Annotated in this window: 53 protein-coding genes (1 of these 53 running past the window's edge); 29 read left to right on the top strand and 24 right to left on the bottom strand. The window is 52.8% G+C overall.

Going from position 1 to position 57671, the window contains the following annotated elements; genetic code table 11:
- Together HFP08_RS23940 and HFP08_RS23935 are read left to right on the top strand one after the other, a co-directional pair.
- On the top strand, window positions 1–1455 hold the 3' portion of the coding sequence (locus tag HFP08_RS23940; RefSeq protein WP_168123148.1) for a CotS family spore coat protein. 411 nt of this gene lie to the left of the window's left edge; the window shows 1455 of its 1866 coding nt (coding positions 412–1866); its start codon lies off the left edge, out of view; the stop codon is at window positions 1453–1455.
- A complete protein-coding gene (locus tag HFP08_RS23935) occupies window positions 1452–2591 on the top strand; it encodes a glycosyltransferase family 4 protein (protein WP_168123147.1) in 1140 nt (379 codons plus the stop codon). Before HFP08_RS23940 ends, HFP08_RS23935 begins: the two co-directional genes overlap by 4 nt.
- Window positions 2592–2779: 188 nt before the next feature.
- Here HFP08_RS23935 and HFP08_RS23930 read toward each other — a convergent pair whose 3' ends face one another.
- Complete coding sequence (locus HFP08_RS23930) at window positions 2780–3238, bottom strand: hypothetical protein (protein WP_168123146.1); 459 nt, start codon at window positions 3236–3238, stop codon at window positions 2780–2782.
- A 263-nt stretch (window positions 3239–3501) separates the two neighbouring features.
- On the opposite strand from HFP08_RS23930, the gene HFP08_RS23925 reads away from it, so the two are divergent.
- The 4 genes from HFP08_RS23925 to HFP08_RS23910 all read left to right on the top strand — a co-directional run bounded on the left by HFP08_RS23925 (window position 3502) and on the right by HFP08_RS23910 (window position 7018).
- On the top strand, window positions 3502–4245 hold the full coding sequence (locus HFP08_RS23925) for a MerR family transcriptional regulator (RefSeq protein WP_168123178.1): 744 nt from the start codon (window positions 3502–3504) through the stop codon (window positions 4243–4245).
- A 134-nt stretch (window positions 4246–4379) separates the two neighbouring features.
- Window positions 4380–4952: a DedA family protein gene (locus HFP08_RS23920; protein WP_168123177.1), complete on the top strand. Its 573-nt coding sequence runs from the start codon at window positions 4380–4382 to the stop codon at window positions 4950–4952.
- Between the two features lie 191 nt (window positions 4953–5143).
- A complete protein-coding gene (locus HFP08_RS23915; RefSeq protein WP_168123145.1) occupies window positions 5144–5740 on the top strand; it encodes a hypothetical protein in 597 nt (198 codons plus the stop codon).
- Between the two features lie 93 nt (window positions 5741–5833).
- Complete coding sequence (locus HFP08_RS23910; protein WP_168123144.1) at window positions 5834–7018, top strand: threonine synthase; 1185 nt, start codon at window positions 5834–5836, stop codon at window positions 7016–7018.
- Here HFP08_RS23910 and HFP08_RS23905 read toward each other — a convergent pair.
- The 3 genes from HFP08_RS23905 to HFP08_RS23895 all read right to left on the bottom strand — a co-directional run bounded on the left by HFP08_RS23905 (window position 7002) and on the right by HFP08_RS23895 (window position 8589).
- The gene (locus HFP08_RS23905; RefSeq protein ID WP_168123143.1) at window positions 7002–7727 is read right to left on the bottom strand and encodes a YheC/YheD family protein; all 726 of its coding nucleotides are present in this window, start codon (window positions 7725–7727) and stop codon (window positions 7002–7004) included. The two genes, HFP08_RS23910 and HFP08_RS23905, sit on opposite strands and share 17 nt — an antisense overlap.
- Complete coding sequence (gene panD / locus HFP08_RS23900) at window positions 7724–8116, bottom strand: aspartate 1-decarboxylase (RefSeq protein ID WP_168123176.1); 393 nt, start codon at window positions 8114–8116, stop codon at window positions 7724–7726. The genes HFP08_RS23905 and panD overlap by 4 nt, the downstream gene beginning before the upstream one ends.
- 137 nt (window positions 8117–8253) lie before the next feature.
- The gene (locus HFP08_RS23895) at window positions 8254–8589 is read right to left on the bottom strand and encodes a winged helix-turn-helix transcriptional regulator (protein WP_168123175.1); all 336 of its coding nucleotides are present in this window, start codon (window positions 8587–8589) and stop codon (window positions 8254–8256) included.
- 151 nt (window positions 8590–8740) lie between these two features.
- Between HFP08_RS23895 and HFP08_RS23890 the strand changes: the two genes are divergently transcribed.
- A complete protein-coding gene (locus HFP08_RS23890; protein WP_168123142.1) occupies window positions 8741–9454 on the top strand; it encodes an NAD(P)H-dependent oxidoreductase in 714 nt (237 codons plus the stop codon).
- Between the two features lie 103 nt (window positions 9455–9557).
- Here HFP08_RS23890 and HFP08_RS23885 read toward each other — a convergent pair whose 3' ends face one another.
- Entirely contained in the window at window positions 9558–10331 is a 774-nt protein-coding gene (locus tag HFP08_RS23885; RefSeq protein WP_168123141.1) for a helix-turn-helix transcriptional regulator, read from the bottom strand.
- Window positions 10332–10432: 101 nt separating this feature from the next.
- Here HFP08_RS23885 and HFP08_RS23880 point away from each other — a divergent pair, with 101 nt between their 5' ends.
- A complete protein-coding gene (locus HFP08_RS23880) occupies window positions 10433–12688 on the top strand; it encodes an FAD-dependent oxidoreductase (protein ID WP_346768762.1) in 2256 nt (751 codons plus the stop codon).
- 118 nt (window positions 12689–12806) lie between these two features.
- Window positions 12807–14069: an NO-inducible flavohemoprotein gene (gene hmpA / locus HFP08_RS23875; protein WP_168123139.1), complete on the top strand. Its 1263-nt coding sequence runs from the start codon at window positions 12807–12809 to the stop codon at window positions 14067–14069.
- A 728-nt stretch (window positions 14070–14797) separates the two neighbouring features.
- Here the strand turns inward: hmpA and HFP08_RS23870 are convergent.
- Genes HFP08_RS23870 through HFP08_RS23860 form a run of 3 tightly spaced genes read right to left on the bottom strand, consistent with a single transcriptional unit; the run spans window position 14798 to window position 17521 of the window.
- Window positions 14798–15436, bottom strand: coding sequence for a phosphatase PAP2 family protein (locus tag HFP08_RS23870; RefSeq protein ID WP_168123138.1), 639 nt, complete (start codon window positions 15434–15436; stop codon window positions 14798–14800).
- A gap of 1 nt (window position 15437) precedes the next feature.
- Window positions 15438–16850 (bottom strand): sensor histidine kinase, encoded by a 1413-nt coding sequence (locus HFP08_RS23865; protein ID WP_168123137.1) that lies wholly within the window; start codon window positions 16848–16850, stop codon window positions 15438–15440.
- A complete protein-coding gene (locus tag HFP08_RS23860; RefSeq protein ID WP_168123136.1) occupies window positions 16847–17521 on the bottom strand; it encodes a response regulator transcription factor in 675 nt (224 codons plus the stop codon). The genes HFP08_RS23865 and HFP08_RS23860 overlap by 4 nt, the downstream gene beginning before the upstream one ends.
- 193 nt (window positions 17522–17714) lie before the next feature.
- Between HFP08_RS23860 and HFP08_RS23855 the strand changes: the two genes are divergently transcribed.
- The 4 genes from HFP08_RS23855 to HFP08_RS23840 all read left to right on the top strand — a co-directional run bounded on the left by HFP08_RS23855 (window position 17715) and on the right by HFP08_RS23840 (window position 20506).
- Window positions 17715–18263 (top strand): undecaprenyl-diphosphatase, encoded by a 549-nt coding sequence (locus HFP08_RS23855; protein ID WP_168123135.1) that lies wholly within the window; start codon window positions 17715–17717, stop codon window positions 18261–18263.
- A complete protein-coding gene (locus HFP08_RS23850; protein WP_168123134.1) occupies window positions 18256–18495 on the top strand; it encodes a hypothetical protein in 240 nt (79 codons plus the stop codon). Before HFP08_RS23855 ends, HFP08_RS23850 begins: the two co-directional genes overlap by 8 nt.
- A 585-nt stretch (window positions 18496–19080) precedes the next feature.
- Complete coding sequence (locus tag HFP08_RS23845; protein WP_168123174.1) at window positions 19081–19737, top strand: ABC transporter ATP-binding protein; 657 nt, start codon at window positions 19081–19083, stop codon at window positions 19735–19737.
- Window positions 19721–20506: an ABC transporter permease gene (locus HFP08_RS23840; protein ID WP_168123133.1), complete on the top strand. Its 786-nt coding sequence runs from the start codon at window positions 19721–19723 to the stop codon at window positions 20504–20506. The genes HFP08_RS23845 and HFP08_RS23840 overlap by 17 nt, the downstream gene beginning before the upstream one ends.
- Here the strand turns inward: HFP08_RS23840 and HFP08_RS23835 are convergent.
- The 4 genes from HFP08_RS23835 to HFP08_RS23820 all read right to left on the bottom strand — a co-directional run bounded on the left by HFP08_RS23835 (window position 20500) and on the right by HFP08_RS23820 (window position 23515).
- Window positions 20500–21708, bottom strand: a complete 1209-nt coding sequence (locus tag HFP08_RS23835; protein ID WP_168123132.1) for a COG4705 family protein — start codon at window positions 21706–21708, stop codon at window positions 20500–20502. The two genes, HFP08_RS23840 and HFP08_RS23835, sit on opposite strands and share 7 nt — an antisense overlap.
- A gap of 177 nt (window positions 21709–21885) precedes the next feature.
- Window positions 21886–22260 carry a PepSY domain-containing protein gene (locus HFP08_RS23830; protein WP_168123131.1) on the bottom strand — a complete coding sequence of 125 codons (375 nt, stop codon included), beginning with the start codon at window positions 22258–22260 and terminating at the stop codon, window positions 21886–21888.
- 159 nt (window positions 22261–22419) lie between these two features.
- On the bottom strand, window positions 22420–22923 hold the full coding sequence (locus HFP08_RS23825) for a Crp/Fnr family transcriptional regulator (protein WP_168123130.1): 504 nt from the start codon (window positions 22921–22923) through the stop codon (window positions 22420–22422).
- A gap of 85 nt (window positions 22924–23008) precedes the next feature.
- Window positions 23009–23515, bottom strand: a complete 507-nt coding sequence (locus tag HFP08_RS23820) for a hypothetical protein (protein WP_168123129.1) — start codon at window positions 23513–23515, stop codon at window positions 23009–23011.
- A 214-nt stretch (window positions 23516–23729) separates the two neighbouring features.
- Here HFP08_RS23820 and HFP08_RS23815 point away from each other — a divergent pair, with 214 nt between their 5' ends.
- Entirely contained in the window at window positions 23730–24332 is a 603-nt protein-coding gene (locus HFP08_RS23815) for a DJ-1/PfpI family protein (protein WP_168123128.1), read from the top strand.
- Window positions 24333–24450: 118 nt separating this feature from the next.
- Here the strand turns inward: HFP08_RS23815 and HFP08_RS23810 are convergent, their stop codons facing one another.
- Window positions 24451–25335 carry a helix-turn-helix domain-containing protein gene (locus tag HFP08_RS23810; protein ID WP_168123127.1) on the bottom strand — a complete coding sequence of 295 codons (885 nt, stop codon included), beginning with the start codon at window positions 25333–25335 and terminating at the stop codon, window positions 24451–24453.
- A 216-nt stretch (window positions 25336–25551) separates the two neighbouring features.
- Between HFP08_RS23810 and HFP08_RS23805 the strand changes: the two genes are divergently transcribed.
- On the top strand, window positions 25552–28596 hold the full coding sequence (locus HFP08_RS23805) for a family 78 glycoside hydrolase catalytic domain (protein ID WP_168123126.1): 3045 nt from the start codon (window positions 25552–25554) through the stop codon (window positions 28594–28596).
- Between the two features lie 729 nt (window positions 28597–29325).
- Here the strand turns inward: HFP08_RS23805 and trpS are convergent.
- A complete protein-coding gene (gene trpS, locus HFP08_RS23800; RefSeq protein ID WP_168123125.1) occupies window positions 29326–30312 on the bottom strand; it encodes a tryptophan--tRNA ligase in 987 nt (328 codons plus the stop codon).
- A 380-nt stretch (window positions 30313–30692) separates the two neighbouring features.
- The gene (locus tag HFP08_RS23795) at window positions 30693–30863 is read right to left on the bottom strand and encodes a hypothetical protein (protein WP_168123124.1); all 171 of its coding nucleotides are present in this window, start codon (window positions 30861–30863) and stop codon (window positions 30693–30695) included.
- 422 nt (window positions 30864–31285) lie between these two features.
- Between HFP08_RS23795 and HFP08_RS23790 the strand changes: the two genes are divergently transcribed.
- From HFP08_RS23790 to HFP08_RS23765, 6 genes are all read left to right on the top strand, one after another.
- Entirely contained in the window at window positions 31286–33619 is a 2334-nt protein-coding gene (locus HFP08_RS23790) for a choice-of-anchor I family protein (protein ID WP_168123123.1), read from the top strand.
- A 214-nt stretch (window positions 33620–33833) separates the two neighbouring features.
- Window positions 33834–34301, top strand: a complete 468-nt coding sequence (locus tag HFP08_RS23785) for a MarR family winged helix-turn-helix transcriptional regulator (protein WP_168123122.1) — start codon at window positions 33834–33836, stop codon at window positions 34299–34301.
- Window positions 34302–34433: 132 nt separating this feature from the next.
- On the top strand, window positions 34434–35417 hold the full coding sequence (locus tag HFP08_RS23780; RefSeq protein ID WP_168123121.1) for a ring-cleaving dioxygenase: 984 nt from the start codon (window positions 34434–34436) through the stop codon (window positions 35415–35417).
- Complete coding sequence (locus tag HFP08_RS23775; protein WP_168123120.1) at window positions 35414–36025, top strand: alpha/beta hydrolase; 612 nt, start codon at window positions 35414–35416, stop codon at window positions 36023–36025. Before HFP08_RS23780 ends, HFP08_RS23775 begins: the two co-directional genes overlap by 4 nt.
- Before the next feature lie 110 nt (window positions 36026–36135).
- Window positions 36136–36747 (top strand): flavin reductase family protein, encoded by a 612-nt coding sequence (locus tag HFP08_RS23770; RefSeq protein WP_168123119.1) that lies wholly within the window; start codon window positions 36136–36138, stop codon window positions 36745–36747.
- Window positions 36748–37138: 391 nt separating this feature from the next.
- Complete coding sequence (locus HFP08_RS23765; RefSeq protein ID WP_168123118.1) at window positions 37139–38059, top strand: NAD(P)/FAD-dependent oxidoreductase; 921 nt, start codon at window positions 37139–37141, stop codon at window positions 38057–38059.
- Here HFP08_RS23765 and HFP08_RS23760 read toward each other — a convergent pair.
- The 6 genes from HFP08_RS23760 to HFP08_RS23735 all read right to left on the bottom strand — a co-directional run bounded on the left by HFP08_RS23760 (window position 38044) and on the right by HFP08_RS23735 (window position 43975).
- On the bottom strand, window positions 38044–38613 hold the full coding sequence (locus HFP08_RS23760; RefSeq protein ID WP_168123117.1) for a beta-class carbonic anhydrase: 570 nt from the start codon (window positions 38611–38613) through the stop codon (window positions 38044–38046). The two genes, HFP08_RS23765 and HFP08_RS23760, sit on opposite strands and share 16 nt — an antisense overlap.
- 304 nt (window positions 38614–38917) lie before the next feature.
- Entirely contained in the window at window positions 38918–39757 is an 840-nt protein-coding gene (locus HFP08_RS23755) for a 1,4-dihydroxy-6-naphtoate synthase (RefSeq protein WP_168123116.1), read from the bottom strand.
- A gap of 60 nt (window positions 39758–39817) precedes the next feature.
- A complete protein-coding gene (locus HFP08_RS23750) occupies window positions 39818–40495 on the bottom strand; it encodes a futalosine hydrolase (RefSeq protein ID WP_240941802.1) in 678 nt (225 codons plus the stop codon).
- Between the two features lie 16 nt (window positions 40496–40511).
- The gene (locus HFP08_RS23745) at window positions 40512–42782 is read right to left on the bottom strand and encodes an ATP-binding protein (RefSeq protein WP_240941801.1); all 2271 of its coding nucleotides are present in this window, start codon (window positions 42780–42782) and stop codon (window positions 40512–40514) included.
- Between the two features lie 66 nt (window positions 42783–42848).
- Window positions 42849–43346 carry a hypothetical protein gene (locus tag HFP08_RS23740; RefSeq protein ID WP_168123115.1) on the bottom strand — a complete coding sequence of 166 codons (498 nt, stop codon included), beginning with the start codon at window positions 43344–43346 and terminating at the stop codon, window positions 42849–42851.
- A gap of 125 nt (window positions 43347–43471) precedes the next feature.
- The gene (locus HFP08_RS23735) at window positions 43472–43975 is read right to left on the bottom strand and encodes a hypothetical protein (RefSeq protein ID WP_168123171.1); all 504 of its coding nucleotides are present in this window, start codon (window positions 43973–43975) and stop codon (window positions 43472–43474) included.
- Between the two features lie 299 nt (window positions 43976–44274).
- Here HFP08_RS23735 and HFP08_RS23730 point away from each other — a divergent pair, with 299 nt between their 5' ends.
- From HFP08_RS23730 to HFP08_RS23700, 7 genes are all read left to right on the top strand, one after another.
- Window positions 44275–44580 (top strand): hypothetical protein, encoded by a 306-nt coding sequence (locus HFP08_RS23730; RefSeq protein ID WP_168123114.1) that lies wholly within the window; start codon window positions 44275–44277, stop codon window positions 44578–44580.
- Between the two features lie 279 nt (window positions 44581–44859).
- Complete coding sequence (locus tag HFP08_RS23725; protein ID WP_168123113.1) at window positions 44860–45393, top strand: YceI family protein; 534 nt, start codon at window positions 44860–44862, stop codon at window positions 45391–45393.
- 613 nt (window positions 45394–46006) lie between these two features.
- Window positions 46007–46921, top strand: coding sequence for an ABC transporter permease (locus HFP08_RS23720; RefSeq protein WP_168123112.1), 915 nt, complete (start codon window positions 46007–46009; stop codon window positions 46919–46921).
- Between the two features lie 49 nt (window positions 46922–46970).
- Window positions 46971–47852, top strand: coding sequence for a carbohydrate ABC transporter permease (locus HFP08_RS23715; RefSeq protein WP_168123111.1), 882 nt, complete (start codon window positions 46971–46973; stop codon window positions 47850–47852).
- Window positions 47853–47905: 53 nt separating this feature from the next.
- Window positions 47906–49510, top strand: coding sequence for an extracellular solute-binding protein (locus tag HFP08_RS23710; protein ID WP_168123110.1), 1605 nt, complete (start codon window positions 47906–47908; stop codon window positions 49508–49510).
- Window positions 49511–49671: 161 nt separating this feature from the next.
- Window positions 49672–50646: a LacI family DNA-binding transcriptional regulator gene (locus HFP08_RS23705; RefSeq protein ID WP_168123109.1), complete on the top strand. Its 975-nt coding sequence runs from the start codon at window positions 49672–49674 to the stop codon at window positions 50644–50646.
- Window positions 50647–50838: 192 nt separating this feature from the next.
- Window positions 50839–51885, top strand: a complete 1047-nt coding sequence (locus HFP08_RS23700; RefSeq protein WP_168123108.1) for a pectinesterase family protein — start codon at window positions 50839–50841, stop codon at window positions 51883–51885.
- Window positions 51886–52199: 314 nt separating this feature from the next.
- On the opposite strand, the gene HFP08_RS23695 is transcribed toward HFP08_RS23700, so the two are convergent.
- The 3 genes from HFP08_RS23695 to HFP08_RS23685 all read right to left on the bottom strand — a co-directional run bounded on the left by HFP08_RS23695 (window position 52200) and on the right by HFP08_RS23685 (window position 56623).
- A complete protein-coding gene (locus HFP08_RS23695) occupies window positions 52200–53273 on the bottom strand; it encodes a M42 family metallopeptidase (protein WP_168123170.1) in 1074 nt (357 codons plus the stop codon).
- A 208-nt stretch (window positions 53274–53481) separates the two neighbouring features.
- Window positions 53482–54192, bottom strand: coding sequence for a DUF421 domain-containing protein (locus HFP08_RS23690; protein ID WP_168123107.1), 711 nt, complete (start codon window positions 54190–54192; stop codon window positions 53482–53484).
- A 943-nt stretch (window positions 54193–55135) separates the two neighbouring features.
- Window positions 55136–56623, bottom strand: a complete 1488-nt coding sequence (locus tag HFP08_RS23685) for an FAD-dependent oxidoreductase (RefSeq protein WP_168123106.1) — start codon at window positions 56621–56623, stop codon at window positions 55136–55138.
- 160 nt (window positions 56624–56783) lie between these two features.
- On the opposite strand from HFP08_RS23685, the gene HFP08_RS23680 reads away from it, so the two are divergent.
- Window positions 56784–57560 (top strand): helix-turn-helix transcriptional regulator, encoded by a 777-nt coding sequence (locus HFP08_RS23680; protein ID WP_168123105.1) that lies wholly within the window; start codon window positions 56784–56786, stop codon window positions 57558–57560.
- The last annotated feature ends 111 nt before the right edge of the window (window positions 57561–57671 follow it).

The following is a 57671-nucleotide window of genomic DNA, read 5'->3' as shown; positions in this document are numbered from 1 at the left end:
GACGGATCGATGACGCTCTGCCACGGACTTGGCGAATTTCATCAATGGACGAAGGGCTACGTTCCGCCTCCCGAGGCGGGCAAATCGTCTCGGATTTACAAGTGGGATAGTCAATATCAGAAGATTATGTCGAAGATTGGCTGGTTCAGACATCTGGCGAACGCTTACCGGGATACCGAAGCCAGCGCGCATCTCTTAAGCGTTCTTGATATGTTCGAGGGTCAGGCGCAGGATATTTACAAGCGTTTTCAAGCCTCGTCCTATTCCAAAATGGTTCGCAAGGGCGGCTCGCACTGGGGTCTTGCCCATCAGGATTACGGCTGGTCGAACGGGCAGATGGGTCCTGGCGGCATCTGGGTCATCGATCTGGACGGCGTCGCTTTCGACTTGCCGATCAGGGACCTGCGCAAGATCATTACCAGCACCATGGATGATATGGGCGCATGGGACATTGTTTGGATACGCGGCGTAATCGAAGCCTATCATCGGGCGAATCCGTTAGATCGAGAGACATTCGAGCTGTTGTGGCTCGATATGGCGTTTCCGAATGAATTTTATAAGCATACCAAAGAAATCGTGTTCGATCCCGTAACCTTCATGAACACCGAACTGAATGCAATTCTCGATCGGGTCGTGGCGACGGAAGCGAACAAATGGGAGGTTCTGCGGGAGCTGGAGCAGGACATGGAGATGTACCCGTCAGGCGATTATCCGGAAATCGAGGAAGAAGCGAGCTTGCCGTTCAGCTATCGCGATTACGCAAAGCAGGGTACCGCCATGCCGCCGATGGAGGAATATACGCAAGAGGATGAAGACGAAGATGACGAGAGAGAGAAGTCGCAGAAGAAGAAAAAGAAAACAAAGAGCCGCAAAAAAACAGGCAAGAACAGCGAACGTGAACGAGGAGAGAGAATGAAGCAAGAGCTGCAAGAAAAGGATGAGAAGCGTCTGCAGAAGGAAGAAAGTCGAAAGAATGAGCAATCGATCAATAAGAACAAATACAAGAAATTGAAAAAAACGGTGAGCGTGAAGCCGGGCAGCGAGGCGGTGCCTCTGAAGAAGACGCTTGAACTCGTTCCTTCCAGAAAGTCGAAAAGCAAGGAAGCTGACCGTGCGACTAAACGCAGAAAAGCGATAGAAGAGGCGCAAGGCGGAAAGGGACCTCGCAGGGAAGTGAAGCGCAGCAAGTCTGCCAAAGCTTCGAGTCCGCTTACGGACCGCCGCGTCAGCGGAGCGGCATCCGGCCCATCGCGCAAGCAGGCGCCGAAGGGAAAGCGAAAGCCGACCGGCAAGCAGCTGCAGAGGGTCAGGGCAAGGGCGCAAGTGAAGAGCCATTCGGGAGAGTCGCATGAGAGCTGGCTGATTCATTCTTCGCCGAATCGCTTGCTTGCGAATCATGAGAAAGCGTATCTCTCTGCCCGCATGAAAACCGAGGCTGAGGAGGCGGCGCTATGAATATATTGATGATATGCACAGAGAAGCTTCCCGTTCCGAATATTCGCGGCGGGGCGATTCAGACGTATATTGACGGAGTGAAGGAACTGCTGAGCAGACAGCATCAATTAACGATCATCAGCCGGAGCGATCCGGATTTGCCGGAATCGGAGACAGTGAACGGAATTCGATACCGGCGATTCGAATCGAAGGGAATTCTGGACATTTATATGGAGAATATCATTCCCTATCTCGCGCAAAGCAATGAGCAATTCGATGTAATTCATATTTTTAACCGGCCGAGGTTGGTGATGCCTGTCGATTCCGTGCGGCCAAATGCGCGAATTGTGCTCAGCATGCATAATGATATGTTCAATTCGCTCAAGCTGAACAGGCAAGAAGGAAATGCGGTTGTGGCGAGGGTGGATACCATCGTAACCATCAGCAATTATATCGGAGCGACGATCTGCAAGGACTATCCGGAGGCGGCTGGCAAGATCAGAACGATCTATTCCGGCGTGGATCTATCGAAATTCGCGCCATACAGGCAATCCAATTCGGCGAAGCGGGATCGGGAACAAATTCGGGCGGAGCATCAGCTCGGGAACAAGAAGGTAATCCTGTTCGTCGGAAGGCTTTCCCGGAACAAAGGTCCGCATGTGCTCGTTCGGGCAATGAATCATATTAAGCAGCAAGATGCGGTGCTTGTTATTGTCGGCGCGGCCTGGTTCAGCGATGATCGCATCAGCGACTATATCGCCTATCTGCGCGCAATGGCCGAGCGGTCGCCGATTCCGGTTAAGACAACAGGCTATGTGCAGGCGCAGGATGTGCATAAATGGTACTGCGCGGCGGATGTATTCGTCTGCACATCCATCTGGGAAGAGCCGCTGGCGCGCGTCCATTATGAGGCAATGGCGGCCGGCCTGCCGCTTATCACAACGGCGAGGGGAGGAAATCCGGAAATTATTCGGGGCAATAACGGCGTTATTGTTCAGGATCCGGAGAATCCGCTTGAATACGCCGATCATATCAACGCTATGCTTTCTAATCCAGGCAACGCAGGTCGGATGGGCTTGCAAGGCCGCAAGCTGGTCGAGGACCATTTTACCTGGAATCATGTGGCAGGCAACATACTGGAGGTGTGGGGGAGCTAGGGCGCAATGTTTGAATTGAGATAAAGGAAGAGGCCCGGTGCATGTGCAGCGGGCTTCTGTTTTCTATGATGGAGCGCCGCCTCTCGAGTCGTTTTTACGATCCGCTGCGACCTGACAGTTGCAGAAGCGAAGAAGCCTGCGAAGCAAAGTTCGCAGGCGCTGTTCAAACGTATCATGCAAGGGAGAAGTTATTCCTCGTCTTCGTCGTCATCATCATCGTCAGGATCATGATGATGGTCGTGATCATGATCACAAACAGGATCACAATCAGAATCAGCATGATGATCCCTATTCATCTTCTTTTTTTCTTTTTTCTTTTCTTTTTTCTTCAGCGCCTTTTTCAGCTTTTTAGCTCTCTTTTTTTCCTTCTCATCCTCATCATCCTCTTCGTCCTTGTCTTCTGCCGCCTCCTCTTCATCGTCGACTTCTTGATCGTTTTCTTCCGCTTCCTCTGAATTTTCATCATGTACAACCGCCTCTACTTCAGCAACTGGCTCCCAGTCTACATCCGCGAGCATGTCTTTAATCTCATCTTTGCTCTTGCCTGCCAGAGCAAGCTCTTGCACAGAACCATCCTCGAGGAGAAGGTTTAGCTGTTCTACTTCTTGCGATTTCAGCACCTTTTTTATTTCTTTCACCAGTGACAAGGCAATATCCCTCCGCGACACTTATTTTTCAAGCTAGTATATAGTATAGAATTGCGAGAGGAATGGCTTGGGTATATGAAGCAGGGTAAGCGTCGTTTTTACTATATGAACTATATATCACAATACACAGAGGAGAGAACAGATCATTCTGGAAAAGCGCATGGAAGATTGATCTGTTGTCGCAGCAATAATACAAAATGGGGATTGACCCTCACGTTACGTGATACTCTATAGTGAGAAGCAAGAAGGGGGCGGGCAATACGATGAAGGTGAAAGAGGTTGCGGAGCTCGCTGGCGTCAGCGTGCGCACACTGCATCATTATGACGAGATTGGTCTCCTGATTCCGGATGGGATAACCGAAGCCGGCTATCGCGACTATTCTCAGCGTAATCTCGAGCTGCTGCAGCAAATTTGCTTTTATCGGGAGCTGGGATTTCCTTTGAAGCAAATCAGGGCGATCGTGACCGACGAGAGCTTCGACCGCTTGGAGGCGCTGAGCCGGCATAAGCAGATGCTGCGAGAGAAGCGCGATCAGTTGGACCGGCTGCTGCGGACGGTGGAGAAGACGATGCAATACGAGAGAGGAGAAATGAACATGACGAACAAGGAGAAATTCGAAGGGTTTGATTTCAGCGAAGTCAATCCGTATGAGGGAGAGGCGCGGGAGCGCTGGGGAGATCGGACGGTGGATGATTCGAATGCAAAGCTCGGCGCAATGAAGCAGGACGGCAGCATCGAACGATTCCAAGAGGAGATGAACGCGTTGTATCGAAGGCTTGCGGCGCTTCGTCATGATGATCCGGAATCGCAGGCTTCCCAGGCGGCGATTAAGGAATGGTATGACCTGCTGAATCGTATGGGAGCCTATTCGCCCGAAGCGTTCAAGAGCCTCGGGCAAATGTATGTCGATGACGAGCGTTTTACGAAAAATATCGATAAGTTTGGCGAAGGACTGGCGTTGTTCATGCGCGACGCCATGGCCTTCTACGCGGGCAGCCGGGCTTAATTTCCGGTCTGGTCAAATATTCTCATGCTATTTTCAGATAAATATGATATCTTTTGAAGCATGCAGGTTAGAGAGAAGGAGTCGATTGAAAGTTGCATGCTATTCTTGAATTTTTATCTGAATTTGTTCAAACGATGATTGACAATCTGGGCATCTGGGGCATTGGACTCGGCATGCTCATCGAGAGTGCGTGCATACCTCTTCCAAGCGAAGTCATTATGCTGGTAGGCGGCTTTCATGTGGTTACGGGAAACTTTACTTTCACGGAGGTTGTGATCGCTGGCGTTGTCGGCAACTTGCTCGGCTCCATATTGGCCTACTGGATCGGAATTGTCGGGGGACGCGCGTTCATCCTGAAGTATGGCAAGTATGTGCTGCTGAACGAGCATCATCTGGACAAGGCGGAATCGTGGTTTCATAAATATGGCGAGTGGACGGTGTTCGCGACGAGGAATTTGCCGTTCATTCGGACCTTCATTTCCCTGCCGGCAGGCGTGGCAAGAATGAACTTCGCCAAGTTCGTTGTGTTCACAACGCTCGGCTGCATCCCGTGGAATATTGCGCTTACCTATGTAGGCTACCGTCTGGGGCAGAACTGGGATGAAGCGGAGCCGTATATCAAGCCGTTCAGCTATATCATCGCGGTTGTGGTTGTGATCCTCGTGCTGCGCTGGGTGTGGAAGTCAAGAAAAACGACCGGGAAATAAAGGATACAGAAGAAGCCGCGCATCGCGGACAAAGCTCTGAAATGATCAAGCTCATTGATTATTTTAGAGCTTTTTTTTGTTGATAGACGTTTGTCGATTTACAAATTGGAAGGCTCTCTCATGAATTTCTCATTTTGACTATGTACAATGGGAATGGAACACTGTCGATCAAATACCGAACAAGGGAGAGTATGATGAGCAAAAACAAGAAGGTATGGATTCCGGCTATTTTCACCGTTGCTGCAGCAATTCTTCTCTTGGTTTATTATTTCTTGACTCCGCATCCACGGATTAGAGAGCACGAGCACCCTATGGAGGGAATCGTCAAGACGCTTGGCACAATCTCTCTGTATATGGGAGCGGTCAGCTTCTCTTGGTATTGGTTCAAGAGGAAACGCAAATCCCCGTCTCAGCTCTTGAGGAAGGTCGGGAAAATGCTGCATGCCATTCATCAACCGCTTGGATGGGCGACTCTCTTGTTCATCGCTGTTCATGGCGCGTACTTCCTAATAATCAAGCCGCATGATCATAAAATCATGTCCGGAATTGCGAATTTTCTGTTATTGCTGACGCTGGCGGGTTATGGTTATTTCATTCTGAGGATAAGAAATAAATGGATGCGCACCGTACATCGGATGCTAGCTATTGCGTGGGTCCCGATTCTGTTCTTCCACGCCGGCGGTTCGGTCATAGCGGCGACGGCGGCGACGCTTGCGGCAGGAGGGCTTGCGTGGTTGGTTGAGCGTTCAGCCATCCTTCAGGCGGATGTGGGCGGGAAAGATAAGTAACATGCTGGTTATAAGCCGTGTTGATCGTTTGTCATGGGAATAAGATGATGAAGGAATCGTTATCGGCTTACTATACTGGCATGGAGGTAGGATATGACCCGGCTTAGAGTAACATGCTCAAGATGCGGCTCGTCTGCGGCATTCACCTATGAAGAGATGAACTGCGTTTGCGGCGGTGTGCGACTTGTTGAATACGATCTGGCATTAGCGGCGAAGACATTGACTAAGCAGGCGCTCTTGCACCGACCCGCGTCTATGTGGCGTTACAAGGAGCTTCTGCCCGTAGCGGCTTCGGAGGATATCGTATCATTAGGGGAAGGTTGGACTCCCTTGTCTCTCTTGAGCATAGCGGAGCTGAAGCTGCCGGTTGATCGGCTGTGGATCAAGCGGGAAGAGCTGAATCCGACCGGCAGCTTCAAAGCGCGCGGGATGTCGGTAGCCGTCTCGCTGCTGAAGGAAAGAGGCAAGCGGACAGCCGCCTTGGCCTCCAATGGGAATGCAGCGAGCGCGCTTGCGGCTTATGCGGCCTCTGCCGGCATGGATGCATGCGTCTTCGTGCCTGAGGACTGCCCGCCGTATATCGTGCAGGAATGCAGGCATTACGGGGCGGACACTTTTCGAGTGAAGGGACTTATTCATGACGCCGGACAATGGGTGGAAGCGGGGAGAAGATTGTTCGGCTGGTCATCCGTTTCCACGCTGAAGGAGCCTGGCCGGGTTGAAGGCAAGAAGACGATGGGCTTCGAGCTTGCGGAGCAGTTGAACTGGCAGCTGCCAAGCGTTATTGTATATCCGACCGGCGGAGGCTCAGGAGTTATCGGGATGTGGAAGGCCTTTCGCGAGCTGAAGGAATTGAGAATGATAACGGGACCGCTGCCTCGCATGGTCTGCGTGCAAGCATCGGGCTGCGCGCCGCTGGCCGCGGCTATGGGGAAAGCCGACAGCGGCTCCGAAACTCCAGCGGCGACAGGCATGCGCGTGCCAAGACCGCCTGATCTGGAGCTGCTTGTTCGAATCCTAAGAGAAATGAAAGGAACCGCGGTCGCAGTCACTCAAGACGAAATAAAAGACGCCCAGCGAGCGATGGGCGCCAGAGGAATTTCGGCATCGCCCGAAGGGGCGGCGACCTGGGCAGGATTTGTAAGCTTGTGCGAAGAAGGCTGGATTCAGCCTAAGGATCGCGTCGTGCTGTTCAATACCTCCCATGCGATGAAGTATGAGCTTCATTGCGCGAATGAGAGAACGCCGCTGCTTGGCAAGCTTAACCCCATTTTATAATGCGACGGTACATGGACTTATCCTTCAGCCTCTTGAACAAGGAACGGCTCGGGGAGAAATTCGCTTCAATGATCCACGGTTTGCCCTTTCGATCGATGCCCACATCCATGCCTACTGTGCGAATCCAAGGATAATAAGCGTGGAGATGTCTGGCGGTGCGAAGCGACAAAGCATGCGACTGGCTGACGATGCTCCCGCTCTGATTCATAAGGCTTGGCGACTTGCGGATCGCTTCGGGCAGCGGAAGCACGTATCCGCGGCTGCGTGCCGTATTGGTTACGAGATAACCGGGCCCGGCAATCTTGGCTAACGATCCCGTCACCTTCCATGACCGGCTTCTTCCGCGCTGCACCATGACTCTCGCATCGAAGGGTCTCGAGCCGACTGTCGCCAGATTCACATATCGCTGAACAAGACCGCTTCCTAATGAATGCCTGTTCAGCAAGCTCATGACGGCAGAGATATCGGAGACCTTGCGGCTGTGCTTCTCCCAGCGCACATGCAACTGGCGGGGGGACTGCTTCGTAATCCGAAATACGCCTGCTCCGCCGCTTTTGGCCCGAGGCTTCACAATGACCGTTTTGTAACGATCAATCATCGTCGCAAGCGTCCGCGCAGACAATGGCAGGGTTTGGGGGAGCGAAGGGATAAGGGACGAAGATTTCTTCATAATCGTGTATTTGCTCCACTTGTTCCAGCTCGGCTTCATGATGGGCTTCCCTCCGGATACTGGGTGTCATGAGCTTCAATGCCCACAATTTGATTTTGTTCGTCTACAAAAACAACGCGAGGCTGTAATTCAGCCGTATCCTCCTCATGGAACAGCCCCATACTGAGAATAATCACCTTGTCTCCCGGCTGAAACAGATGAGCGGGGGGGCCGTTCAGGCAGATCTTCCCGGACTGCTCCGGCGCCGGAAGGGCATAGGTCTTCCAACGCGTCGCATTTCTGAGTGAGGTGACTTGAACCATTTCATAGGGGCGAATATTCGCTTTCTTCATCAACAAAGCATCGATTGTGATGCTTCCTACATAATCGAGATCGGCTTCCGTTACCGTAGCCCGGTGAATCTTTCCTTTGCACATAAGTCGTTGCAGCTTGAACAACCTCCTACATATAGGCTCAGAGTATTGTATGAGGGAAGCGGCGAATTTGCCATTGGAAAGGGATTTTCATTGGAGGGTGTTCGGTTCGGGGACGCGGAGACATTCGTCTAGACAGCACGGCTCTCCGCCTATAGCTGTCGCTGCTCCTCGCCCCATTCCTTCATCATGCGAATGATGGGAAGCACCGATCTGCCTTTATCCGTTAACGAGTATTCGACCTTGGGCGGCACCTCCGCATACACCTTCCGGTGCACGAGACCGTGTTCTTCGAGATCTCTTAATTGCAGAGTGAGCATTCGCTGCGTAATGTTAGGACAGCTTCTGCGCAGCTCGTTGAATCGCATCGTGCCGCTCATGAGACGGTATAGCAGGATGGATTTCCAGCTTCCTCCTATAATCTTCAATGTATATTCTACGGGACACTCCACGTAATCCGAGCATTCTAACGTTGAGCCCGCATCCATCGCTTTTATGGGCTCTTCCAACGATTTTGTCATTTCGCCAGCCTCCTATGGTATCAATATTGATACTATCTATCATGAATGTGCGTACTTTAATTTTTGTATGCATTCATTATAATAAAAAGAAGAAAAAACATAAAGGAGTGTGGAAGTCATGACAGCAGAAACGACAAACCACTTGACGAATGAAGCAACGAAAGAGGACAAGAAAGCATCCATTCTGGAGGCATTCGGGTTCAGACATGCCTGCAAGGCGTTCGACTCATCGAAAAAAATACCACAGGAGGACTTCGGGTTCATATTGGAAACCGCGCGCTTGTCGCCGAGCTCTTACGGCTTTGAGCCGTGGCGTTTCCTTGTCCTGCAGAACGAAGCGCTGCGGAGAAAGCTGCTTCCCGTTGTCTGGGGAGGGCAGGGACAGCTCCCGACGGCGAGCCATCTTGTCGTTGCTCTTGCGCGCAAGAAGCAAGCCATGCTTCCGGATTCGCCGCATGTGCAGAGGATCATGCGGGAGGTTCATCATCTGCCGGATGCCATTGCGGATATGCTGGAGCAGAAGTATGAACAATTTCTGAACGAGGGCTTCAAGCTCATTGAGAATGACCGCGCAATGTTCGAGTGGGCTTGCCGGCAAACTTATCTGGCTGTGGGCAATATGATGACGGCCGCCGCTCAGATCGGCATCGATTCGTGTCCAATGGAGGGCTTTGACAAAGACGGAGTGGAGCAAGCGCTGCGGGAGGAAGGACTTCTGGACGGAGAGGAATTCGGCGTAGCTTGCTTCGTAGCCTTCGGCTATCGCAAGGAGCAGCCGGCGCGTCCGAAGTCGAGGCAGGCGATGGAGGAAATCGTGCAATGGGTTGAATAACCGGATGGCCGGGAGGTCGCTCGAAGCAGGACATTACAGCTGTAGATGACAGTCGGCAAGCGGAAGCGGCAGGCGCCACCAAGGCGCTTGCCGTTTGCCGCTTCTATAGCTGCAGCTTCTGCCTGTAGCTCGAAGGGTTCATGCCGATGCGGGCCGTGAAGATCCGGCTCAGGTAGAAGCCGTTCTCGTAGCCGCATTCCGCCGCAATGGCGTCGATGGTCCAGTTGGTCGTGCGCAGAAGCTCGGATGCCTGCTGCATGCGAAGATCCGTAACATAGTCATTCGGCTTCTCGCCGAATGCCGACTGAAATTGCCTGGTGAGCTGCACGGGGGTTAACTGGAACCTGCCGGCGACATCCTTCAGCAACAACGCTTCGCAGGCATGGGCATTCAAGTAATTTCTCACCTCGAGCATAACGGGGTTCGCCGCATGCTTCTGGGCTCCATCGGCTCCAAGACTCGTATGCTCCATCAGGATCAGCAGCCACAAATCATGGGCAAGATGCGAGCGCAGCTCCCAGGCAAACGGCGATCTGCTGCCGGCATTGCGGCGAAGCATGGAGCAATTATCCGCCACTCTTCCCTGTCTGGACAACCGAATCCTGCCGATCGGCGCTTGCTCCTCCGGCTTGCAATCGAGGACGAGAAAGTGGAAGGTCAGCGGGGTGATGGTCTCTCTCTCGAAGTCGGTGAGAGGCGGACAGAGAATAAGATCGCCGGCTTCCGCCGTTCCTTCCCGACCGGCAATGCGGAACTTCATCTCCCCCGATTCGATGACGAACATGACCCACTCCTCGTATTGATCGCTTGCCAGTTGGAACTGCTCTTTGTGCTGCCAATAAACATGGGAGATTAGCCGCGAAACGCAGTCTGACATCCTCGCCACCTCTTCTCGGAAAATGAAATTTTGGATATATATCTGTAATTTAATGCATTCTAACGAATCATTCAAGCGCCTACAATGAAATTATAGATATTATGGAGGTGGCGGTAAGAATGAGGCAGGAGACGGTTCAAACCGATATTACGGTCATTGGAGGCGGTCTTGCGGGCATATGTGCGGCTGTTGCGGCAGCGAGACTCGGCAGCAAGGTAGCCTTGATTCAGAACAGGCCCGTGCTAGGAGGAAACTCGAGCAGCGAGGTGCGGGTATGGGTATGCGGCGCAACTGGACATGGCATTCATCGTTATGCGCGTGAGACGGGCATCATGGGCGAGATGTTCGTGGAGAATCAGTATCGGAATCCGGAAGGAAATCCATACTATTGGGATCTGGTTATGCTCGAAACGGTGAAAGCGGAACCAAATATTTCATTGTATCTCAATACCGACGTGCATGAGGTGGAGGCGCAGGGAACCGAGGAGCAGCGCGAAATTCACGCGGTCATCGGCTGGATGATGGGCTCGGAGAGACGCATTCGCTTCGAGAGCAAGCAGTTCATCGACTGCACGGGCGACGGTCTTGTCGGCTTCCTGGCAGGGGCGAAATATCGCATCGGGCGCGAGGCGCGTCATGAATACAATGAAGTATGGGCGCCCGAGGTCGCGGACGACATTACGCTCGGCAGCACGATTCTGTTCTATACGAAGGACGAAGGCCGTCCAGTGAAATACGTGCCGCCAAGCTTTGCGAGAGACATAACGAAAACGACCATTCCGCTGAAGCGCGTCATCAGAAGCGGAGATTCGGGCTGCCATTACTGGTGGATCGAATGGGGCGGCGAGCATGATATCGTTCACGATAACGAGATGGTTCGAGACGAGCTGTGGGCGGCGATCTACGGGATTTGGGATTATATCAAAAACTCGGGGCAATTCGACGCCGACAATATGACGCTCGAGTGGGTAGGCAGCGTTCCCGGCAAGCGGGAATATCGCCGCTTCACCGGCGATTATGTGCTCAGCCAAGGAGATATTCTGGCGCAGGAGCCGTTCGAGGACCGCGTCGCCTTCGGCGGCTGGTCGATCGATCTTCATCCGCCGCAGGGGATGTACGCGACGGAAAGCGGCTCGAAGCATATGCATATGGACGGCATCTATCATATTCCGTTCCGCTCGCTCTATTCGGCTAATATCAGCAATATGCTGATGGCCGGCAGAGATATCAGCGCGACGCATGTGGCCTTCGGCACAACTCGCGTCATGGCGACCTGCGCGGTAATCGGAGAAGCGGCGGGAACGGGAGCGGCGCTCTGCGTGAAGAACAAGGTGTCGCCTCGCACGCTCGTGAAAGAGTACCTGCAGGAGCTGCAGCAAACGTTGCTTCGCCAGGATGCTTCCGTCGTCGGCCTGGTGAATCAGGATCCGGAGGATCTGGCAAGACAGGCCGTCGCAAGCGCGACAAGCGCGACGAAGCAGATTCGTATCGAGCATTCGCATGAAACGCAAAGCATGGATACGGATTTCGGCATTATTTTCCCCATTGACCGTTTGGAGGGCATCGAGCTGCTGCTGGATGCAAGCGGCGAGACGACCGTAGAGGTCGAACTGTGGTCGACGGGACGCGAGGAGAATTATGTGCCGCATACGCTCGAGGCGAAAGCGTCGGCTGCGATTGAATCCGGCGAGAAGCAGTGGATTTCCTTCGATCTGGCGTGGTCGCCGGAGAAGGAGCAGTCGGTCTTCGTCATCGTGAAGGCGAATGAGGCGATCAAGCTGCATCTGTCCCATGAGCCGATGACGGGCGTGCTCAGCAGCAAGGAGAGCAGGGAATCGCGCGCGGTCGTGCAGCTCGAGCATCATGATGTGGCGCAGCCGGTCGTGAAATGGTCGATTCGCCAGCACACGCGCAAACCGGCCTGCTTCCGCACGATTGGCCTGGTCGACGTATTCGGTCCTGCGAAGGCGATAGACGGCTATGTTCGCCCGTATGGCGGTCAGCATATGTGGATCTCCGAGGCATCCTCGGAGGAGCAAGCGTTGACGCTCGCTTGGGCGCGTCCCGTTGCCGTGAAGGAGCTCCATCTTACCTTCAATGACGACGTGAACGAGGATTTGATCAATCTGCATCATCATCGCACCGACTTCGAGATCATTCCGGAGCTTGTGAAGGATTACCGGATTGAAGCTCTGGTCGACGGCGCGTGGACGGTCCTGCATCAAGAGAAGGCGAATCGGAAGCGTAAGCGCGTGCATGCGTTGGCGCCGGAGGGCCTTATCTCCGAGCTGAGACTGGTTTGCGAAAGCACCAATGGCTGTCCGAGAACAGAGTTGATTGAGATTCGGGCGTACTAAACGCGTCACAGATTGCTTGCATTTCGTGTGATTGCAATCACAGGGCATTTGAGGCTCCTTCCGTATACTTAAGGCGTAGAGAACAACACACGCTGAAAGCCGGAAGGAGCTTTTTATTATGCTGAAGCAAGAAACGATAGCGATTATCAAATCGACGGTGCCAGTGCTGGAGGAGCATGGCGTTGCCGTTACGAAGCGCTTCTATGAGCTGCTGTTCACGAATCATCCCGAGCTGCTGAATCTATTCAATCACGCGAACCAGAAGCAAGGCAGGCAGCAAGGCGCGCTTGCGAATGCGGTCTACGCGGCTGCGCTGCATATCGATCGTTTGGAGACGATATTGCCCGTTGTGAAAGGGATTGCCCATAAGCATAGAAGCCTGGGAGTCAAGCCGGAGCATTATCCGGTCGTCGGCGAGCATCTCTTGCTTGCGATGAAGGATGTGCTTGGCGACGGGGCGACGGAAGAGGTGCTAGCAGCATGGGGAGATGCGTATCAGGTTATTGCGGATGCCTTTATCGGCGTCGAGAAAAGCATGTATGAGGAAGCGGAGGGGCAGCATGGCGGCTGGGAAGGCTTCCGCGCCTTCAGGGTGGAGCGCCGCGTGAAGGAAAGCGAGGTTATCACCTCCTTCTATCTGGAGCCTGAGGACGGCAAAGCCATCGCCGATTTCCTGCCGGGACAATATGTCAGCGTGAAGCTGGACATTCCGGGAGAGGCATACACGCATATTCGCCAATACAGCCTGTCTGATTCGCCCGGCAAGCCGTATTACCGCATCTCGGTCAAGCGCGAGGAAGCGACCTCGGAGAAGCCGGAGGGCACGGCATCGAATGCGCTTCATCGGTATGCGGAAGAGGGGGAGCGAATTTGGCTGTCGGCTCCGGCGGGACAATTCGTGCTCGACCAGGATGACGACCGCCCTGTCGTGCTGTTGAGCGGCGGCGTCGGCATTACGCCGATGATGAGCATGCTGAAGACATTGGCGGAAGCGGAAGTGGTAGCAGAAACGAAAGCGGGAACAGCGAAGATGGCAATAGCAGGAGCTTCGCGGCCCGTCACCTTCATCCATGCCGCGAGGAACGGCGAGTTCCACGCAATGCGGGAGCAGACGGATGAGCTGGCTGAAGCGCATGAGCATATAACCGTCTATTATTGCTACCAGAATCCGACGGAGGACGATCGCAAGCGGAATGCATTCCATCGGGAAGGGTTCATTGAGCGTGAATGGCTGGAATTGATTACTCCAGGCGCGGATGCAGTCTACTACTTCTGCGGCCCCATCCCGTTCATGAAGCAGATCAATCAGCACTTGAAGCAGCTCGGCGTGCCGGAGTCCTCGATTTATTATGAATTTTTCGGACCTGCGGGGCAGTTGTAAGAAGCGCAAAGGTCGTCTTTTGCAGGGGTTTCTTTCCTGCAGAGACGCGCCTTTTTCGTTTTTTTACAGCCTGAATTTATAAAGTTTCGAGTTACGCACTTTTTTAGGCGGTATTAGCTATATGATGCTTACAAAGCAGCTTTGCTCTGGAAAGCTGCAGGTCGAACATAAAGGAAAGACCTCGAAAAGCGGAAAGATCTAGAAAAGTGGCTTTGATGGAGACAGGTGTGGAGATAGGCGGAACTCTAACGAAACTTGATAACGTTAAGTCCATAAAAAGGCAACCTATTCAAATTTAACGAGGATCTATCGTCTTATTTCATGGTTTCGGGCAGCAATCATGCTCGCTTTGATGAAGTAACGATGTGAATCTTCGTTAGATTCACGCAGGCCTGAGATTCAGGCATTTAACGTTATGAGTCTTCGTTAGGATCCCATGGCCGGAGAGAATTCAATGCGATTAAGGAAACGGGATGAGTGAGAGGCTGCTCTGCTTGCAACTGTAACGGACTTTTTCGACCCTTAGAAGCTCTTTTTAGCTAGCCCAGATTTTTAACGGACCTATTCGCCTCTTAGCTGGTTAATCCCGTTGTTTTTTCGCTCGTTTGGTTGGCTAAGAGGACAAAAAGTCCGTTAGAGCAAGCGAGTATTGAAAAACGCCGTCTAAGAGGACAAAAAGTCCGTTAGAGCAGATCGCTGCTTTTAAAGGACGCCGTCAAGAGGTTTTCTCACTTGACACGCACCCTTCTACGCTGATACAGCCATATATTAATGCTTATCCAGGCGCCGCTGGCCAAATAGCCGCCAAACACATCGCTCGGATAATGCACGCCAAGATAAATACGGCTAATGCCAATCATAGCAACTATGCATGTGCCGAGAAAGATAATGAGGCTGCGAATCCATATTCTTCGAGCATGCTTCCACAGCAAGAAGCTGAGTATGCCGTATAACGTAAAGGCCGCCATAGAGTGACCGCTGGGAAAGCTGTACCCATTCGCATCCGCGATACGATGGAGGAGAGGACGCGCGCGATGGAACAGGATTTTCAGTAACATATTCAATAAAGCAGAGCCAATCACCACGCCTGCAAAAAACACTAATTCTCTGCGGTAATGGAGAACAAAAAATAATACCGCCATAATCGCGAGTGTGATGAAGATGACGGGAGCTCCGGCTCCAATTGCGGTGAAGAAGGTCATGATTGGCGTTAAAGCGCTGCTCTCATAGCCTTGAATAATGGAGATCCACTTGAGATCAAACGCCCTAATCTTATGATCGCCAATGAGAACAGCGATGAGCGCGAAACCGAGCGCGCAAAGCGCGCTTAGCAAGTATGCTTCTGTGAACAAACGTTTCAGTGTCATATTAAAGACTCCTTGGCAATTCGATGATTGCAATCGTTCCTTGTTCGGAGCTGGAGAGACGGATCGTGCCCTCATATTTCTGAACAAGCTTCTTGGCAATCGCAAGTCCCAGTCCGCTTCCTCCTATCGCGCGGCTTCTCGCTTTATCCGCGCGATAGAAGCGATCGAACACATGGGGAAGATGCTCCTCCGGGATTCCGGGCCCGTAGTCGATAATTTCGACGCGATACATGTGATCTTGCACATGCTTGTGGTTCTCAGGGGGAACAGCTGTGCCTGTGACGCGGATATGCTTCTTATCTCGTGAATATTTAATGGCATTATCAATCACGATGGTCAGGATCTGCTTCAGATGATGCTCCGTGATAGCCAGCTTAACGCGGGATAGAGACTGTGTGTCCACATCATATGCGAATTCGGGATGCAGCAGCGAGAAATCATCCACAATTTTGATGACAAGCGGAGACAGATCGGCTTGATTCCACTCTTGAGAGACGGCATTCGACTCGGAGGCGGCAAGCAAATCTTGCGAGAGATGCTTGAGTCTTGTCAATTCTTCAAGCGCGGCATGCAACGATTCGTTCAGAACAGCCGGATCATCCTTTCCCCAGCGCTTCAGCAGATTGAGATGTCCTTCTAGGATGGCAATCGGCGTTCGCAGCTCATGAGAAGCATCTTCGACAAATTGATGCTGTTGCTGAAAGGCCTCCTCTAATTGATCCATCATGCCGTTAAACATCGCGCTTAGCTGGGATAATTCATCTCCGTTGTTATGAAATTCAACGCGCTGGGATAACCCTCTGCGTTTAATATTCTGTATAGCGATTGTCAATCTTCCAATTGGTTTCACGAATTGCCTTCCCAGTAAGACGCCGCTGAAGGCGCTGATGGCTATCCCGCATAGGCCTCCAATGATCATGACAAGGAGCAAGAGATGGTTCAATTGTTCATAGTTCTCCAAGTTGCGGACGATTTCGACCGTTCCCTCGAAATCGCCTGCTTGAATCGAACGGCTAATCACCAGTATATGATCCTGATCATGCCAGAGACTGCGAAGCTTGCTCGAAGCAGGTCTCATGGGGAGCACCCAACTGTTCATCTTTTCATCGCCAATAATGAGCACAAGATTGCCGTCGCGATCAATGATGCGTATCATCTCATCCTTCTCGTTCACCTTCTCCAGAAAGCTCTTTCCCTGCGAGATTTCCTTGGCTCCGCTATTGGCATAATAGACTTGGATTTCGTCCATGCTCTTCTTGATGGAGTCTTCCTCTTGAGCAAGAATCCAGCGATCGAGCACCAGATATTGAACGGAATTGTAGAGCATGAAGAAGACGCACATCCACAACGTTACCCAGACCGTGATTCGCCATTTGAATGGAAGGGCACGTAGCCGATTCAGCAGATTTCTCATAATCGCATCACATAGCCGACCCCTCGCAGGGTCTTAATATATTTTTCTTCCTTCAGATCATTTAATTTCCCGCGCAAATAACGCACATAAACATCAACCACATTCGTTTCGACCTCTGAATCATAGCCCCATACTTTGTCGAGAATGATGTCTCTCGTTAAGACAATGTTCACATTCTGCATGAAGCATTCGAGAAGATCGAATTCTCGTTTGGTTAGCACAATCGTATCTTCTCCCTGTGTAACTATACGCGATCGCATATCAAGCGTTAGATCGCTGAACGAAAGCGTCTCGGATGCATTCTCGCTAAGCTCTAATCTTCGGAACAAGGCGCGCATGCGAGCGAGCAATTCCTCGATTGCGAACGGCTTTGATAGATAGTCATCCCCTCCGCAGTCGAGGCCTCTAACGCGATCATTAACCTTGTTCCGTGCCGTAATCATGATAATCGGCGTATCCTTGGCAGCTCGAATTTCACGGCAGACCTCCATGCCGCTCATGCCAGGGAGCATAATATCAAGCAGGATCATATCCCAGTCCTGCTCCAACGCCATAGCTAAACCGGTATGGCCGGCGACAGCGACAGCAGCCTCATAAGATTCGTGGCGGAGCTCCAGCTCGAGAAATCGAGCTAAATTCGGTTCATCTTCTACAATTAGAATTTTCTTCATGCCTGCCTTCGCCCCCGATTATGAATGCCTCTAGTGTTCCTTCTATTTTAAAGCTTTATTATGAAAACATGGTGAGAATATCTCGAATTTTCAATAATAATGCCATAATCTCATCAAATTTTCAGAATCAACATCTATGATGGATAGAAAAACGTCAAGGGTGAGCAGAATGAATGATAGGATATTTCAATGGATGAATGATTTTGCAGGCAGATATGACTGGATTGATGATGTTATGGAAATCTTCGCGCTGGACATTGTATGGCTTATGCTGTCTGTGATGGTTTATCTCTGGTTTACCGGGAGAGAGGACAATCAGAGGACGGTGTTTTATGCTTTCTTAACGGCGTCGATTTCCTTGCTGCTGGCCATTTTTTTCATCTCGCCGGAGGTGAATCATGCAAGACCGTTTGTTCAGCATCAAGTGATCCAATTAATTCCGCATGCGCCTGATCCTTCATTTCCGAGCGATCATGCGGTCTTGGCATTCTCTCTCGCATTCAGCGTTCTCTTCGCGAAGCGGAAGCTGGGCTTGGTTATGATCTTGCTCGCATTGGCGACCGGCATAGCAAGAGTATATGTCGGTGTTCATTATCCTGCTGATATACTGGGAGCCATTGTATTATCCTTTGGTATGAGCTTTCTCGTATGGAGGGGAAGAAAAAAATTGGAGAGCATTCCAAACTTCTTTATTCGCCTTTATCAAAATTTGCTTAACCGACTCTTTGGCAGCCATGAATAAGAAGTCAATCGCAACCATCATCTATGCTGCTTTGGCTTTCATTGCAGTCGTATGTATGGTTCCGAGGTTCTCCTACAACGATCCCGACACATTTTGGCATATTGAACTTGGAGGGTATATGGTAGAGCATGGCATGGTGCTGCACCATGCCATACATACGTTCTACGGAGATCAATTGCCCTATATCCCTCATGAATTCGGATTTCAAAATCCTGATTGCGCTATTGTATAAGGCATTTGAATGGCCGGGCATTTACTTATTGACAGCGTCTTGTTTGATGATACTCCTGTGGGGACTTGTACGGCTTGCGCAGGTGGCTCGCAAGGAATCAGGGAAGGAGGAGCAGCACCCATTGCTGTTCCTGTTTGCGCTTGCGGTGCTTTGCTTTGTGTATTACTATTACTTCACCAGCAGGCCGCAGATGATTTCTTCCTTTCTTATTGTATGGTTCTTCATTCATCTAAGGGAATTTCAACTGTTGCCTGTGAGAAGAACTATCCTGTTCAAGAAATGAATTATATACGGCATGAAACGAAGGATAGCAGTCGGCCAAAGGTGTTAGCCGGATATGGTGTATCCGGCTATGTGAATCATCGCGGCGGCGATGTGCTCTGTGATGGGAGAGAGGACCCTCTCATTACAAAAGACTCGATTGGCGTATTCGGCTGGACGGCCTTCGAGCGTTCGATGAAGGGGTTCAATGATAAATTGTATTGCGAAAGCGATGGATCGAACAATTTGGTGCTCCTGTGTTCTCTGGAGCCTATGGAGATGTTTTCCTCACAAGAAATTCCTTTTAATGGGGGGATATGGTTCATGTATCTGTTGAAGGATGTGAAGTATAAAAATATATTGCAAATTGAAAATTTGCAGATCCCGGCACAGCAAATGACCTGCATCGTTGGTGAAAGCGGAAGCGGGAAATCCACGCTGCTAAAGCTGCTGAATCATTTGATTAGCAGTGATGAGGGAGAGGTCTGGTATGAGAACAAGCCTCTATCAAAGTGGGATCCTGTTGCATTAAGAAGGAAAGTTGTGATGCTGTCGCAAACTCCTGCTATATTTCCAGGCACGGTCAGGGATAACCTGTTGATCGGTCTTCAGTTTAGCGAAAAACCGCATGCAGAAGATGCTGCACTAAGGAAAGTGCTCGACAGGGTTCGACTGGATAAAGAATTGTCTCAGGAAGCGGATTCCTTATCCGGGGGAGAAAAGCAACGATTGGCGCTGGCGAGAGTGTTGCTGATGGAACCGGAGGTTATTCTACTCGACGAACCGTCTTCTGCTCTGGATGAAGCGACGACAGAGTTTGTCATGGGACAGCTAGCGGAGCAGGTTAGGCAATTGCAGAGGACATTGATTATGGTTACCCATTCCAAGGTCTTAGTTCAAACGTATGCGGACCATGTGATTGAAATCGAGAAAGGAAAACTGATATCGGGAATGGAGGACGAGTATGAAAGAGAGCATTGATCTGCCGTTTTGGAACCTCGCTGCCGCCTACCTGTTCATTCTTCTGCTCATCCTCATTGTGAGGTTAAGGGGAATACCCAGGGAGAAAGAAATTCTTATTTCCTCTGTGCGAATGACGCTTCAATTAATGCTCGTTGGTTATATTCTTGCGTATGTTTTTGAAAACAGCCACCCTCTGTATACGATCGGTATTACTTCGATTATGTTGATTTTCGCTATATTCAATGTCTATCATCGGATCAAATCGCCGTTGTCTCATGAGATGAAACGCATTATTGCGTTTTCCATGGTCATTGGCATTGCTGCCAGTCTCCTCTATTTTGTGCTGGTTGTGATGCGCGTTTCCCCATGGTACGACCCCAGATATGTCATACCGATTGCGGGCATGATCATCGGCAATGCCATGACGGGCGTTTCTCTAGGGGTTGGAACGCTGACGGACGGGATGACGACCAACAAACCGCTGGTTGAAGCAGCGCTGATGCTCGGAGCGACGCCTAAGATGGCGTCCAAACAAATTGTGAATGGAGCGTTCGATGCGGCCATGCTCCCGACCATAAATTCCATGGTCGGCATGGGCATCGTCTTTCTACCCGGCATGATGACCGGTCAAATTCTCGGCGGCGCTTCGCCTTTGGTAGCTATCGAATATCAAATTGCAGTTATGCTGGGTATTGTAGGCAGTGTTTCCTTGACTGTTATTCTTTTTGTGCAGCTAGGCTATAAGACGTATTTCAACTCCCGCAGTCAGTTGAAGGAACGTCAATAACCGTTTGCTTCGTTCAAGGCTTGAATCGAGCTGTCTAACGCAGATTGGCATTTACTTGCATCCGGACTTCCCGACCGAGTAGCGGCTAATACGACATCGATTGTTCTATCTATTTTGGTCCACGATTTACCATCAATTTTTCTGAATTTCGGTTCATCCGTATCCCATTTGTGCTCCAGATCGTCAGCTCCTTTTTTCGCCGAAGCAAAATCATTCGCATTTATTTGGCTCAGCATATTGTTTTCAATTCGAAGGAATTCGGTTAGCTGACCGGTTAAATGATCATTGCCGGCACCGTTCTGTGATGAGATTTGTTGGTTCAAGCCCATGTAACCGCCAATGCCGACTACAAGGAATAAACACAAGGTAAGGATCGTTTGAACTAATGCTGTATTATTCCGTTTTGCTTTTGGAATGAAGGCTGGGGTTTCGTTAGTTCCCGTCACATCTATCTTTGTAACCGCAAGAAGAATGATAATCGCTGAGATCGCAATAAGGAAGAGGATGGAGGTAACGGTCGTTCCCAGTCCCAGCCCGCCGTTATTCTTAGGTTGAGATAAATAGTCTCCAATGGAGGCTCCTAGTGGTCGAGTCAGAATATAGACAATCCAGAACGACAATACCCCGTCAAGCTTAAAAAATCTCCATGCCAAGAATAGGACTGCGATGATCATGACAACCGTAAGCCCTGTGTGAAGATATCCGAGTCCCAGTTGTTCGGAATATAAATCGCCGACGGCTGTTCCAAGCGCAAATGTGAACAGGATAGTGAGCCAATAGTAGATTTCTCTTGTTCTAGTATAGATCGAATGTATGGAGAGGGTTTTCTCGCTAAGGAACCAGGCCAGGAACGTCAATCCGAGCAGTACGGAGAAAACAATCGTACTCGTCTCAAGAGGGATGCCCATTGCATCTGTTAAATTATCAGTTACTAATGTACCGAATACGCTAATTAGCACCACGGTTATCCAATAAATCACAGGAACATATCTTGTAGCCTTGAATTGCACAGCTAATGCAATGAAAAATACGATTCCTAGCAAGATGGTAGTGGGCAGCAATCCGAAGCCGAGGTTAAAGTTCAAGAAATCGGCAAAGGTTTCTCCGACTGTCGTGCATAGAATTTTGATGATCCAGAAGAAAAGCGTAACTTCGGGAACCTTGCTCCATAATTCGTTTGGCTTATTCGGGGATAGATTCATGTTTATTCCCTCTCTCTTATCCATTTTGGTTGTTGCATCGATCAAAATGAATTTTATCTGTTGATGATGAGAAATAAATGAGAATTAAACGAGAAGGGAAAGAGAATGTCGCCGGAAACATGAAATGATCCACGCATACAAAGGTCGGCGTGGATCATGTTATCTTGATGCTGCAAATTAATCGTCCTCAGGCAAAATTTCACCAGAATTAGCGTCAAAAGTAATCTCTTGGTTGGTTCCTTCAGAATCTTTGACGGTAACAGAATAAGCGGCCACATTATTTTCTGTTTCCAACTGTACGTCAGTCACTTCGCCAGGTATTTGTTTTAGGGCAATTTCGATGACTTGCTGCTTCGTCAAAGTAACAGCTTGGACCTCGTCGTCATTCACTTCTTGATCGTTGTCTTGCTGAGCTTGATCCAGTCGGTTTGGCGATGTAATGCTTTTCAGAACGGGGGCGGCTGCATTTGTAATCGGCAACATTGTTGTTCCGACAATGCCTCCTCCGATAAGAGCGACAGCAAGAGCACCGACCATTAGTTTTTTGTTCACGGTGTTTCCTCCTCGTATTGAATTTAATCTCAATACTTATTCTAGGAAAGCATCCTGAGAATACGGAAAGATACACATTAGAATTTGATGAGAAGACGAGAAAGAAGAATTGGATTAGGAGGTTGGGAAATGCGGATATGCTTTTATTAAAAAAGCGAGCTAATGACTACGCTTCGCGCGGAGCAGACGGTTTACGGTCTCTCGACGCAATCCGATCAGCTGGCCGATCTCATCCTGCGTGAGCAGCTCGGAGATTTCGGCGGGATGTGTGAAGCCCTCCAGCCATTCCTGGAGCTTCTTAAGCTTCTCTCCGGGGGTCACGCGCGTCAATTGATCGATTCTTTGCTGCATAATGCGCAGCCTGCTTTGCAGCAGCGATGCGACTTCGAGACATTTTGCAGGGTTGGAGGCAAGCTCCTTGTACCATTGCTCCGTGTCGACGAATTCGATTTCGCTGGTGGTCAGCGCGATTGCGGTGCCGTGATAGGGATGCGGGGAGATCAGGGAATGATGGGGGATCGTTTCCCCGGGGGTGATGAGATTGACGACGATTTGATGCCCGTCCTCATGAACGCGCGTAATCTTGAGTATGCCGCTTTTCAGCGTGTAGAGCGGGCCTTGCTCGCCCTGGCGAAACAGAATTTCTCCCTTGTGCAATTTCATTCCTGATTCGACCTCCTCACGGGGTGTGGATAAAAATAGCATGCCCTATTCCGCGATTGATTGGCGGGACAGGGCATCTCGTTATTCAAGATAAGGTGGAATCCACATCGGCCATTGTGGCGGCACTCGATTTCTTCCACCGGGAGGACAGGCTCTTTAGCCGAATGCCTTCTGCCGTATACAGCGCCGCGACAACGGCGATCAATCCGAGCAGAGCGCCGGCAACGGAGAGTGGAATCGTCCACATCTGTTGCGCATGCGAGAAATAAGGAATAAGCGCGATGGCTACAATCGGCGGCGCATTCCACTTGAAACGATGAATAAACCATATCGTGATCAGCGTGGTTCCCATCAAGGACAGAATGCCCGAGCTGAGCATATGCAAGGTTGCGCTGATTAAGGAGATGAGCATCGCTCCGAAGGAAATCGTCATAATCCAGCGAAGATCGCTCATCGAGCGGGTGATGCAGATGAAGCCGAACGCGCCGAGCGTTGGGAAGAAGATCATATGTAAATCCTGAAAGTGAAGGGACATCCAATAGAGAAGCATGATATAGGAAGCGATAGCAATCGATTTGAGTTTGACGGGCATGAGAGCGCAGACCACCTTAGATCGAATAAGTCGGAAAATCCGAGTGACATCGTTGGATTTACCTTCATTATTTTAATAGTTGACGATAGGAGAGTCAATGGCAATATTTCGACAAAAGCAGTCAGAATGCAAGCGATTATCCCCGTTTACAGATGGATAGAAATAAATGACAATTGGAGAGGAACTCAATATCTCGTTAGGGAGAGTGAATCTGTTGTCGAAGAAAATTTTGATTGTAACAGGAGACGCCGCCGAATCATTGGAAGTGTATTATCCTTATTACCGGATGCTGGAGGAAGGCTACGAGGCGGTCATCGCTTCGCCGAGCAAGAAGACGCTTCGCACCGTCGTGCATGATTTCGAGGGCTGGGACACTTATACGGAGAAGCCGGGCTATCAGTTGGAATCGCATCTTTCCTTCGCGGATGTTGAGCCGTCGGATTATGGCGGTCTGTTGATACCAGGCGGCAGAGCTCCTGAATATATTCGGAATGACGCTCATCTCGGGCGTATTATCAGTTATTTCCTCGCGAATGATCTCCCTGTCGGAGCCATCTGCCATGCCGTTCAAGTATTCGCAACAGTAGAGGACAAGTCTTACTTCAACGGTCGATTGATGACGGCTTACGGCGCTTGTCGACTCGATGTGGAAGCGCTTGGCGCGATCTACGGCGAGGAAACGCTGCAGGCGGACGGCAATCTGGTGAGCGGGCATGCATGGCCGGATCTGCCGGGCTTCATGCGAGAGTTTATCGCTCGCTTGGAGAAGCAGGCGAATCTCGAGGCGAGCTCGGAGGCGGCTCAGGGCGTCAATTAAAGCCGGATCATATTGCGCCAGATGCGAATGGGGGATAACCGTTCGTCTCTGGCGCTCCTTGCGTGTACATGCTGGCATGATGGGGCGGGAGTGATTGGCTCTCTTGCGACCTGAGCGGTTAACGGCTCTTGTTCCGCAAATCCTTGCGGAATTGACTTGGCGTCATGCCGCATTTCTGTTTGAACAGGCGATTGAAAAACTTCATATCCTGATAGCCGACGGATGCCGCGATGGAACTGATCTTCAGATTCGTCTCGCCTAACAGCCGTCGGCTTTGTTTGATTCGGGAGCTCTGAATGTATTCGGTCAGCGTCATGCCCGCTGCGGCCTTGACCAGCCGCTGCAAATGGCGCGCGCTGATGCCCATCGCGGAGGCGATCTCCTCCGCGGGGTATGATGAAGCGGCATCCCGGTCGATGCGGAGGAGCCATTCCCGGAGACGATTGTCGACGCTATCGTTGCTTGCCGAGAGAGAGGCGTTGCTTTGCCGATAGACATGCACCAGCAAGTCGACCAAACCCGCTTGCAGGCAGGCGGAATAACCGGTTATGCGTTGGGTATACTCGAGATGCATGCGCTGCAAGATTCGCTCCGCTTCGCCGTTCTCGTCTTGCAGCGACAGGCGTCGGCACTGCTGCCCCAGCTCATTGAAGAAGGTCGGGATAGCGGGCTCAAGCGGATGCTTGGCCATCAATTCGACCAGATAAGCCGTGGTAAAAATACAATTATAAACGACCAAACGCTTGGCTTCCGAGGTCGTTCTCGGCCTGAACACATGGGACATGCCGATCGGGATATAGAAGAGATCTCCTTTGGACACTTTGAAGTGAGTATCGTCGATGTAATGCTCTCCTTCTCCCTCCGTCACGATGCAAATCTCGATAAAATCATGCGTATGCTTCTGCAGCTTGAAGGACTCGGCAACTCTGTTCACATGCAGCGGCAGCTCCTCGGTGAAGAACAGATCGCCTCTTGTGATGGAAATCGGATGATGGATGGACATGTCGCTTCGCTCCTTCGCGGATTGCGGGGATTCATGCATGCATGCTGGCTGTAGCCGCGCCCGCCTCTTTCTACGAGCATAGTAGAATGAGGGGGATTCTGCAATCTATTTTTGTCCGAATCATCCCTATTCTTTGTCTGATTATACCCTCAATATACTTGTTCTGCTGGTAGTAAAATAAGGGGGATTGAACGACAAGGCAAAGGGGACGAGAGGATGACGGAGCGGGAAACGAATTGGCAGGCGAGCTGGATTTGGGGCGGCGACGAGGATAGTCCGCGCAATGCGTGGAGATGCTTCAAGCGTTCGTTCGAGCTGCAGGACGGTGGAATAAAAGAAGCGGAGATTGCGATCACGGCGGATTCGCGATATATACTGTATGTGAACGGGAAGCAGTGCGGCAGGGGGCCGATTCGGTCATGGCCGGCCGAACAGAGCTATCATGTCCATGATGTAGGGCATCTTCTCCAAGAAGGAGAGAATGCGATTGCCGTGCTGGTTATGCATTACGGCGTCTCCACGTTTCAATATCTGCGGGGCCAAGGCGGACTTCTCGCGCAATTGGAGGTGGAGAAGGCGGATGGGGCGAAGCTCGTGATCGGAACGGATGAGGGCTGGCTGACGGCGCGACATGGTGGCTATGACAGGCGAAGCCAGCGTATGTCGACGCAGCTTGGCTTCTCCGAAAGCGTTGACGCGAGAGGCTGGGATGAGAGCTGGACGAGGGGGACATGCGCGTCTGGCTTCGATCGTTGGGAACGAGCAAGTCTTCTCGGCAAGCCTGGCATCGATCATTGGGAGTGGGCAAGCCTTGTTGGCAAGCCGAGCGACGAGCCTTGGACGTCCCTGCGCAAAAGTCCGATTCCCGCGCTGACGGAGGAGCTTGTCTGGCCGGTGCGCGTGGAGTCGCTGAAGGAAACCAGGCCTGTCTCCTGGACGGCTGCCATCGATATTCGGAACGCGATGGATCCGGGCAGCGCCGGGCATGCCAATCCCGTCTCGTTCATCGGCTATGTAGCTGTCATTGTGCGGGCGAGCGAAGAGGCCGAAGCGACGATCGGCATTCTCAGTCGATTCAACGCGCTTAAGGGGATATCGCTGCGCGGCGAATATCGGGCAACGGTAGAGATGGAGGGCGAGCTGCCGGAGCGGTATGCCCGGGTTCTCCTGAGCCAAGGGGATAATCTGCTATGGCTCGATTTTGCAGGCTCGGATCATGGAACAGGCTTACATTTCGGCATCGATTGCGAGGCTGCGATCAAGCTTGTCTCGCCGCTTTCGGAAAGCGAGATCATGAACGCAGATGCAAATACAGATTCGAACACGGAGGCCTCGCCGTTTGTTCTGATTGGCCCATTCGCAACATATGAGTCGATCGATCACCGGGACGAGGTCCATCTTCTCGCAGGCTATGAGGGCTTCGGCGGCAGCAGGACAATAGACGGTGAAGCGTTCGAGCATTTCGACGCGTACCGTTCCTTCCGAAGCATCTCCTCGCCCGAGCAACTGGAGGGTTATTCCCCATGGGCGAAGCCGATCTCTCGGGCTCTGGTCTCACGCGATTCTGTATTCGCGAGGAGCATCTGGAAGCGGGAGGAGAAAAGCTTGCCCGTTCCCTTGAAGCTGCAAACGGTATGTATGGCCAGTGCCGAACCGGCTGTTATCGTTCCGCGCGAAGGAAGCGGGATGGAGTTGATTTTGGATTTTGGCAAGGAATGGTCGGGCTATCTGCGCTTCGAGGCGGACGCGCCTGCGGGGACGACGTTTGATTTCTACGGCTATGAATATATGAAGGACGGCTGGCGCCAGGACACCTACATTCTGGACAATACGCTGCGTTATGTATGCAAGGAAGGCCGACAGAGCTATGAGTCGCCTGTCCGGCGCGGCCTTCGTTATCTGATGGTCACAGTGAGCGGAGCGACGCGACCTGTTAGGCTGTACGGGGTTCAAATCCTGCAGAGCAACTATCCCGTAGCGGAAATCGGACGCTTCCATAGCTCGGACCCGCTGCTGAACGATATTTGGGAGATCAGCAAGCATACGACTCGTCTGTGCATGGAGGACACCTTCGTTGATTGTCCGGCCTATGAGCAAGCGTTCTGGGTTGGCGACAGCCGCAATGAAGCGCTCGTCAATTATTATGTGTTCGGCGAGACCGACATGGTGAAGCATTGTCTGGAGCTGGTGCCCGGCTCGCGCTTTCAGACGCCGCTTTATGCCGATCAGGTGCCGAGCGGCTGGAGCAGCGTGATTCCGAATTGGACCTTCTTCTGGGCGATCGCATGTCTGGAGTTTGCCGAGCATACAGGGGACAAAGCGTTCGCGAAGGAAATTTGGCCGAAGGTTCGTTTCACGCTGGAGCATTATTTGGAGAAGCTGGACGAACGCGGCCTTCTGTTCATTCGAGGCTGGAATCTCCTCGATTGGGCGCCAATCGACCAGCCTCGCAACGGAGTTGTCACGCATCAGAACGCGATTTTCGCGAGAACGTTGAAGGCGGCGGCGAGACTGGCTGAAGCGGCGGGAACAGGCGAGGAAGGCGCGGTCTTCACGGCGGCGGGCGACGCTCTGGCGGCAGCGATTAACGAGCATCTGTGGGATGATGAGCGGCAGGCGTACATCGACTGCATTCATGCGGATGGAAGAAGATCGAAGACGTTCAGCATTCAGACGCAGGTCATTGCGTTCTTGAACGGAATTGCGGAAGGCGGGCGCAAGCGTTGCATTGCCGGTTATCTCGAGCATCCGCCGAAGGATTTCGTACAGATTGGAAGTCCGTTTATGGCGTTCTTCTACTATGAGGCGCTGGAGGAGCTGGGGCGCTACGATCTCATGCTGGACGATATACGAGGCAACTTCGGTCAGATGATTGAGCATGAAGCGACGACCTGCTGGGAGATGTATCCGGATTCCGCCGTGAATCGGCCGAATCCGAAAATGCTGACCCGCAGCCATTGCCATGCCTGGTCGGCTGCGCCGGGCTACTTCCTTGGCACAAGTGTGCTTGGCGTGCGTCAGGCTTCGAGCGGCTGGGCCAGCGTGCGCGTTGCTCCGCAGCCGGGGGATCTGACTTGGGCGCGGGGAGCGGTGCCGCTGCCTGGCGGAGGCAGGATTGACGTGTCATGGCGCTTGACGGAAGCGGACGGGCGGCGCGAGTTTGAGCTGGAGGTCCGCGCGCCTGAGGCGATTCAGGTGGAGATGGTCGCTCCGGAAGGATTTGAAGCCGGCGCGAGGATGAGAAGGGTGAACGCAGGGTAATCAGCGGTTAAGAACGTATGGGAACGGTAGATGGAAAGGCGTATGCGTGAGAGGAGTATGGGAATGGTGGATGGGAGGAGTATGCGTGGGAGGAGTGTGCGGATGGTGGATAGTAAGACGTATGCGTTAGAGGAGTATGGGCGTAAAAGGGCTGGAAAGATTAGGCATAAGCGAAAGGGCGAGTCAGTGGCTTAGCGGCACGATGGTTAGCAGTGCTATGGTGCTTGAAAGATGGTCGGCGCCTGGGAGAGAGGTTCGTTTGAAAGGGTATTTTGTAATCTAACGGAACAGAGCGCGCTTATTCTTGCTTGTTACAGCCGTTTGAGATTTTAACGGAACCCAGCGCGCTTATTCGCATCAATATGCAGAAATCAAGGACCGTTATGGCAAATTAAGCGCTGCTGGTTCCGTTAGAATGTTATCAGGTGTGTTTTCAGCCTATTAAGGGCTGTCAGTTCCGTTAGAGGAGGCAGCTCGAGCTACCGGTCGCATACGAACAATCGAGCCAGTTGGAGAAGAGCAACCTTATGCGAATGATCGAGCCAATTGGAGAAGAGCAGTCTCATGTGAACAATCGAGCCAGTTGGAGAAGAGCGACTCCATGCGAATGTTCGATACAGTCGCAATGAGCGACTTCGCGCTTTAACAGTACTAGCCGCACAATTGCGGCAGCTAGAGTTCGACTGAGTCACGCCTCAGCAGCTCTGAAGCTCCCTGTCGCTCGTCGCTCTACAGCAACAGCAGACCCATCGCGTCCTTCGCTGAACGCAGCGTCTCATTCGCGACCTGCGCCGCTTGCTCCGCGCCTCTTCTCAGAATGCGGTCGAGCTCCTCGGAATGCACAATCTCCGCATACTTCTGTTGAATCGGGTCGAGCTTCTCCACGACGACCTCCGCAAGCTCCTTCTTGAAATTGCCGTAGCCCTGCCCCTCGAAATGCTTCTCGACCTCCCCAATGCCCATGCCGGAAAATACGGAAAAAATCTCGATCAGATTGCTGACGGCAGGCTTCGTCTCCCAGTCGTAGCGTACGCTCATGTCCGAGTCGGTAACGGCGCGCGAGAATTTCTTGCGGATTAGCTTCGGCTCGTCAAGCAATAGAATGTAGCTGCTGGCGTTCGGATTGCTCTTGCTCATTTTGCTGGACGGATCGTCAAGTCCCATCACTCGCGCGCCAACTTCCTGGATCATCGGCTCCGGCACGACAAAGGTCTTGCCATAGCGGTTGTTGAAGCGTGTCGCGAGGTCGCGCGTCAGCTCGAGATGCTGCTTCTGATCGTCGCCCACCGGTACATGAGTGGCTCCGTACAGCAGGATATCCGCCGCCATCAATGCCGGATAGGTGAACAAGGCCGCGCTCACATTGTCTTTACCCGCAGATTTGTCCTTGAACTGCGTCATGCGGCTCATCTCGCCGAAATGAGCCTGCGTCTCCATGATCCATCCGAGCTCGGCATGCGCTGGCACATGGGATTGCATGAAGATCGCATTGCGCTCGGGATCGATGCCCGCGGCGATGTAGAACGCGGCAAGCTGGCGCGACCGTTCGCGAAGCTCCTTCGGATCCTGCGCTACCGTGATAGCGTGCAGATCGGGAATGAAGAAGAAGCATTCGCCCTCTTCTTGCAGCTGAACGAATTGCCGTAGTGCGCCGATATACCCGCCGATGTTCAGATCGCCGCTTGGCTTGATGCCGGATAAGAAACGTTTGGTCATTGTCATTACCTCTTTTCTTCAGAATGTGAAACTAAATAGGGCTCTCAAGTAAGTTAGTGAGCTCTAACGAATATTGGGAGGCTATCGATTAACTGTGGATCACCTACCTGTAGAACACTTCAGCAGGTACCACTTTTGAAGCTGCAGCGCTGGAAATCAGCGCTAGAGCGCACATCGGTCCGTCGTCCGAGTCTGCAGCGCTAGAGCGTCCGTCGGCCCGTCGTCCGAAGCTGCAGCGCTGGAAATCAGCATTGCAGCCCAGTCTACAGTTAATCAACAGCCTCATTGGCTCGTTAGATTTCAAAAACGACCGACTTTGGACGTAAAGCTTTATGATTCTTCGTTAGAATCCTGTCCTCCCTCCCTAAGCTTCCCTAAGCTCATGTTGAGCTGTAAAAACAAAAAAACGCCACGTCCCCGTGAAAGGGACGAAGCGTTAACTCCGCGATTGCCACCCAGATTCGGCCGTCCGGCCGCTCTTTGCCATGAACGGAGCCGAGCAAACGAGGCTTATAAAGCTTAGCGCCGCCTGCGGACATACTTTCGATCATGTCTCCCTAAGATAACGGGGGGAGCTTCCGTCAAAGCCTACTGCGGCAGTCGACTCGCATGAATCGTCTGATGGTTCGGTTTGAGGCGAAGAGATCCATTCACTTAAGGCTTATGCACCGGACCTTCCACTAATTGCCGGCTCGCTTGTCGCATACGCGGGTTAAGCTACTCCTTCTCTTCCTAGCTGTAACGATATGACTTTCCTGTATTGAACCATATTGTAGCGGGAATGACTTGGAGAGTCAAGCGCGGAAATGACTTCTTCCGAATCGGGATGAAGCTGATTAGGAACGTGCCCCCCCGCTTAAGACGCAGATGAAGCTTCAACTCTTTACAATAGCTTAACCTCATTCTTAACAATCCCCAAACAAATCGCCTTTACACTTTGGATATAAATCGAACACTTAGGAGTGAATATCCCTTGAAGAAGAGTGCAATGATTCTATCCGTGGTTATGGCTTCCCAGATGCTGCTTGGTGCAACAGGCGTTGCGATCGCAAACGCGGAGGAGCTGGCGACAACAAAGAGCGGGAATCCGTCAACCGGGGTGGAGTTGGCGACAACGACGAGTGCTAACCCGACATCCGCAGAGAGCAAATTCCAGGATTCCTATACCATGAACAAAATCGCAAGCTTCTCCGTCGGCATGAGCAACGAAGACGGCGGCGTGGCCGAGATCGTGAAGTATAACAAGGACAACGGGAAGTTTTATGTCGTTAATGGTTCCGCAAACCCGCCGAGCCTGGAAATTGTCAGTCTCGATCCGTCGAGCAGCGAGCTCAAGCTGGATAAGTCGGTGCTGGTAAAAGAGCTCTCCGAAACGAACGGCTTCGCGTTCGGCGATCTGACAAGTGTAACGGTTAACAGGGTTAATAAGCTGGTTTATGTGGCGGTGCAAGCTGCAGACTCAGGGGCGAAGGGCAAGATTCTCGCGCTTAGCTACGACGGCGAGCTGGTTGCCGAATATGAGGCGGGCGTGCAGCCAGATATGATTATCTCCACCACAAACGGCAAATATGTGCTGACGGCGGATGAAGCGGAGCCGCGCACGGGCGTGCCGGGCGAAGACGGGAAGGGCAGCGTCACGATTGTGAATACGGAGGATGGGACAAGCGTTCAGGTTTATTTTGACAATGAAGATGTGATTGCGGACGATGTGCATATTCGCGGCGAAGCGAATGCAGACGGTATAATTGACGGACCAGGCACGAAGGCGATGGCTGTGTATGATTTCGAGCCGGAATATATCACGTTGTCCGAGGATAACGGCACTGCATATGTGACTCTGCAAGAGAATAATGCGATCGCGGCCATCGATATTGCGAATCATAGCGTCAAATCTGTGAAATCGCTTGGGCTCAAGGATTACAATGATCCGGCGAACGCGCTTGATCTGCGGAAGGACAAGGAATTCAAGCTTGAGAATGTGCCCTTCTACGGCTTGTACATGCCGGACGGCATCGCTTCCTATTCGGTGGACGGCAAGACGTATCTCTTGACCGCCAATGAAGGCGACGCGACGGAATGGCCGAATCTGACGAGCGCAGGCGAGGTTGGCGACTTGAAGACAATGCTAGATCCGGACTCCGAGGCTTACAAGTTCCTGCAAAATACCGAGGCTTACGACGGCGTTGAAGCCGTAACGGATATGGGCCATGACGGCATCTACATGTACGGAGGTCGTTCCTTCTCGATCTGGGACGCTTCCTCCATGGAGCAGGTGTATGACAGCGGCAGCGATTTCGAGCAAATTACGTACGACCGCGTGCCGGATTTCTTCAACACAAGCAACAGCAAAGCGAAGTTCGATGATCGCAGCGAGAAGAAAGGACCGGAGCCTGAGGATGTGCAGGTCGGCGTCATCGGCGGCAAAACCTTTGCTTTCGTAGGACTGGAGCGCGTAGGCGGCGTGATGATGTACGACATTACGGATCCGATGGAGCCGAAGTTCGCGAGCTATGTGAATTCCCGCGTGTTCGAGACGGCGGATGGCGAAGTGAACCTCGATACGGACACGGGGCCGGAGGGCATGAGCTTCATTTCGGCATCGGACAGCCCGACGGGCAAGCCGCTTCTGCTGGTTGCTTTTGAAGTAGGCGGCAAGGTCGGCGTGTACGAGATTGATGAGAAAGGGACAGAGGAGCCATCGGAGGAGACAGTGGAAGAGCCGGTCGAGGAACCGACTGCAACAACAGACTTCACGGACATCGACTCCAGCTATGCCAAAGCGAACATTGAAGCCCTTGCGGCGGCAGGCATTCTGAACGGCGTCGGCGAAGGCAAATTCATGCCGATGGGCGGCATGACAAGAGCGGACTTTACGCTGCTGCTCAGCCGCTTGGCAGACGTAGAGCTTGAAGCGGTTACGGCGTCCAGCTTCAGCGACGTGGCTCCAACGGATTATTACGCGGCGGCCGTCGAGTGGGCTTCCTCGAATGACATTGTGCAGGGCAGCGGCGAAGATAAGTTCGAGCCGAGGGCGGGCATTACGAGAGAGCAGATGGCGACGATGATTATGCGTTACGCGGCAATGATGGGCATCCAGCTTCCGGCTGTGAACGATGAGATGACATTCGAGGATGCGGCGTCCATCCATGAGTACGCGGCTGACGCAGTCGCGGCCATGCAGACAGCGGGCATTATCAACGGCAGAATGAGCACGAACGGAAGCGGTTATGTGTTCGCTCCGCAAGAAGCGGCTACACGCGAGCAGACGGCGAAGATGATTGCTTTGCTGCTTGAATTATCGATGTAGGCTGAACGAACTGTGAAATTGTGAATAGTAACGCAATGAATATTTAATAGCATCAAGCAGTTGAGAAAACCGTAGTCGTGAGCGCATAGACTCACCGATCTGCGGTTTTCTTGATTTTCAAAGTTAGAGAAAAGAAAAGCGAGTGCTTGACAACAGACTGACTGTCTGTTATCTTTAATTTAAGATATTTAACATCAAGAAGGGAGGCGATGAAATGGCTGAAAACAATGCGGGAAATGCAAAAAAGAATGCGAACGCGGCATTGGAGCTGTTTATTGCTTTATCCCGGGCAAGTCAATGGGTGAACGCTCATGCGGATCGCGACATTCGAAGCTATGGTCTCAATCGAACCGAGTTCGGCGTGCTGGAGCTTTTGTTTCACAAAGGCCCGCAGCCCTTGCAGCAGATTGGCGGCAAGGTTCTGATGAGCAGCGGCAACATTACTTATGTGGTCGACAAGCTGGAGAAGAAAGGCCTCGTCAAACGGCGCGCCTCGACGGAAGATCGGCGGCTCATCTACGCGGAAGCAACCGAGCAGGGCGAGCAATTCATACAGAGCATTTTCCCGAAGCATACTAAGGTCATTGAACAAACGGTAAGCGGACTTACCGAGGAGGAGCAGCGGCAAGCAAGCATCCTCTTGAAGAAGCTAGGCATTTCGGCGCAGCAGTCCTTTCAATAGCAGAGCTTGAGGGGACTGCTTTTCCAGACCATATATCTTAATGTTAAGACTTCACAAATTAAAGGAGAGTGTATTCAAATGACAAATCAATTTCATAATGAGACTAACGGGGTAAAGGGAGGAAGTGGAGCAATGGAAGCCAGAGAGGCAATAACGAATGGAGTAGGCGGCGTGCAAACGGCGGGCATTCACCATATTACGGCTTTTGTCCGCGATCCCCAGGTAACGGCTGATTTCTATGCAGGGGTGCTGGGACTTCGCTTGGTGAAAAAAACGATCAACTTCGATGCGCCTGAGGTTTATCATCTGTACTTCGGCGATCAGGCTGGCAGCCCGGGCACGATCATCACCTTCTTCCCATGGAAGGATTCTCGCAAAGGCCGCATCGGAGGAGGCCAGGTCGGCATTACGACTTATGTGGTTCCCCAGGATGCGCTGGGCTTCTGGCGTGAGCGTCTTGCTAAGCTGAATGTCGCATTCCAGGAAACAGAGCGCTTCGCTGAGCAGTATTTGCAATTTGAAGATCCTGACGGTCTGCGGGGAGAAATCGTCGCTCGGGAGGAAGGCGCTAACAGCGAGTGGTCGTTCAGCGGCGTTCCGACGGACAAAGCGATCAAAGGCTTCGGCGGAGCCGTGCTCTTCAGCACAGCGCCCGAATCGACGGGCAAGCTGCTTGCAGAGGTGATGGGTCTGGACAAGGTCGGCGAGAATGGCGAGTACGCTCGGTATCGTTCATTCGGCGAAATCGGCAACACGATTGACGTGAATATTGCGCCAATGGCTCATGGCTCGGGCGGACATGGCACTGTCCATCATATCGCTTGGAGAGCGAAGGACGACGCTGAGCATGTGCGTTGGAGAACCCAGGTCGCAGAGCATGGTTATCAGCCGACTCCGATTATCGATCGGCAATATTTCAACGCGGTGTATTTCCGCGAAGAAGGCGGCATCCTGTTCGAGATTGCGACGGATCCTCCGGGCTTCGCAAGAGATGAGCCGCAGGAGAGTCTTGGCGAGAAGTTGATGCTGCCGGAGTGGTATGAAGGACATCGCTCCGAGATCCAAGGCTTGTTGAAACCGTTTGTGGTAAGAGAGTGGGAGGAGATCGAGCTATGAAACATGTATTCATGCAAGGAAGCCATGCGGCGGCTCCCGTGCTGCTGCTTCTCCACGGAACAGGCGGATCGGAGCGGGATTTGATTGGGCTTGCCCAGTTGGTATCTCCGGGATCGTCCATTCTTGGTGTCAGAGGCAATGTGCTGGAGAATGGCATGCCGAGGTTTTTCCGCCGCTTGGCGGAGGGGGTCTTCGATCTGGAGGATTTGAAGCTGCGCACCGCCGAGCTGAATGATTTTCTCGACACGGCCGCGGAGCAATACGGATTCGATAGGGGGCGAGTTGTCGCAATCGGCTATTCCAACGGCGCGAATATCGCGGCAAGCTTGTTGTTCCATTACGAGGCTTCGCTGATCGGGGCGATCCTGCATCATCCTATGGTGCCGATTCGGGATCTTCAGCTTCCCGCTATGACGAATTTGCCGATATTCATTGGCGCAGGCGACAATGATCCCATTTGTTCGCCGCAGGAGACAAGCGAGCTGGAGCAGCTGTTGGGCGGAGCGGGGGCAGCGGTGACCGTGCACTGGGAGCAGCGCGGTCATCAGCTGACGCAATCCGAGGCAATGGCGGCGAAGGCTTGGTTTGAGTTGAATTTTGCAGATTGAAGCGTAAGGGGGAGCAACTGGAACCCAGCAAATCATACTAACAACCTTGCTCCAGTTATCTTCCGTCAAGCGGGAGGCTGGAGCTGAGGTCTGAGGAGGAGAAGCAAGATATGGTAAGCATCGATCCAAGTGCGCAAAGCGCGAAAGACAATTACAAGCTGCTGATCGGCAGCATAATTCCAAGGCCGATCGCCTTCGTCACGACCTTGTCAGAGGATGGCGTGCTGAATGCCGCCCCATTCAGCTTCTTCACCATCGTGACCGCCGATCCGCCGATGATCGCGGTTTCCGTACAGCGAAGAGGCGGCGAGCACAAGGATACGGCGATGAACGCGATCAGCACGGGCGAGCTCGTCGTGCATATCTCCGATGAATGCTATATCGACGCGATTAATACGACGGCGACGAACGCGCCGCCGGAGGTGAGCGAGTTCGAGCTCGCGGGCTTGACGAGGGCGGCAAGCGAAGTCGTGAAAGTCCCCGGAGCGGCAGAGGCCCGCATCCGTATGGAATGCGTGCTGGAGCAGGCGCTTGAGCTTGGAGGCACGGACGGCTCGCCCTCCTGCGATTTGCTGATCGCCCGCGTCGTACGTTTCCATATCGCCGACGAGCTTATCGAGCAGGGCAGAATCGATGCGGCTCTGCTGCAGCCGGTAAGCCGGCTTGCGGGCAACGATTACGCGAAGCTCGGCGAGACCTTCACGAAGGTAAGACCGTTGTAAACAGAATGCCGATGCGTGTGAAAGCGTCTGAGGGGAGAGCGAATAAAACCGGCAACCAGCTACTAAAGCGGCAGCAGGCCGTCCTGAGAGCGGGAGTAGAGCTGGAAACCAGCACGAATGCGCGTGAAGGCGCCCCGGGAACGCGAATAGAGCCGACCTCCGCGCGATATATATGAAGTAGAGGCGGCCGTAACAAAACGACCGAGTTCACGTGACGGAGTTCAGTTTGTAAGCGGCTTGCGACTTTTTGCGGCTGAAAACGTTCGGGGCATGCCTGTATTCGTCTGAAAACGGGACTATGCGACATGCTCTACACGCGAATGACTGTGCGACGATGCAGAGCGCAATGTACTCTAACGCAAGGCATGCAGGGCAGGAGGCGAATCACAGGATGGACATCGATATTGCCATTGTCGGCGGAGGCCCTGCCGGCTTGAACGCCGCGCTTGTGCTGGGAAGAGCAAGACGCAGCGTGGTCCTCTTCGACCATAATACGCCGCGAAATGCGGTGACGAAGCGAACGCATGGCTTCCTGACCAGGGACGGCGTATCGCCGGGAGAGATAAGGCGGCTGGCTCATCAGGAGCTGAAGCGGTACCCGTCCGTGCTGAAGCAGACTGATCGCGTCAGCGGGGCGAAGGCAGAGGGGAACGGGTTCGTACTCGGCACGGAGAAAGGCGCTCAATTCAAGGTCCGTAAGCTGCTTCTGGCAACGGGGCTTCGGGAAAGCCTGCCGAACGTGCCGAATATCGGACTCTTTTATGGAAGGAGTCTGTTCAGTTGTCCTTACTGCGACGGTTGGGAGCTGCGCGACAAGCCGCTTATGGTCATTGCGGAAGGCATGAACGCGTTCATCTTGACGAGGCTGGTCTATCAATGGAGCCCCAATCTGATTCTATGCACGAACGGCAGGACAAATACGGTGAACGCCGAGCAGCTCAGAAGCTTGAGGGAAATGAAAGTTGGATTCACGCAGCATCGCGTTACGAGGCTGATCGGGCGCGACGGTCATTTGAAGGCGGTGGAATTCGATAATGGAAGCAAATCCTACCGGGCGGGCGGCTTTGTTTCTGTCAATTGGCGAGAGGCCTCGACGCTTGGCAGCGAGCTGGGCTGCATGCTGAACGAGCAGGGGGGCATCTGGACGGATGAGTTGGGGAGAACATCGGTGCGGGGCGTGTATGCCGCAGGGGACAACGCGAGAATATCTCCCGCGCAAGCCGTCATTGCCGCCGGCGACGGGAGTCGGGCGGCAATCGGCATTAATACGGATTTGGTGCAGGAAGACGGCGCTTCTTATTCTTCGCGGTAATCTTCGACCAGCACATCCAGCGCCCCTGTCTCGGGATGGATGACCAGACCGTGAACCGGTACACTTTTGGGGAATAGCGGGTGATTGCGAATCATGCGCACGCTCTGCATGACGCCCTCCTCCGGCGAACTGAAGCCGCGAAGGAAGCGTTCCATGCTGATGCCCGAATTCTCAAGCGCTTCAATGGCAACAGGATCGACGCCGCCAAATTCCGTGAATTTACTGATCATGCCCTCTGTATCGAGATTGGTCATGCCGCAGCCATGATGGCCGATGACCAGCACTTCGCGAGCGCCAAGCTCGTAGATGGCTACAAGAATGCTGCGCATGGCGCTGCCGAACGGCTGAGTCAGCACAGCGCCCGCGTTTTTGATGAATTTGGCGTCGCCGTTGCGCAGATTGAGAGCCTTGGGCAGCAATTCGACAAGGCGGGTATCCATGCAGGTCAGGATCGCCATCTTCTTCCCCGGGAATTTATCCGTAAGATAAGCCTCGTATTGCTTCTCTTCTACAAAATTTTTGTTGAATTCCAGCAAATCAGAAATCGTTGACATCGTAATGTCCTCCTTTAAGTGTTGTGTGCGTTTCATGCTGCGTTGAAGCCTATAGGCGCCTAATGGACATTTTTGGCCGTTACCCAGCTCCATTTGTTTTTCGTGGATTGTAACGGACATTTTCGACCGCAAGCGTCCTTTTTGAAGGATAGATTAGCTAATTTGCCGCTCTAAAGGTCAGATATGTCCGCTAGCCGTTGAAATCAGCCGAAAATGAGCGCTAAGAGTCAAAATTGTCCGTTAGCAGCCGGCCGCAGAGCTATGGCTTAAGCCTGGCGTTAGCAGCCCGCCGCTGCTCTAAGGCTTAAGACCGCAGCAAGGCGAGGTCGAAGGCCGGAACGAGTCCTTGCTGCGCGGCTCGTCCGAGAAGGGATTCGATCGCGCCGTAGCCGTCCTCGCCGAGGCTGTAGCTGAAGTCGTTGACGTACAGCTCGATATGCTGCCTGGCGACGTCCGGCGACATCTCCTGCGCATGCTCCATCACATATTCGGCCGAAGCCTGGGGATGCTTCCAGGCATAATCCAGAGAAGCGCGGATTGCCTGAATGACGGGCGCGGTATCGAGCTCTCGCTTGGCAATGATGGCGCCAAGCGGAATGGGCAGCCCCGTATCCTCTTCCCACCAGCTGCCGAGATCGGTCAATAGCTGCAGCTCATAATCCTGGTACGTGAAGCGGGCTTCATGAATGACAAGGCCGCCGTCAACGAGCCCGTCTCTTACGGCCGGCATGATCTCGTGGAACGGCATGACGATAATCTCGCCGAAGCCGCCAGGCACCTTCTGTTCAGCCCATAAGCGGAACAGAAGATAGGCCGTCGAGCGCTCGCTCGGCACAGCGATCCGCTTGCCGGCCAAGGCGCTCGCGTCTCTCGCCGCCTCGTGCTCCTTCACGAGCACGAGCGGACCGCAGCCGCGTCCGAGCGCGCCTCCGCAAGGCAGAAGCTTGTACTGCTGAAGCAGCCAGGGAAGCGCGGCATAGGACACCTTCATGACCTCGGGGCCTTCTCCAGCGGCAGCAAGCTTGTTCGTAACGTCGATATCCGCATAGGTGACGCTAAGCTCCGGCGCGTCCCTCAGCAGACCGCTCGCCCAAGCGTGAAAGATAAACGTGTCATTCGGGCATGGAGAATAAGCAATATGCATAGCTGACTGCAGCTCCTTCCATCATTCTCTCATTATTGTGCAGGATGGAAGGCGCAGTTGTCAAAAGCGGATAAAGGAAGCGATCGCCGCAGCGGCTTCTTCGAGCGCCCGCAGCGCGTCGCCGATGCGCCATGCGGAGCGGTCTCTCGGCCCAACGGCGTTGGAGATGGCGCGAAGCTCCACGGCGGGGACGCCGAACTGCTCGGCGGCAGTCGCAACGCCGAAGCCCTCCATCCCTTCGGCAGCGGCGCCGGGAACAATGGCCGAACGGATCGCCGCTGTCTCCGCCGTACCGGTGGCGGTGGAGACCGTTATAATCGGCGCGAGAATGGAGGAGAGGCGCGCCTGATGCAAGGCCTGCATCAACCGGTCATTCCATTCCTCGCTGACGGCCGCGACGGCGGAGCCGAAGCCGAGCTCGTCAATCGGCAGGAAGCCGTCCGGCGATTCGGCACCAAGGTCGGCGGCGACGATCGAGGATGCCAGCACCAGCGTCCCGATAGCCGCCCGGCCGGGGAAGCCGCCGCCAATGCCCGCGCTGACGACGAGATCATAGCGGTTCGCCGCAAGAGCGGCCGCAGTTCTCGCCGCAACGGCGGCGGGGCCTGCGCCGGCTGCGATAACGGTTATATTTTGCGAAGAGAGCTTGTCTTCCATTCCTCTCAGAATGGCGTCGCGTTCGGCGTCGACCGCTGTTACGATTAATAGCTGCTGTTCCTCCTTGGATAATTCTTGCACGGATATAATTCCTCCTTCACTCGTGACGAATCGGCAAGAGGATCTCCACGCAGGTGCCTTGCCCCTTCTTGCTGCGGAAGCTCATGGTTCCGTTGTGACTGGAGATAATCTGATGACTGACCATCAGGCCGAGGCCATTGCCCGACTCCTTGGTCGTGAAGAAGGGCTCGCCCATACGCTCCAGATGCTCTTCCTCAATGCCGATGCCTTGGTCGATGAATTGAATAACGATGCTGTCGTTCTCGTTTGCCCCAATCTCGATGGTCAGCGTTCCGCCGTTCGACATGGCTTCGATCCCGTTCTTGACGATATTGACGAACACCTGCTTCAATTGATTGGCGATGCCTCTAATTTCGGGGACAGGCGACAGAACCCGAAGCTCCAGCATGACATGATTGAGCTTCGCCTCGGATTCGAGAAGCATCGCAATATTCTTGAGCGCGTCGACAAGCTGAACCTGCTCGATTCTCGTCATATGCGGCTTCGCCAGCACGAGAAACTCACTGACAATCATGTTGATCTGATCGAGCTCGGAGAGCATCAAATCCAGTTGAACCTCGCTCAGCTTGCCGCTGCTCTTGCTCAACTGCACGAAGCCTTTGAGCGTGGTGAGCGGGTTGCGCACCTCATGCGCCACTCCGGCGGCAAGCTGGCCGACAATGGACAGCTTCTCCGAGCGCCGGATCATCTCCTCGGTCTGCTTGCGCGCGGTAATGTTCCTGGAGATCGTCGCGATTGCGACGATATTCTCCTCTTCGTCGCGGATGGACGAGATTGTAACGCTCACATCGATGGGATTGCCCGATTTCTGATAGCGGACGGTTTCGATGTCGGCAATGGAGCCGCCGCCGAGTACGACAGCCATATGCCTGCAATGAGCAGCCAGATGCTCCTCGGGGACATTGTCCAGCACCTGCCGCATCGTCTCCTCGGGCGTCCACCCGAACATTTTGACGAAAGCGTTGTTCACTTGGATGACGCGGTCTTCGAGATCCACCACATGAATCGCATCGGAGGTGTGATCCACGAACGATTCCAGATATTGCTTCGTGCTGCGGAGCTCGGAGGCGGTTTCCTTCAGCTGCGTCGTATATTTGCTTAGATTCGTGCCCATCGTATTGACACGGGAAGCGAGCAGTCCCAGCTCATCCTTATTGTTAATAGAGATAACGGCATCGAAATTTCCCGCAGCAATGGCGTTGACCTTGTACACAATTTGGTTAAGCGAGCGAATCATATAGCCGGCGACGAAATAGCTCGCGATTACGGTGAAGAGGAATAAGAGCAGCGAAATAAAGCTGTGCACCGCAAGCTGTCTGTCGAGCTGCTCATGGACAATATGCTCGTCGAAAGCGACTCCAATGACGTAAGGCCTGCTTCCTTCAATCGGAATGAAGCTGCGCAGCACATGCTGTCCGTTCGTCTCGAAGCTGATCGTAGCCGTTTCGCCGCTTTGCAGCACACGCTGAATCAGCACGGCATCCTCGGCAGTATTCTTGTAGCTATAGGTGCCGAAGGAAATGTCTCGCACATCCAGATTGTAGACGGGAACGCCTTTCTTCAGCTTAATGATCGGTTTGGTGCCGAAAAACGCCGGATTAAATCCCGTAATCTCCAAAATATTGTTCTGTTCCTCTTGCAGCTGCGCGATTAACGCATTCGTGCCGCTCGTCATATCGAAGGTTCCTTGATAATCAATATGGGCAATGGTATCGATCATATAGTCCGTTGTGCCGTCGAAATAGTACCCCCACTTGTTGATTTCCTGGGGATTGGAGACCGCGAAATTAATCGGACCCGTCCAGAAATGGGGCAGTTTCTGACCTTGCGGAACGGTAACGTCTTGCCCGTCGAGCAACTGATGAAAGGCCGTGTTCCAGTAATCCCATGAATGGGAATTGAGGCCGATCTCGTCCGGATTGGAGGATTTCTGCGAAATGATCTCGCCGTCTATTCGCTGCCACAGCGTTAAGTCGCCGATACCGAGCTCCTCGGCAAGCGCTGCGAGCTGATTGTTGCTAATGTCGGCGAGCTGCGGTCCCAAGCGTTCCTTCGCCGCAATGGCGGCAAGACGCAGCTTCTCTCCGAGCTCCAGCTCCAAATGCTGCTTGTTGCTTTCAAGCGTATCCACGGTCGCGGCCAAGTGCTTCGCAATCGTTTCCATCTGCTCCTTCGAAGCCGCTTCCTTGGAGGCGTTCGTGCTCCAATAGGTGAAGGCTATATTCAAACCGAGTATCACGGCGACAATAAGCGAAATCGCGCATGAAAGCTTTATTTTAATGGACACAAAAGCAGCCTCCCGCTATCTAAGTTGTCATTCATACAATTAGACAAGGGGAGGCGGAATTCCTCTCTACTCGCGATGAAATTGTTCGTCCTCCATATATTGCACGGCTTCGTTATAGGTTTCGAAGGCCATTTCGATCGATTCGCCGGCGTATACGTACCATAATTCGTCCTCTCGAATGATGGTCAGCCGCGCGCCGTCAGATCCGATCCAATGCTCCTCGCGCGCCGGCTTGCGTCCATGCCCCCATCCGGCGGCTACCCGGCTTGCTTCGGACGATGCTTCGGAAGGAGCAAGCGAAGCGATCGAAGCCGAGACCAGGCGGCGAAGCTCTTCCTCGGTACAGTCGCGTATATTAACCATGCCTTTCGCATCTGAATTCTCATTCGGCAGCAGGCCTGCGTAGACGAAGCCGTTGCCGTTCGGATGAAGATGATAGACAACGGTCTTCTTCTCATGCGCGCTCTCTTCATAATGAAAGTTCACGCGGCCAAGCGAGACGTCCTTGCGATGAAGCTTGGGGAATGATGAGAGGATGGCAAGCTTTTGGTGAAAATCTAGCATAAGCGGGTATTACCTCCTTGGGCTTTCGTAAAGTCATAAGACTCGGAATGAGCCCCGTCAGGCAAGCCGGAAGGCAGCGCTAACGAGGCTCGATTGAATGTTGTCGGCAATCGGTTGCTTGGCGGCTACTCCGCTTTTCTCCGGAGCAGCAGAATCGCGGCTCCGCCTACAATAAGAAGAATGGCGAAGTACGGCTGCGTGGAGAGGACGCTGTTGAACAACGAACCGAACGAGAATACAGCGAAGAACAGCAGGGACAGCACGGTCATAATATTAATCGGGATGAGCAGCCACTTATTGCGGTTGCCGAACCAATAAAACTCAAGCAGACCGACTGCGGGAGCCAGAATGTAGCCTGGCCACATATAAATCCAGTTATCGAACAGCATCGCGATCTGAGAGACGATTCCGGCTGCCAGAAGCGTGCCCCCGGGAATCAACAGTCCGCTGCCTCTGCGACCTGTCATGCCGAAGTACAGCCAGTGGAAGAACAGCCCAAGCGGCATAACAAACAGCGACGGCCAGAAATAAGCGAATATTTTGCCGGGACCGAAGGTTTCTCCTTGATTCAGCAGCAATACGATTCCGAGCATGAGCAGCAATGCGCCTGCAATGCTTTTAATTTTCATCATTAACAGCTCCATTTCATTTTTTATTATATACAAGAAATAGCCTTTCACGCTATCCATAACGGGAAATTCATTCCGCTATTCAGCGAATGGTCAAGCTTCCTTCCTTTCATTCTGTATTTCACTGCATACATCTTAACTTGCGCCGCCTGTATGGGGAAACAGCCGTGGGATGGATCGGATACTGGACCTTAGGCGGGGAAACGGGAAAAGTTCTTATTTTGCGACATTTTACACCTCTTGCGGGAATCTATGAAAGCGCTACAATTGAGCTATAGAAGGGTAGGGAGGTGAAGGAAATGAGCCAAGAACAAGAATTTGTTCAGGAGAACGCCGAGGAAGCGGCCGCGGTGATCGCAGAGAGCGTTATTGCCGAGGAAGCGGAAGCAACGGCTGCTGTAATGGCTGAAGCAGATGCGGATGAGGAGGCAGTTGCCGTTGAAGAAGCGGCAGAAGCTGCGTCGAGTGCTGCCGAGGCTGAGGCCGAAGTAGAGGAAGCAAGCGATGCGGCTGCGGTTGAAGCCCAAGTGGAAGAAGAGCTTGAGCTGGCGGCAGCCGCCAACGAAGACGAAATGGCGGAATCGGCTGCGGAGGAACCGGAATAATCCATCTACCCTTTTAACAAAAAACACAGAGCTGTTTCATGATCGATTGCGGCGGTCGTGGGCAGCTTTTTTATATGAAATAGCTGGCATAAGTGTAAACGGCGCAGGATGGAGCTGCAGATGTAAAAAGTAATTAAGGCAAAGCGAATTTAGCCGAAAGTGTAAAAGTAGCTGTTGACATTCTGATATCTTTAGTTTAAGATATATTCAAGAACAAGTTAATTGTAAGTTAATTATTAAAAGTAAGTAAAATAAAAACATTCACTGGAGGTTATTCTAATGGCAAAAGTACAATGGGCAGTAGACGCATCGCACAGCGCAGTTGATTTCTCGGTAAGACATATGATGATCGCAAAGGTGAAAGGCTCTTTCCACGGCTTCGAGGCGAATGTTGCGGCCGATGTGAATGATCTGACAACGGCGGATATCTCCTTCAAAATCGATTTGAGTACAGTTGACACGCGAAATGGCGATCGCGACGCGCACTTGAAATCCGCTGATTTCTTCGACATTGAGAAGTATCCGACGCTTGATTTCAAAGCGACTTCCATTATTCCGGAAGGCGGCGGAGACTATAAAGTAACGGGTGATGTGACGCTGCATGGCGTGACTCGTTCGGAGACGTTCGACGTTACCTTCGAAGGCGAAGGCAAGGATCCATGGGGCAATGCGAAAGCGGGCTTCAGCGCGACCGGCACCATCAAACGCAGCGATTACGGACTAACCTACAATGCGGCATTGGAAACAGGCGGCGTTCTCATCGGAGACGATGTGAAGATTTCACTGGAAATCGAAGCGGCGCAGCAGGGATAAGTTTGGCGGGTTAAGCTCAAGGCCTCGCCCTTGCCTTCCTATGATTGCTCATATACCAGCAGAGCCTCTTGTCCACGATCGTGGATAGGAGGCTCTTTGCGCTGGGTTCTCATCAGAGGGGACATCGTTGGAGCACCAGTAATACTGAAATAGGAGGAAGGAGCTGTTGCAGTGTCGATAGAGCTGGAATCCAGCGCTGAAGCGGGGAACGCTGTGTTAAAGAGTTGTTGAAGAGTTACCGAAGTGCTGTCGAAGTGCCTTGGAGCACCGGTCAGCGCAAGTGCGTCGAGGTCTATTCAACTCCCTACAAAAAAAGTGTTTGCAAATTTTTCGTTCAGCTTGTAGAATAGAGAAAAATAACTGAAAGCGTATTCAAAAATGCAAAAATTACAACGTTGTAAAAATCAAGGCAAAAAGGAATCAAAGCGAGGAATAAGGGGTGAAATCAGTTGAATTGGTCAAATATACCTTTAGATCTCGGAGTCTGATCCTACTGACATTCCGTCTGCAACGGTTGCGCCTTTGAAAAAAATCTCTTTGTATCAAAAATTTCAAACGTTGTAAAAACGCATTCTGTCAGCTGGGCATTCAACAAAAGAGGAGGACGATTACGATGGATCAAGCTCGAAAGCTGCTTGGACTGATCAAGCGGGACAAATATCTGCTCATTATGTTTTCACCCATTTTCATCTACTACGTGGTATTCATGTATCTGCCCATGCCGGGAATCGTCATTGCGTTCAAAAACTTCACGCCGGGACATGGCATATGGGGCGGTGAATGGGTCGGCTTCAAATGGTTCGTTCAATTCGCGAATTCCATCTACTTCTGGCGGCTGATTCGCAATACCTTCCTGCTTGCGTTCTATCCGCTGGTGTTCGGCTTCTGGATTCCGATTCTGTTCGCGGTCTGCATCGTCGAGATCAAGAATCGCGTCTTCAAGCGATTCGCCCAGACGATTACGTATCTGCCGCATTTCATCTCGACCGTCGTCATCGCCGGCATGATCATCAACTTCCTGTCGCCGACGGACGGCATCGTCAATACGTTCCTGGCCGAGCTAGGCATGGATAAGATTAACTTTATGATGGATCCGGGCTGGTTCAGAACGATCTTCACGTCGTCGGAAATCTGGCAAAGCTTCGGCTTCAGCTCCATCATCTATATCGCGGCCATTATGGGGATCGATCCGGAAATGTACGATTCCGGCAAAATCGACGGCGTGAACAAGTTTCAGGAGCTGTGGCATCTGACGCTGCCGAGCATCAAGCCGACGATTATCATCCTGCTCCTGCTCTCGCTTGGAGGACTGATGAGCATCGGCTTCGAGAAGGTGTATCTGCTCTACAACGGCTCGACCTACGAGACGGCGGATGTGCTCTCCACCTATGTGTACCGAATGGGTATCGAAGGGCAGAACTTCGGATTCGCCACCGCGATCGGGCTGTTCAATTCCGTGGTCACCTTTGTCCTGGTCTTCGCGGCCAACACATTGTCACGCCGGGTGACCTCCATGTCGCTATGGTAATCGTCCCCCGGTCGCTCTATCGCCGAAATTCCAGAAGGGAGCAACTTCAATGAAGCAATCATCCGCGGATCGGAGCTATTACGTGATGATATACATGATCGCGATTCTCGCCGTCATCGTTACGCTGTATCCGTTCCTGTACGTCATCTCGATCTCGCTCAGCTCTGTAACCGCTATCGACCAGCAGAAGGTATGGCTGTACCCGGTCGATCCCACCTTTGACGGCTACAAGATGGTGCTGCAATACAAGGAGATTTGGACCTCCTACTACAACACCATATGGTACACGGTAGTAGGAACGGCGCTGAATCTCTTCGCCACATGTCTGGCGGCATTCCCGCTGTCGAGAGCGCGGTTCTTCCTTCGCCGGAAGCTGAACTTCTTTATCGCTTTCACCATGTATTTCTCCGGCGGCCTGATTCCGGTCTATATGCTGATTACCCAGCTTGGCCTCTATAACTCCAGATGGGTCATGGTGCTGCCCGTGCTGGTCTCGACCTTCAACGTCATGATCTGCCGCTCGGCGTTCGAGGGCATTCCGAACGAAATATTCGAGAGCGCGAGCCTCGACGGCGCGAACGACATTACGATGCTGTTCCGCATCGCGATTCCGGTCGTGAAGCCGACGCTTGCGGTGCTGGCGCTGTACTATGCCGTGTTCCACTGGAACAATTTCTTCAGCGCGCTGCTCTATCTCGGCGATCAGAGTCTGCAGCCGCTGCAAATTTTCCTAAGACGGGTATTGGTCATGGCTTCTCCCGAGATTATGCAGAAGATGGGCGGAGGCACCTCGGTCGGCACGCTCGCCGTATCCACCTTGCAGGTGCGATATGTCTCCATCGTCGTCAGCATCGTGCCAATCGTGATGGTGTATCCGTTCATTCAGCGGTATTTTGTCAAGGGCATTACGTTAGGGGCAGTGAAAGGGTGAATTCGCCCTTTGTCTGTATAGATGTGTTCACCAAAAAAGGGAGGTAATTAGGAATGTCTCTAAAATTCAAAGGGCTGGGTTACATGGCGATTGCGGCACTTCTGGTCACAACGGTAAGCGCTTGCTCGGGCAACACGAACAACAATAACGAGGGAGCGGCGCCGCCCTCATCTGAGGCGGAAACCTCGAGCTTCACCTACACCGGCTCCGGTCCGATCACGGATCAATCCGGGAAGAAGCTGTCCGTTCTGGCGACGAATGCCTGGACAACCAATGTGGACCTGAACAACGCCGATATTGTCAAAAAAATCGTTGAAAACGCGGGCATCAGCGTCGATTGGCAGCTGGTGGCGCCGCAAAATTACGCGGACTCGGTCAGTCCGCGGCTCGCTTCGGGACAAGATTTGCCCGATATCGTGTACTTGCCCGACCAGGATCAATTGATGAAATACATCAAGAGCGGCCTCTTCCTTCCAATTAACGAGCTCTACGAGAAATACGGCGTCAATTTGCAGAAGCTCTATGAAGACAATCCCGACATCAAGGCGAGCCTGACGACGCCGGACGGCGACATGTACTATGTGCCGCAGCGCACCTTGACGAAAAACTATATGCCGCTGTTCATGATCAACATGAGATGGCTCGACGCGGTAGGCTTGAAGGAGCCGACCACGATCGACGAATTCACCGAGATGCTGCGCAAGTTCAAGACGGATGATCCGAATCAGAACGGCAAGGCGGACGAGATTCCGATGTCGATGGATCCGAAGTTTCTGCAGATGGCGTTCGGCCCGGTATTCGGCATGGATCTCTACAACAAGTTCTACGCGGATGACAGCGGCAAGGTGCATTTCGGCTATTATGACGCTGCCTACAAGGAATATTTGACCTATCTGAACGGACTTTATAAGGAAGGGCTGCTTCCGGTCGATTTCGCCAGCACAACGGCTGACCAGGTATCCTCAAGATTCTCTCAAAATGTAACCGGAGTAACGTTCAACTTCAGCTGGTATACGTCGATGGTGTACAGCCCGCTGTTCGCCGACTATGATCCGAGCGTGCCGCTGATCAAAGGCATCGCGCCGCTCGTCGGGCCTCATGGCGATCAATTCTATGTCGGAAGAACGCCGGTCAGCGGCATCTTCGGCATCTCGAAGAATGCGAAGGATCCCGAGCTCGCCTTTAAATTCCTCGACTATGCGTCGAGCGAAGAGGCTCAGACCTACTACACCTGGGGCATCGAAGGCGTGACCTATGAAGAGAAGGACGGCAAGAAGCAATTCACCGAGCAAGGCAAAGACAACGAGTTCATTCAGCAGCTTGGCATAGGTCCGGTCAACCTGCCGATCTCGCAATCGACCGATTCGGCGGATGTTCAGGTTGCTCCCTGGCATGCGAAGCTCGACAAGGAGCTCGAGAAATACATTAAAGCGCCGTTCCCGTTCGTCTACGCGCTGCAGGATGAGGCCGATGCCGAAAGCATGTACATGACGGATATTACGACCTATGTCGAAGAGATGCACTACAAGTTCATCACCGGCCAGGAAAGCCTGGACAACTTCGATTCGTACATCGCGACGCTGAAGAAGATGAACATCGAGAAGGTGCTCGAAGGCAAGCAAGCGCAGTATGACCGCTATTTGGCAGCGAGCAAATAGAGCGCGGCAGCAGCTTCGTGTTGCCGCGCAGGCTGTAGGAATTTGTAGCCAATTTTCAATATTTTCGTTATTGTAAATGTAACAAGCGCAAGCGATTGACTTGCTGGTGAGTCCGGGAGCAGCGGGCTTCTGGACACTCTATCGAAAGGACGTGTAAGACGATGATCACGATCAAGGATATCGCCAAGCTGGCGGGCGTCAGCTACAGCACGGTGTCCAAGGCGCTGAACGGCAATCCGCTGATCAAGCCCGCAACGAGGCAGAAGGTGCTGGAAATCGCCGAGAAGCATCAGTACAACAAGAACATCATGGCAACCCAGCTGTCTTCGGGCAAAAGCCATATTATCGGATTCGTCCTGGACGAGCTGAGCAGCAATCCGCTGTTCGCGAATATAGCCAAGTTTTTGCATCAAGAGCTGAAAGAGAGAGGCTACCAGATGATTCTCGCCGCTTCGATGGACGGTTACGAAATATTCAGCCAACTGAGAGTGGACGGCTGCATCTTCTGGGATTATCGTCCGTTCAAGCAGGATGATTTTATGAAGAATTTCAAAAATCTCAGCATTCCCTGGTTCTTGCTCGGAACGGATGATAACCCGCATTCGCCCTACATCAAGATTGACCGGAAGGAAGGCATCTACAAGGCCGTGGAGTATTTGAAATCCTATGGTCATGAACGCATCGGCTTCATCGGCAATTCGCAGGAGGTCAAGCTGGAGGGATATCGGGAGGCGTTGCAGAGAACGGGTCTCCCTTATTCGGAGAAGGATGTGCTGCCGGCCCATTCGACCTGGGAAGACGGGTATCTCGCCATGCGGAATTACAAAATGACGGCCGATTCGCCGACCGCGTTCATCGGTCTGAACAATATGCTGACGAAGGGTGCGCTCCGGGCGCTGCTCGAAGCGGGTCTCAGCGTGCCGAATGATATTTCGCTGATTGGCTACGATGATTTGCCGGAGATGGAATTCGCTGAGGTTGCGCTTACGACGGTAGGCCCTCCGTTGAGGGAGTTGGCCGCGAAAGCGGCAGAGCTGATTGTCGCCTTGATCCGGAACGAGAAGGTAGAGTATCCGCTTGTCATTCCGCCTCGCATCCAGCAGCGGAGCTCGGTGACGTACCGCAAGCAGAGTTGAGCGGGGAGTAGAGAGAGCTTGGCATAGAACGAAACTGGAATAGAACGAGACTGGAGCAAAATCGGATTTTTCAGCAAGGACAACAAGATGAGAAAAGGAAGATGAGGATGAGAGATGGAGGGACGCTGTCCCGGCGCGCTGCCGGGTTGTGGATAAGAACGAGCAGGGTTCATTGGCAAGGAGGCTTCCGCAATGAAGGATGAAGCTTTGGTGAAGCTGCACTTCACTGTGGCTGCGGACGGAAGCGGAGAGTATACGACGATTCAAGCCGCAGTGGACGCGATTCCGCCGAATCTGTCCGAGCGAGCAATGATTCGGGTGCGGAGCGGCGAATACAGAGAGAAGCTGTTCATCGACGGGAAGAAGCTTTCCCTGATCGGCGAAGGGGCTGAGAAGACCGTTATTCGCTGGGATGATTATGCGCTGAAAGCATTTCTGGACGGAGAGCTGTACAACACCTTTCACTCGTATACGGCGTTCATCGGAGGAGATGATTTCATTGCCGAAGGGCTGTCGTTTGTTAATGCTGCGGGGCCCGGGCACAAGGTCGGTCAAGCGGTGGCGGCCTATGTAGACGGCGATCGCGCGGTATTCCGGCGCTGCCGATTCATCGCCAGTCAGGATACGCTGTTCACGGGACCGCTGCCGCTCTATCCGATCGATCGCCCGACATTCGGCGGGCCGCGGGAAGGCTTGCCGCGGCGAGCCTCGCGTCAATATTACGAGGACTGCTACATGGAAGGCGATGTGGATTTCATCTTCGGCTCTGCTACAGCAGTGTTCCATCGCTGCGAGATTTTCTCGAGAAGACGATTGACGGAAGGAGATGGCGGGCAATCGGTGGAAGCGCCGGAGACTAGCGTCCATGGCTGGTTGACCGCCGCCTCGACGCCGGAGGAAGCCGCGAATGGCTATGTGTTCCTGTCTTGCCGATTGACCGGGGATGCGCCGCCGCAGTCGGTTTTTCTCGGCAGACCGTGGCGCGAGCACGCCCATACTGCGTTCGTGGACTGCTGGATGGGCGCCCATATCCGGGCAGAGGGCTGGGATGATTGGAATAAGCCTGATGTGGAGCGGACCGTGCGATATATGGAGCATGGAAGCTCGGGACCGGGCGCGGTGACGGGTTCTCCAGGCATGCGCGTGGGCTGGAGCCGTCGGTTGACAGAGGGAAAGGCGGCCGCGTTAACGCCTGCGAGTGTTCTGAGCGGCGAGGATGGCTGGAATCCGGTGGAATAGCAAACAGCGAGCAACCCCGTCATTCTAAAGATGGGGTTGCTCGCTGTTTTGCCTGGAATGAGAGCCGACCAGGGTGGTCTTCCTATGCAATGGACATTTTAGAGGCTGTTGTTTCATGGTGAACTGATTTGTATAACGCTGTTTATCAGCGCTGCAGAGCTGACTCGAGCCGGTTGGTTCCTGCAACGCTGATTTCCAGCTTTGCAACACAATTTCTGGCCACTATGGAGCAGTTAGCCATCCGCAATGAAGCGAGAGCCTCATCCCGTTCACTTGTTTTGCTGAAAGACGGCTGTCGTCAAAGCCTCTTGTCCCTAAGCCCGGCTCACGATCGTCTCATACGTCGTGCGATCGCAATGCTGCACCAGCTTCACGAGCAGCTCCTTGGCTGCGTCGAAATCATCGGTATGCAGAACGGAGGCGGAAGTGTGGATGTATCTCGCGCAGACGCCGATGACCGTCGACGGAATGCCGATGCCCTGCGTATGAACGGCTCCGGCATCCGTGCCGCCTGGAGATATAAAGTTCTGATAAGGGATCTTGTGCGTATCCGCCATATCCCGCACATATTCCACCATACCGCGATGCGTCAGCATGCTCGGATCGTAGAGGCGCAGCAGCACGCCGCCGCCAAGCTGACCGAAGGCGGATTTGTCGCCGTTCATGTCGTTCGCCGCGCTGGCGTCCATCGCGAAGAACAGGTCGGGCTGGATGAGATTCGAAGCGGTCTTGGCACCGCGCAATCCAAGCTCCTCCTGCACGGTCGCTCCCGCATACAGCACATTCGGCAGCTTCTGCCCTTGCAGCTCCTTGAGCAGCTCGATGGCGAGCCCGACGCCATAGCGGTTATCCCATGCTTTGGCCATGATTTTCTTAGGATTGGCGAGCGGCGTGAACTCGCAATGCGGCACGGCCTGCTGCCCGATTCGTACGCCAATCTCTTCGGCATGCTGACGGCTATCCGCGCCGATGTCGATGTACATGCCCTTCACGTCAAGCGGCTTGCCGCGCGAGGCTTCGTCGAGCAGATGCACGGGCGTCGTGCCGATGATGCCGATTAAAGGTCCATTCTCGGTCATGACTTGCACGCGCTGGGCGGGCAGTACCTGACTGAACCAGCCGCCGAGCGTCTGGAAGCGGAGCATGCCGTTCTCCGTAATCCCATTAATGAGGAAGCCGACCTCGTCGAGATGGCCTGCCGCCATAATGACCGGTCCGCTTTCATTACCGCGTTTTACGCCGAAGATGCTGCCGAGTCGATCCTGCACAATTTCGTCTGTATATCTCTCAATCTCTCCACGGACAAAGCCGCGAAGCTCTCGCTCGAAGCCAGAAGCCGCCTGGAATTCCGTAAGCGTGCGCATGAGTTCCATCGTTTCTTGATTCATCGTATGTACCTCGCTTTTCATAATGGATTACTCTTATTCTACCCTCTATTGAAATGAAGGTAAACGCGGCATTATGGCTCGCGTGCATTCAGAATTAAGCGGCGACAGCATCGGCGCACGGAGCCTCATACGAATGAACTCAAGCAGACTGGCGCTCGGGGAGCCTTATACGAAGGAGCTCAAGCTGATGCTCACGGCGCAACTCCGTCTACTCCGTCTCGATAGGATGCGCGATCCGATCCTCGTACAAGTCGAAGTACAGGCTGCCGTTCGTGCCTCTCACCGCATAGCAAACCTGCTCTGGGATGAGTTGCCGCTTAAGCAGCTGCTTATTCAGCCATTCGGGGCTAAGCCCTTCCTGACGAATATTGGTATCGATTATCTTTCCGTCCATGATGAGTTCGACCGGAAATTGATTGCCCGCGGCGCTCTTGATCGCAAGATCCTTCCTGGTCACTTGCCGATACTCGGGCTTGCGAAGTACGGACAGCTTACCGTTGAGCTCGAGAATCGCGTATTCGACTTCTCCGATATCGAAGATTTCCTTCTCTCGCAGCTCTTGGTTCAAGGTGTCGAGGCTGAACTTCATGCTGCGGAGATTATGCTCCATAATTTTGCCGTCTTGAATGACGACGGTCGGTTTGCCCGACAGCCATTTGCGAAGCTTCCTGCTCTTTAGTGAGACTAGCGCTATTAGAAAAGCGATCCCGCTGAAGGCGATAAGCGAAGCGGTCAAATGCCAGGAGTTCAACTTGATGTTGAAGGCCAGATTGCCGGTTATGGCGCCGAGCGTGATGGAAGAGACGAAGTCGTGATAGGTCATCTGAGTAATCGTATGCTTGCCCAGAATTCTCGTTATAATCATGATGAGAGCGAAGGCGGCGAATGTGCGCAAAATAATTTCTAGTGTATCCTGCATTACGGTAAGCCCTCTTTCGATTTGAGACTGACATGCCGTTCTTGGCAGGTAGTCTCCCCCATGGGCGTCCCTTCCATGTACGAGCAACGAAAGATATCCCGCAGGCGGAGGGCCTGCGGGATGGTTTTTTAAGGAAAATATGCTTTTCGTTATTTGTGGATAAGTTGTGCATAAAGTTGGGGATAAGTGTTCTGTGAAGCATTTCGCAGGATGGCTATTTCTTTTGAAAGGCAAGCCAGGTCGACATCTCATCATCGAAATCCGGTATGGGCAGGCCGAGCAGTAAGGACAATATTCGCCAGAATTCGATTGGCCAGGCGGCTAGATGTACTCCCAGAATTCGAATGGGTAAGGCAGTTAAGACGATATTCTCCAGGCCAGGCGGATAGGGCGATATTCTTCGGGATTCAAATGGTCAGGGGGTTGTCGCGGCATGCTTCCAGATCTCGCCCATCAAGCAACCAGAGTTGAACTGGAAATCGTCCAGCATATTTAGAAGCTGTCATGCTCTTTTGCCTATTATACTGGAAAAGCTCCAGCATATATCCTGCAACGTTACGATATTCGGAGACATCCTCGAAATAAACAGGACAAATTCCAGCTTAATCAAGAATTTCTACTGAATTGCAGAAATAAGCGGGAGAAAATCCAGTATATCCTCGGGCGGAATGCAGAATCGTTTCCGTCGAAGCGTAACGCGCACAATACCGTACTACTAGACCGACTGGATGCCTACACGCAAATGAATCCTCGCGAATCTGCCCCAGCGAGCGGCGGCTTTAGCTTTGGATAAAGTCCTGCGGATACAGCACCCGACGGTTCACCATCAGAAAATCGCCGGAAGCTATATCCATACAGTATCTGCCGTCCTCCATCAGACAGTCGCTGGAAGCTGTGTCCATAAAGCGCCTGACCGTCCTTCATTAGACAGTACTCGGAAGCACTAGCTATACAGCACCTGTCCATCCTCGAGCAAACGCTTCTTCAATGCGTCATAGTTCACCTTCTGCACGCTGCAGTCGGCTTCGAGCGCGAATGCCGCAGCTGTGGCGGCCGATTGGCCGAGCGCCATGAACACAGGCTCCATCCGGATAGAGCCGTAAGCGATATGGGAAGCGGACAAGCAAACCGGCACGAGCAGATTCGCACATTCCTCTTCCTTCGGCACGATCGAGCGGTAGCTGATCGGATAAGGACCGGGCAGTGGAATTTGCACATCGCCCTCATTCACAACGAAGCCCTCCGCGCTCACATGACGCTGCGTATTATGAGAGTCCATCGTATACGAGCCCATGCCCACGCTGTCTTCAATGGCGCTTCTTGAGAAGATATGATTCTCGTTCATGACGGCGTCGCCGAGCATGCGTCTTGATTCGCGAATATACAGCTGCGGACTCCAGTGCCCGTTCTCCGTAAATTCATCAAGCGGCAAGCCCCATTCCTTATAAAAATCCCTCACCTCCGCGGATACGCGAGGATGATTCTGCAGCGTCCAGATCAATCCCTTCTGATGACGCTCATGGGCGGCGGCGATGGTGACGCGGCCTTCATAATCCGCCTCGGGATAATCATAGTTATAGCCGATATAATCCGTCGAGAAGCCCTTGTCGTTGTTCGAATCCGTCTTGCGATTCGGCACGCCGTTCAGCTTGAAGAAAATCTTCTCGCCTTGCTCGATCGCGCGGAACAACAGCTCGTATTTGCGCTCGTCATAGTCGGCCGGCTTCTCCACCATGATGCGGTTGCTAGGATCGTCGGTCAGGCACATGCGGTAGCAATACGCTTGCACGCGATGATCGCCCTCGCCGTCGGCTCCGCCCGCATCGGCGTTGACTCCCGGCAGGAGGCCGCTCGAAGGATCGCCCTTCACCACGTAGGGATCAACGCCATGCGGCAGCTGATTCTTCTTGGCGACGGCTGTCTGGATGCCGTTGTACGTCTCGCCGTACACGCTGTTCGCTTCGCGGCCGGTCGCATACGACACGCCTGCCGCCTTCATCAGATCGCCCTCGTAGCTCGTGTCCAGGAAGATGCGGCCAGAGATGGTGAGGCCCGACTCCATTCGAATGGCAACAATCTTGCCGGCTTCCACTACCGCGCCATCCTTGAGGTCCAGTCGCTCGTTGTAGAGCACCTCGATTTCGAACTCGGAGATCCAATCGTGGAACACGCTTAGCGCAACCTTCGGCTCGAACATCCACACGGCGTCATCCTTCTCATACTTCTTGCCGACACGCTGGTAGAAGTCCATCGACAAGCCGCCAATCGCCGCCGTCTTCCCGAAGTCGGTGTCGCCCAATCCACCGGAGCTCAGTCCCCCGATTCTGCCGGATGGTTCGATGATGACGGACTTCAGTCCCATCTTCTTCGCCTGCACGGCTGCTGCAACGCCTGCCGATGTTCCTCCGTAGATAACCAAATCATAGTTCATATCGTATCAGCCTCCATTAAAGATTTGAATAAAATCAATTGTGATTCTTCCTATGTGTTACACTTATACTATCGTTCATAGGAGATGAAAGCGATTAACAAATCCATTGCATTTGTATAAATCTACGATAAAATTTGCGAGTCGAGGAGGCTAGGCGATTATGGTTGAGCTATTCGGAGCAGGCTTCGACGATCGGAATCCGGGCTGGAGGAAGCCGCTGGAGAAGACGCCTAACTACGCTCTTGCGCTTATCATATCGGGCAAGCTGAGCTATCGGATCAACAATGTCGTACTTCACTTGAAGAAGGGCGATCTGCTCTTCATCCCCATGGGCAGCATGAGGGAAGGCTTTCACACCGACGAAATTCATCCTCATCAAAAATATTGGGCGACCTTCACCATTCCGCGTCGGGAAGAGTTGCGAATGCCGATGCTCGGGCAAAGCGAGCCTTGCGTCATCAAATCGCGCGAATACGATTATATGAAGCAACGACTCGAGCAGCTAATCGGCCAGTGGATGGGGAAGCTGCCTTATTTTGAAGATATCTGCTCGGGCATCCTGCTCGACTTGCTCGGACGGATGAATCGCGAGCTGGACGAGGGACAGCATCCTTCTCCGGTGCTTGGCATCGTGACGCGAATTCAGGAATATGTGTTGGCGCATTATCGCGAGGATATTCGGGTGGACAGATTGGCTGAGCTTGTTCATCGATCGCCGAATTATGTGTCGGCTTCCTTCAAGAAGCTGACCGGGCAGACGCCGAAGTCGTATATTCATCAAGTGAAGGTATCGGCGGCGCGGGATCTCATCATCCAGCATCATGTCACGATAGGCGAGGCATCCGAGTATGTCGGCTTCTGCGATCAGGCTTATTTCAACCGCATTTTCAAGAAAATATACGGCTACCCGCCCTCGCAGCTGTATTTGCAAGATTGAACACTCCCTCCACCTAGCAGAGGTGGGGGATTCTTGGGTTGTTACTCCTGAAGGAGCAAAGTTGTAGCGATATTCCTTCAAGGAACATCGTACGCCAAGCGATCCCTGTGG

The organism is Paenibacillus sp. HB172176 (assembly GCF_011947265.1).
Taxonomy (GTDB): domain Bacteria; phylum Bacillota; class Bacilli; order Paenibacillales; family Paenibacillaceae; genus Pristimantibacillus.
This window is presented reverse-complemented; position numbering and strand designations above follow the sequence as displayed.

Bases quoted from the DNA above. Each gene is read 5' to 3' on its own strand.
- HFP08_RS23935 (WP_168123147.1), top strand. From the start codon at position 1,452: ATGAATATATTGATGATATGCACAGAGAAGCTTCCCGTTCCGAATATT.
- HFP08_RS23925 (WP_168123178.1), top strand. From the start codon at position 3,502: ATGAAGGTGAAAGAGGTTGCGGAGCTCGCTGGCGTCAGCGTGCGCACA.
- HFP08_RS23920 (WP_168123177.1), top strand. From the start codon at position 4,380: ATGATTGACAATCTGGGCATCTGGGGCATTGGACTCGGCATGCTCATC.
- HFP08_RS23915 (WP_168123145.1), top strand. From the start codon at position 5,144: ATGATGAGCAAAAACAAGAAGGTATGGATTCCGGCTATTTTCACCGTT.
- HFP08_RS23910 (WP_168123144.1), top strand. From the start codon at position 5,834: ATGACCCGGCTTAGAGTAACATGCTCAAGATGCGGCTCGTCTGCGGCA.
- HFP08_RS23905 (WP_168123143.1), bottom strand. From the start codon at position 7,727: ATGAAGCCGAGCTGGAACAAGTGGAGCAAATACACGATTATGAAGAAA.
- HFP08_RS23895 (WP_168123175.1), bottom strand. From the start codon at position 8,589: ATGGATGCGGGCTCAACGTTAGAATGCTCGGATTACGTGGAGTGTCCC.
- HFP08_RS23890 (WP_168123142.1), top strand. From the start codon at position 8,741: ATGACAGCAGAAACGACAAACCACTTGACGAATGAAGCAACGAAAGAG.
- HFP08_RS23885 (WP_168123141.1), bottom strand. From the start codon at position 10,331: ATGTCAGACTGCGTTTCGCGGCTAATCTCCCATGTTTATTGGCAGCAC.
- HFP08_RS23880 (WP_346768762.1), top strand. From the start codon at position 10,433: ATGGAGGTGGCGGTAAGAATGAGGCAGGAGACGGTTCAAACCGATATT.
- hmpA (WP_168123139.1), top strand. From the start codon at position 12,807: ATGCTGAAGCAAGAAACGATAGCGATTATCAAATCGACGGTGCCAGTG.
- HFP08_RS23870 (WP_168123138.1), bottom strand. From the start codon at position 15,436: ATGACACTGAAACGTTTGTTCACAGAAGCATACTTGCTAAGCGCGCTT.
- HFP08_RS23865 (WP_168123137.1), bottom strand. From the start codon at position 16,850: ATGAGAAATCTGCTGAATCGGCTACGTGCCCTTCCATTCAAATGGCGA.
- HFP08_RS23860 (WP_168123136.1), bottom strand. From the start codon at position 17,521: ATGAAGAAAATTCTAATTGTAGAAGATGAACCGAATTTAGCTCGATTT.
- HFP08_RS23855 (WP_168123135.1), top strand. From the start codon at position 17,715: ATGAATGATTTTGCAGGCAGATATGACTGGATTGATGATGTTATGGAA.
- HFP08_RS23850 (WP_168123134.1), top strand. From the start codon at position 18,256: ATGAATAAGAAGTCAATCGCAACCATCATCTATGCTGCTTTGGCTTTC.
- HFP08_RS23845 (WP_168123174.1), top strand. From the start codon at position 19,081: ATGTATCTGTTGAAGGATGTGAAGTATAAAAATATATTGCAAATTGAA.
- HFP08_RS23840 (WP_168123133.1), top strand. From the start codon at position 19,721: ATGAAAGAGAGCATTGATCTGCCGTTTTGGAACCTCGCTGCCGCCTAC.
- HFP08_RS23835 (WP_168123132.1), bottom strand. From the start codon at position 21,708: ATGAATCTATCCCCGAATAAGCCAAACGAATTATGGAGCAAGGTTCCC.
- HFP08_RS23825 (WP_168123130.1), bottom strand. From the start codon at position 22,923: ATGAAATTGCACAAGGGAGAAATTCTGTTTCGCCAGGGCGAGCAAGGC.
- HFP08_RS23820 (WP_168123129.1), bottom strand. From the start codon at position 23,515: ATGCCCGTCAAACTCAAATCGATTGCTATCGCTTCCTATATCATGCTT.
- HFP08_RS23810 (WP_168123127.1), bottom strand. From the start codon at position 25,335: ATGTCCATCCATCATCCGATTTCCATCACAAGAGGCGATCTGTTCTTC.
- HFP08_RS23805 (WP_168123126.1), top strand. From the start codon at position 25,552: ATGACGGAGCGGGAAACGAATTGGCAGGCGAGCTGGATTTGGGGCGGC.
- trpS (WP_168123125.1), bottom strand. From the start codon at position 30,312: ATGACCAAACGTTTCTTATCCGGCATCAAGCCAAGCGGCGATCTGAAC.
- HFP08_RS23795 (WP_168123124.1), bottom strand. From the start codon at position 30,863: ATGATCGAAAGTATGTCCGCAGGCGGCGCTAAGCTTTATAAGCCTCGT.
- HFP08_RS23785 (WP_168123122.1), top strand. From the start codon at position 33,834: ATGGCTGAAAACAATGCGGGAAATGCAAAAAAGAATGCGAACGCGGCA.
- HFP08_RS23780 (WP_168123121.1), top strand. From the start codon at position 34,434: ATGGAAGCCAGAGAGGCAATAACGAATGGAGTAGGCGGCGTGCAAACG.
- HFP08_RS23775 (WP_168123120.1), top strand. From the start codon at position 35,414: ATGAAACATGTATTCATGCAAGGAAGCCATGCGGCGGCTCCCGTGCTG.
- HFP08_RS23770 (WP_168123119.1), top strand. From the start codon at position 36,136: ATGGTAAGCATCGATCCAAGTGCGCAAAGCGCGAAAGACAATTACAAG.
- HFP08_RS23765 (WP_168123118.1), top strand. From the start codon at position 37,139: ATGGACATCGATATTGCCATTGTCGGCGGAGGCCCTGCCGGCTTGAAC.
- HFP08_RS23760 (WP_168123117.1), bottom strand. From the start codon at position 38,613: ATGTCAACGATTTCTGATTTGCTGGAATTCAACAAAAATTTTGTAGAA.
- HFP08_RS23755 (WP_168123116.1), bottom strand. From the start codon at position 39,757: ATGCATATTGCTTATTCTCCATGCCCGAATGACACGTTTATCTTTCAC.
- HFP08_RS23740 (WP_168123115.1), bottom strand. From the start codon at position 43,346: ATGCTAGATTTTCACCAAAAGCTTGCCATCCTCTCATCATTCCCCAAG.
- HFP08_RS23735 (WP_168123171.1), bottom strand. From the start codon at position 43,975: ATGAAAATTAAAAGCATTGCAGGCGCATTGCTGCTCATGCTCGGAATC.
- HFP08_RS23730 (WP_168123114.1), top strand. From the start codon at position 44,275: ATGAGCCAAGAACAAGAATTTGTTCAGGAGAACGCCGAGGAAGCGGCC.
- HFP08_RS23725 (WP_168123113.1), top strand. From the start codon at position 44,860: ATGGCAAAAGTACAATGGGCAGTAGACGCATCGCACAGCGCAGTTGAT.
- HFP08_RS23720 (WP_168123112.1), top strand. From the start codon at position 46,007: ATGGATCAAGCTCGAAAGCTGCTTGGACTGATCAAGCGGGACAAATAT.
- HFP08_RS23715 (WP_168123111.1), top strand. From the start codon at position 46,971: ATGAAGCAATCATCCGCGGATCGGAGCTATTACGTGATGATATACATG.
- HFP08_RS23710 (WP_168123110.1), top strand. From the start codon at position 47,906: ATGTCTCTAAAATTCAAAGGGCTGGGTTACATGGCGATTGCGGCACTT.
- HFP08_RS23705 (WP_168123109.1), top strand. From the start codon at position 49,672: ATGATCACGATCAAGGATATCGCCAAGCTGGCGGGCGTCAGCTACAGC.
- HFP08_RS23700 (WP_168123108.1), top strand. From the start codon at position 50,839: ATGAAGGATGAAGCTTTGGTGAAGCTGCACTTCACTGTGGCTGCGGAC.
- HFP08_RS23695 (WP_168123170.1), bottom strand. From the start codon at position 53,273: ATGAATCAAGAAACGATGGAACTCATGCGCACGCTTACGGAATTCCAG.
- HFP08_RS23690 (WP_168123107.1), bottom strand. From the start codon at position 54,192: ATGCAGGATACACTAGAAATTATTTTGCGCACATTCGCCGCCTTCGCT.
- HFP08_RS23685 (WP_168123106.1), bottom strand. From the start codon at position 56,623: ATGAACTATGATTTGGTTATCTACGGAGGAACATCGGCAGGCGTTGCA.
- HFP08_RS23680 (WP_168123105.1), top strand. From the start codon at position 56,784: ATGGTTGAGCTATTCGGAGCAGGCTTCGACGATCGGAATCCGGGCTGG.